The organism is Thermoanaerobacter sp. YS13 (genome assembly GCF_000806225.2).
Taxonomy (GTDB): domain Bacteria; phylum Bacillota; class Thermoanaerobacteria; order Thermoanaerobacterales; family Thermoanaerobacteraceae; genus Thermoanaerobacter; species Thermoanaerobacter uzonensis.
Genome location: NZ_JOOI01000001.1, coordinates 230,687 through 288,357, shown reverse-complemented (window position 1 = coordinate 288,357; position 57,671 = coordinate 230,687). Strand labels below are relative to the sequence as shown.

General features: G+C 33.4%; 56 protein-coding genes, 2 tRNA genes, 3 pseudogenes and 1 riboswitch (2 of these 62 running past the window's edge). Of the genes and pseudogenes, 6 read left to right on the top strand and 55 right to left on the bottom strand.

Annotation, left to right across the window (positions count from 1 at the left end; all coding sequences use genetic code 11):
• From rnr to yqfC, 16 genes are all read right to left on the bottom strand, one after another.
• Positions 1–2,030, bottom strand: partial view of a ribonuclease R gene (gene rnr / locus THYS13_RS01405; RefSeq protein WP_042833908.1) — the 5' portion only. It extends 157 nt beyond the left edge of the window; 2,030 of the gene's 2,187 nt are visible here — the first part of the coding sequence; the start codon lies at positions 2,028–2,030; its stop codon lies off the left edge, out of view.
• Between the two features lie 9 nt (positions 2,031–2,039).
• Positions 2,040–2,591 (bottom strand): HD domain-containing protein, encoded by a 552-nt coding sequence (locus THYS13_RS01400; RefSeq protein ID WP_042832825.1) that lies wholly within the window; start codon positions 2,589–2,591, stop codon positions 2,040–2,042.
• Positions 2,592–2,712: 121 nt separating this feature from the next.
• The gene (ppdK, locus tag THYS13_RS01395; protein ID WP_042832824.1) at positions 2,713–5,346 is read right to left on the bottom strand and encodes a pyruvate, phosphate dikinase; all 2,634 of its coding nucleotides are present in this window, start codon (positions 5,344–5,346) and stop codon (positions 2,713–2,715) included.
• Complete coding sequence (locus THYS13_RS01390; protein WP_042832823.1) at positions 5,343–6,155, bottom strand: pyruvate, water dikinase regulatory protein; 813 nt, start codon at positions 6,153–6,155, stop codon at positions 5,343–5,345. The genes ppdK and THYS13_RS01390 overlap by 4 nt, the downstream gene beginning before the upstream one ends.
• 13 nt (positions 6,156–6,168) lie before the next feature.
• Positions 6,169–6,810: a helix-turn-helix transcriptional regulator gene (locus THYS13_RS01385; RefSeq protein ID WP_042832822.1), complete on the bottom strand. Its 642-nt coding sequence runs from the start codon at positions 6,808–6,810 to the stop codon at positions 6,169–6,171.
• Between the two features lie 190 nt (positions 6,811–7,000).
• Entirely contained in the window at positions 7,001–8,389 is a 1,389-nt protein-coding gene (locus THYS13_RS01380) for a glycine--tRNA ligase (protein ID WP_042832821.1), read from the bottom strand.
• Between the two features lie 109 nt (positions 8,390–8,498).
• The gene (locus THYS13_RS01375; protein ID WP_042832820.1) at positions 8,499–8,909 is read right to left on the bottom strand and encodes a DUF4342 domain-containing protein; all 411 of its coding nucleotides are present in this window, start codon (positions 8,907–8,909) and stop codon (positions 8,499–8,501) included.
• Positions 8,910–8,923: 14 nt separating this feature from the next.
• Positions 8,924–9,670 carry a DNA repair protein RecO gene (gene recO, locus THYS13_RS01370; RefSeq protein WP_042832819.1) on the bottom strand — a complete coding sequence of 249 codons (747 nt, stop codon included), beginning with the start codon at positions 9,668–9,670 and terminating at the stop codon, positions 8,924–8,926.
• Positions 9,671–9,676: 6 nt separating this feature from the next.
• Positions 9,677–10,348, bottom strand: a complete 672-nt coding sequence (gene deoC / locus THYS13_RS01365; protein ID WP_042832818.1) for a deoxyribose-phosphate aldolase — start codon at positions 10,346–10,348, stop codon at positions 9,677–9,679.
• 35 nt (positions 10,349–10,383) lie between these two features.
• Positions 10,384–11,292: a GTPase Era gene (gene era, locus THYS13_RS01360; RefSeq protein ID WP_042832817.1), complete on the bottom strand. Its 909-nt coding sequence runs from the start codon at positions 11,290–11,292 to the stop codon at positions 10,384–10,386.
• A gap of 11 nt (positions 11,293–11,303) precedes the next feature.
• Entirely contained in the window at positions 11,304–12,002 is a 699-nt protein-coding gene (locus tag THYS13_RS01355) for a diacylglycerol kinase (protein ID WP_042832816.1), read from the bottom strand.
• 4 nt (positions 12,003–12,006) lie between these two features.
• Complete coding sequence (gene ybeY, locus THYS13_RS01350; protein ID WP_042832815.1) at positions 12,007–12,486, bottom strand: rRNA maturation RNase YbeY; 480 nt, start codon at positions 12,484–12,486, stop codon at positions 12,007–12,009.
• Positions 12,483–14,549 carry an HD family phosphohydrolase gene (locus tag THYS13_RS01345; protein WP_042832814.1) on the bottom strand — a complete coding sequence of 689 codons (2,067 nt, stop codon included), beginning with the start codon at positions 14,547–14,549 and terminating at the stop codon, positions 12,483–12,485. Before THYS13_RS01345 ends, ybeY begins: the two co-directional genes overlap by 4 nt.
• A 12-nt stretch (positions 14,550–14,561) precedes the next feature.
• Entirely contained in the window at positions 14,562–15,548 is a 987-nt protein-coding gene (locus THYS13_RS01340; protein ID WP_042832813.1) for a PhoH family protein, read from the bottom strand.
• Entirely contained in the window at positions 15,545–16,732 is a 1,188-nt protein-coding gene (yqfD, locus tag THYS13_RS01335) for a sporulation protein YqfD (RefSeq protein ID WP_042832812.1), read from the bottom strand. The genes THYS13_RS01340 and yqfD overlap by 4 nt, the downstream gene beginning before the upstream one ends.
• 11 nt (positions 16,733–16,743) lie before the next feature.
• Positions 16,744–17,013: a sporulation protein YqfC gene (gene yqfC / locus THYS13_RS01330; RefSeq protein WP_042832811.1), complete on the bottom strand. Its 270-nt coding sequence runs from the start codon at positions 17,011–17,013 to the stop codon at positions 16,744–16,746.
• A 167-nt stretch (positions 17,014–17,180) separates the two neighbouring features.
• Here yqfC and THYS13_RS01325 point away from each other — a divergent pair, with 167 nt between their 5' ends.
• The gene (locus tag THYS13_RS01325) at positions 17,181–18,164 is read left to right on the top strand and encodes an asparaginase (RefSeq protein WP_042832810.1); all 984 of its coding nucleotides are present in this window, start codon (positions 17,181–17,183) and stop codon (positions 18,162–18,164) included.
• A gap of 25 nt (positions 18,165–18,189) precedes the next feature.
• On the opposite strand, the gene THYS13_RS01320 is transcribed toward THYS13_RS01325, so the two are convergent.
• The 18 genes and pseudogenes from THYS13_RS01320 to THYS13_RS01235 form a co-directional block, all read right to left on the bottom strand.
• Complete coding sequence (locus THYS13_RS01320) at positions 18,190–18,633, bottom strand: GatB/YqeY domain-containing protein (RefSeq protein WP_042832809.1); 444 nt, start codon at positions 18,631–18,633, stop codon at positions 18,190–18,192.
• A 14-nt stretch (positions 18,634–18,647) separates the two neighbouring features.
• A complete protein-coding gene (gene rpsU / locus THYS13_RS01315; RefSeq protein ID WP_003867924.1) occupies positions 18,648–18,833 on the bottom strand; it encodes a 30S ribosomal protein S21 in 186 nt (61 codons plus the stop codon).
• Between the two features lie 111 nt (positions 18,834–18,944).
• A complete protein-coding gene (locus THYS13_RS01310) occupies positions 18,945–19,289 on the bottom strand; it encodes a histidine triad nucleotide-binding protein (protein WP_029688846.1) in 345 nt (114 codons plus the stop codon).
• A 37-nt stretch (positions 19,290–19,326) separates the two neighbouring features.
• Positions 19,327–20,694, bottom strand: a complete 1,368-nt coding sequence (gene mtaB / locus THYS13_RS01305) for a tRNA (N(6)-L-threonylcarbamoyladenosine(37)-C(2))-methylthiotransferase MtaB (RefSeq protein ID WP_042832808.1) — start codon at positions 20,692–20,694, stop codon at positions 19,327–19,329.
• Between the two features lie 129 nt (positions 20,695–20,823).
• Complete coding sequence (locus THYS13_RS01300; RefSeq protein WP_042832807.1) at positions 20,824–21,561, bottom strand: 16S rRNA (uracil(1498)-N(3))-methyltransferase; 738 nt, start codon at positions 21,559–21,561, stop codon at positions 20,824–20,826.
• Positions 21,562–21,567: 6 nt separating this feature from the next.
• Entirely contained in the window at positions 21,568–22,494 is a 927-nt protein-coding gene (gene prmA / locus THYS13_RS01295) for a 50S ribosomal protein L11 methyltransferase (protein WP_042832806.1), read from the bottom strand.
• Positions 22,495–22,520: 26 nt separating this feature from the next.
• Entirely contained in the window at positions 22,521–23,681 is a 1,161-nt protein-coding gene (gene dnaJ / locus THYS13_RS01290; protein WP_042832805.1) for a molecular chaperone DnaJ, read from the bottom strand.
• Positions 23,682–23,736: 55 nt separating this feature from the next.
• On the bottom strand, positions 23,737–25,575 hold the full coding sequence (gene dnaK, locus THYS13_RS01285) for a molecular chaperone DnaK (protein WP_042832803.1): 1,839 nt from the start codon (positions 25,573–25,575) through the stop codon (positions 23,737–23,739).
• Positions 25,576–25,592: 17 nt separating this feature from the next.
• The gene (grpE, locus tag THYS13_RS01280) at positions 25,593–26,180 is read right to left on the bottom strand and encodes a nucleotide exchange factor GrpE (protein ID WP_042832802.1); all 588 of its coding nucleotides are present in this window, start codon (positions 26,178–26,180) and stop codon (positions 25,593–25,595) included.
• Between the two features lie 13 nt (positions 26,181–26,193).
• Positions 26,194–27,225, bottom strand: a complete 1,032-nt coding sequence (hrcA, locus tag THYS13_RS01275; RefSeq protein WP_042832801.1) for a heat-inducible transcriptional repressor HrcA — start codon at positions 27,223–27,225, stop codon at positions 26,194–26,196.
• A gap of 94 nt (positions 27,226–27,319) precedes the next feature.
• Positions 27,320–28,447 (bottom strand): radical SAM family heme chaperone HemW, encoded by a 1,128-nt coding sequence (hemW, locus tag THYS13_RS01270; protein ID WP_042832800.1) that lies wholly within the window; start codon positions 28,445–28,447, stop codon positions 27,320–27,322.
• A complete protein-coding gene (lepA, locus tag THYS13_RS01265) occupies positions 28,444–30,255 on the bottom strand; it encodes a translation elongation factor 4 (protein WP_042832799.1) in 1,812 nt (603 codons plus the stop codon). Before lepA ends, hemW begins: the two co-directional genes overlap by 4 nt.
• Positions 30,256–30,294: 39 nt before the next feature.
• Entirely contained in the window at positions 30,295–30,558 is a 264-nt protein-coding gene (locus THYS13_RS01260; protein WP_042832798.1) for a hypothetical protein, read from the bottom strand.
• Positions 30,559–30,561: 3 nt separating this feature from the next.
• Positions 30,562–31,680: a glycosyltransferase family 4 protein gene (locus THYS13_RS01255; RefSeq protein ID WP_042832797.1), complete on the bottom strand. Its 1,119-nt coding sequence runs from the start codon at positions 31,678–31,680 to the stop codon at positions 30,562–30,564.
• 12 nt (positions 31,681–31,692) lie between these two features.
• Positions 31,693–33,867 (bottom strand): annotated as a pseudogene (locus THYS13_RS01250) (hypothetical protein).
• 96 nt (positions 33,868–33,963) lie between these two features.
• The gene (gene spoIIP / locus THYS13_RS01245) at positions 33,964–35,151 is read right to left on the bottom strand and encodes a stage II sporulation protein P (protein WP_042832796.1); all 1,188 of its coding nucleotides are present in this window, start codon (positions 35,149–35,151) and stop codon (positions 33,964–33,966) included.
• 69 nt (positions 35,152–35,220) lie between these two features.
• Entirely contained in the window at positions 35,221–36,186 is a 966-nt protein-coding gene (gpr, locus tag THYS13_RS01240) for a GPR endopeptidase (protein WP_042832795.1), read from the bottom strand.
• Positions 36,187–36,191: 5 nt separating this feature from the next.
• On the bottom strand, positions 36,192–36,518 hold the full coding sequence (locus THYS13_RS01235; protein ID WP_042832794.1) for a phage holin family protein: 327 nt from the start codon (positions 36,516–36,518) through the stop codon (positions 36,192–36,194).
• A 132-nt stretch (positions 36,519–36,650) separates the two neighbouring features.
• Here THYS13_RS01235 and rpsT point away from each other — a divergent pair, with 132 nt between their 5' ends.
• Positions 36,651–36,935 carry a 30S ribosomal protein S20 gene (gene rpsT, locus THYS13_RS01230; protein WP_042832793.1) on the top strand — a complete coding sequence of 95 codons (285 nt, stop codon included), beginning with the start codon at positions 36,651–36,653 and terminating at the stop codon, positions 36,933–36,935.
• 23 nt (positions 36,936–36,958) lie between these two features.
• Here the strand turns inward: rpsT and holA are convergent, their stop codons facing one another.
• From holA to THYS13_RS01180, 10 genes are all read right to left on the bottom strand, one after another.
• Complete coding sequence (gene holA / locus THYS13_RS01225; RefSeq protein ID WP_042832792.1) at positions 36,959–37,978, bottom strand: DNA polymerase III subunit delta; 1,020 nt, start codon at positions 37,976–37,978, stop codon at positions 36,959–36,961.
• Positions 37,979–37,982: 4 nt separating this feature from the next.
• Positions 37,983–40,256: a DNA internalization-related competence protein ComEC/Rec2 gene (locus THYS13_RS01220; RefSeq protein ID WP_042832791.1), complete on the bottom strand. Its 2,274-nt coding sequence runs from the start codon at positions 40,254–40,256 to the stop codon at positions 37,983–37,985.
• Position 40,257: 1 nt separating this feature from the next.
• Positions 40,258–40,980, bottom strand: a complete 723-nt coding sequence (locus THYS13_RS01215) for an MBL fold metallo-hydrolase (RefSeq protein ID WP_042833907.1) — start codon at positions 40,978–40,980, stop codon at positions 40,258–40,260.
• Between the two features lie 23 nt (positions 40,981–41,003).
• Entirely contained in the window at positions 41,004–41,708 is a 705-nt protein-coding gene (locus tag THYS13_RS01210; protein WP_042832790.1) for an HAD family hydrolase, read from the bottom strand.
• A 77-nt stretch (positions 41,709–41,785) separates the two neighbouring features.
• Complete coding sequence (locus tag THYS13_RS01205; RefSeq protein WP_042832789.1) at positions 41,786–42,286, bottom strand: ECF transporter S component; 501 nt, start codon at positions 42,284–42,286, stop codon at positions 41,786–41,788.
• A 123-nt stretch (positions 42,287–42,409) separates the two neighbouring features.
• Positions 42,410–42,595 (bottom strand): aspartyl-phosphate phosphatase Spo0E family protein, encoded by a 186-nt coding sequence (locus THYS13_RS01200; RefSeq protein ID WP_042832788.1) that lies wholly within the window; start codon positions 42,593–42,595, stop codon positions 42,410–42,412.
• Between the two features lie 72 nt (positions 42,596–42,667).
• Positions 42,668–42,886 (bottom strand): hypothetical protein, encoded by a 219-nt coding sequence (locus tag THYS13_RS01195; protein ID WP_042832787.1) that lies wholly within the window; start codon positions 42,884–42,886, stop codon positions 42,668–42,670.
• A 114-nt stretch (positions 42,887–43,000) separates the two neighbouring features.
• The gene (locus THYS13_RS01190) at positions 43,001–43,294 is read right to left on the bottom strand and encodes a DHHA1 domain-containing protein (RefSeq protein ID WP_042832786.1); all 294 of its coding nucleotides are present in this window, start codon (positions 43,292–43,294) and stop codon (positions 43,001–43,003) included.
• Positions 43,295–43,353: 59 nt separating this feature from the next.
• Entirely contained in the window at positions 43,354–44,229 is an 876-nt protein-coding gene (ilvE, locus tag THYS13_RS01185; protein ID WP_042832785.1) for a branched-chain-amino-acid transaminase, read from the bottom strand.
• 115 nt (positions 44,230–44,344) lie between these two features.
• Positions 44,345–44,515 carry a DUF362 domain-containing protein gene (locus THYS13_RS01180; RefSeq protein ID WP_003869538.1) on the bottom strand — a complete coding sequence of 57 codons (171 nt, stop codon included), beginning with the start codon at positions 44,513–44,515 and terminating at the stop codon, positions 44,345–44,347.
• 168 nt (positions 44,516–44,683) lie between these two features.
• On the opposite strand from THYS13_RS01180, the gene THYS13_RS01175 reads away from it, so the two are divergent.
• Together THYS13_RS01175 and THYS13_RS01170 are read left to right on the top strand one after the other, a co-directional pair.
• Positions 44,684–44,757 (top strand) — tRNA-Gln (locus THYS13_RS01175).
• 4 nt (positions 44,758–44,761) lie between these two features.
• Positions 44,762–44,837 (top strand) — tRNA-Glu (locus THYS13_RS01170).
• Between the two features lie 59 nt (positions 44,838–44,896).
• On the opposite strand, the gene THYS13_RS14345 is transcribed toward THYS13_RS01170, so the two are convergent.
• The 6 genes and pseudogenes from THYS13_RS14345 to gltX form a co-directional block, all read right to left on the bottom strand.
• Positions 44,897–45,076, bottom strand: a complete 180-nt coding sequence (locus tag THYS13_RS14345; protein WP_042832784.1) for a hypothetical protein — start codon at positions 45,074–45,076, stop codon at positions 44,897–44,899.
• A gap of 249 nt (positions 45,077–45,325) precedes the next feature.
• Positions 45,326–46,759, bottom strand: a pseudogene (locus THYS13_RS01160) (IS200/IS605 family accessory protein TnpB-related protein); the annotation flags it as partial.
• Positions 46,760–46,770: 11 nt separating this feature from the next.
• A pseudogene (locus tag THYS13_RS14060) lies at positions 46,771–46,848 on the bottom strand (IS607 family transposase); the annotation flags it as partial.
• Positions 46,849–46,892: 44 nt separating this feature from the next.
• Entirely contained in the window at positions 46,893–47,318 is a 426-nt protein-coding gene (locus tag THYS13_RS01155) for a DUF3307 domain-containing protein (protein ID WP_235603195.1), read from the bottom strand.
• Positions 47,311–47,943, bottom strand: coding sequence for a SatD family protein (locus tag THYS13_RS01150; protein ID WP_042832783.1), 633 nt, complete (start codon positions 47,941–47,943; stop codon positions 47,311–47,313). Before THYS13_RS01150 ends, THYS13_RS01155 begins: the two co-directional genes overlap by 8 nt.
• 100 nt (positions 47,944–48,043) lie before the next feature.
• Complete coding sequence (gene gltX / locus THYS13_RS01145; RefSeq protein WP_042832782.1) at positions 48,044–49,483, bottom strand: glutamate--tRNA ligase; 1,440 nt, start codon at positions 49,481–49,483, stop codon at positions 48,044–48,046.
• A gap of 129 nt (positions 49,484–49,612) precedes the next feature.
• Here gltX and THYS13_RS01140 point away from each other — a divergent pair, with 129 nt between their 5' ends.
• Complete coding sequence (locus tag THYS13_RS01140; protein ID WP_042832781.1) at positions 49,613–50,086, top strand: phosphatidylglycerophosphatase A; 474 nt, start codon at positions 49,613–49,615, stop codon at positions 50,084–50,086.
• 4 nt (positions 50,087–50,090) lie between these two features.
• Here the strand turns inward: THYS13_RS01140 and THYS13_RS01135 are convergent, their stop codons facing one another.
• Positions 50,091–51,149 carry a hypothetical protein gene (locus THYS13_RS01135; RefSeq protein WP_042832780.1) on the bottom strand — a complete coding sequence of 353 codons (1,059 nt, stop codon included), beginning with the start codon at positions 51,147–51,149 and terminating at the stop codon, positions 50,091–50,093.
• Positions 51,150–51,205: 56 nt separating this feature from the next.
• Positions 51,206–51,811, bottom strand: a complete 606-nt coding sequence (locus THYS13_RS01130; protein WP_042832779.1) for a helix-hairpin-helix domain-containing protein — start codon at positions 51,809–51,811, stop codon at positions 51,206–51,208.
• Between the two features lie 118 nt (positions 51,812–51,929).
• Between THYS13_RS01130 and THYS13_RS01125 the strand changes: the two genes are divergently transcribed.
• The gene (locus tag THYS13_RS01125; RefSeq protein ID WP_042832778.1) at positions 51,930–53,192 is read left to right on the top strand and encodes a D-alanyl-D-alanine carboxypeptidase family protein; all 1,263 of its coding nucleotides are present in this window, start codon (positions 51,930–51,932) and stop codon (positions 53,190–53,192) included.
• A gap of 26 nt (positions 53,193–53,218) precedes the next feature.
• Here the strand turns inward: THYS13_RS01125 and asnB are convergent, their stop codons facing one another.
• The 3 genes from asnB to THYS13_RS01110 all read right to left on the bottom strand — a co-directional run bounded on the left by asnB (position 53,219) and on the right by THYS13_RS01110 (position 57,556).
• Positions 53,219–54,730, bottom strand: coding sequence for an asparagine synthase B (asnB, locus tag THYS13_RS01120; RefSeq protein ID WP_042832777.1), 1,512 nt, complete (start codon positions 54,728–54,730; stop codon positions 53,219–53,221).
• Between the two features lie 76 nt (positions 54,731–54,806).
• Positions 54,807–56,459, bottom strand: coding sequence for a cobalamin-dependent protein (locus tag THYS13_RS01115; RefSeq protein ID WP_042832776.1), 1,653 nt, complete (start codon positions 56,457–56,459; stop codon positions 54,807–54,809).
• Complete coding sequence (locus THYS13_RS01110) at positions 56,456–57,556, bottom strand: NAD/NADP-dependent octopine/nopaline dehydrogenase family protein (RefSeq protein ID WP_042832775.1); 1,101 nt, start codon at positions 57,554–57,556, stop codon at positions 56,456–56,458. The genes THYS13_RS01115 and THYS13_RS01110 overlap by 4 nt, the downstream gene beginning before the upstream one ends.
• 101 nt (positions 57,557–57,657) lie before the next feature.
• A riboswitch (cyclic di-AMP (ydaO/yuaA leader) is annotated at positions 57,658–57,671 on the bottom strand (it continues 120 nt past the right edge of the window).

The following is a 57,671-nucleotide window of genomic DNA, read 5'->3' as shown; positions in this document are numbered from 1 at the left end:
TTTTTGCTCTTTTCACCAATTAAAACATATCTTTCTGGATCAAAATGGTAATAGTCATCCTCCAATGAAGCAACATCTACTAACCCTTCCACAGTATTGTCAAGCTCTACAAAAAATCCGTAATTTGTCACGTTGGAAATTATCCCTTTATAAACATTCCCTATTCTATCTGCCATGTACTCTACTTTCTTTAATTCTTCTATTTCTCTCTCTGCAGCTTCTGCTGCTCTTTCTCTCTCAGAAGATTTTAAAGCAATGTCATTTAAGATTCTGTTGTAATGACATTGTCTTTTTTCTGTTAATTTTCCATTTATGTATTCTTTGATTATCCTGTGAATTATAAGGTCAGGATATCTCCGTATAGGAGAAGTAAAGTGAGTATAATATTGGGTCGCCAAAGCATAATGGCCAATGTCTTCTGGACTGTATTTTGCTCTTTTTAAAGACCTTAAAAGCAAAGTTTCTACAACTCTTTGCTCACTCTTTCCTCTCACTTGTCTTATTAATTCTTGCAAAGACTTCGGATGTATTTGTCCTCCTTCAATTCCTTTTATATGATACCCCAAATTGTGAATAAACTTATTAAAAGCAATCAGCTTTTCTATATCCGGATGTTCATGAATTCTATAAACAAAAGGTACATTTAACCAATGCATGTGCTCCGCTACCGTTTCATTAGCTACTAACATAAATTCTTCAATTATCCTGTGAGCTATATTTCTTTCAACTTTTACAATATCTATTGGCTTACCTTTCTCGTCTACTATTACTTTAGCTTCAGGAAAATCAAAATCTACACTGCCTCTTCTTTTCCTCTTCTCCAGCAAAATAAGAGCTATCTCTTTCATTAGTTTAAAATCTTCCAATAGATACTGATACCTCTTTTTTAATTCTTCATCATTTTCTTCTAAGAGTTTGTAAACATTCGTATATGTCATTCTCTCTTTGCTCTTTATAATGCTTTCAAAAATTTCATGGTCTACAACTTCTCCTTGAGAGTTTATTTTCATTTTAACAGTGAGAGTCAGTCTTTCTTCCTGCGGATTTAAACTGCAAATACCATTAGATAACTTAGGGGGTAACATTGGTATTACTCTATCAATGAAATATACACTACATCCTCTCTTTAATGCTTCTTTATCTAAATGAGAACCTTCTTTTACGTAGTGGCTCACATCTGCAATACTCACATATAAAAGATAATTTTCCTCTGAAAGTTTTTGTACACATACTGCGTCGTCCAAATCTTTTGCATCTTCTCCATCAATTGTGACAAAGTTTAAGTTAGTCAAATCAACTCTTCTCTTTTTTTCTTCTTCAGGAATTTCTGTAGATATATCTTCTGCTTCCTTTAAAACCTCTTTAGGAAAAACTTCAGGAATATCATATTCCCTTATAATGGACATTACATCTATACCAGGATCACCCTTATACCCTAATACTTCTATAATCTCCCCTTCAGGGCTTCGCCTTCCTTCAGGCCATTTAGTAATTCTAACTACAACTTTCATACCAGTTTTTGCGTTTTTATCTTCTCCTTTAGGAATAAATATATCTTGATGGATCTTTTTGTTGTCTGGCACTACAAAGCCAAAATTTCTACTTTTTTCGTAAGTTCCAACAATAGTTGTATTTGCCCTTTTGAGAATTTTTACAACTTCTCCCTCTTCACTCTTTCCATCCACCCTTTTTGTAACTCTTACCAAAACAGTGTCATCATGCATTGCACCGTTCATGCCGCTTACAGGTATGAATATGTCCTTTATATTGCTATCTTCGGGAATTAAAAAGCCATAGCCTCTTGAATGAAATTCAATCTTACCTTTGACCAAATCTAATCTTTCAGGAAGAGTATATTTACCTCGTTTTGTTTTAAAAACAAGGCCTTCTTTTTCCATCTCTTTTAATATTTTTTCTAAAATGCTTTTTTGACTATAGTCTATCCCTAATATTTTCATTATTTCCTCTATTTTGGAAGGCTTATAATCTCCTTCATTCATTAATTCTAAAAGTTTTTCCTTCACATTCATTCCCATTCCTCACAATCCTATCTGCGGTGCGATTTTTTTCATTTCATTAAGAGCAATCTCTAAAAATTCGTCTAAAGAAATTCCAAATTCTTCACAAGTTTTGATTTGGTCACGATTTGCTCCTTTAGCAAAAGTCTTATCTTTAAACTTTTTCTTTAATGATTTTAGCTGAACCTCTTCTAATTTTTTAGAAGGCATCACATAAGCTGTTGCAGTAATTAAACCCGATAAAGGATCTACTGCAAAAAGGGCTTTGTCAAGAAGAGTTATCCTCTCAATACCATGAATTTCATTATGGGCCATTACTGCATGTACTATTTCCTCATCAAGACCATGCTCTGTTAAAATTTCTCCACCTCTTATACTGTGCAACTCTGGATTATCCTTAGTTTCTTGGTAGTCTATGTCATGTAATATCCCTGTAACTACCCATCTTTCAACATCTTGTCCTAATCTTTCAGCTAAACCTCCCATTATAGCACCTGTAGCTATCATGTGATTTATTAAAGTCTCATCTGACACATATTCTTTGACAAGCGCTAAGGCCGTCTTGCTATCCATTTAACACTCCTCCTTCTATTAAAGTTACCAATTTTACTTAATATTATAACATGAATGGTCAAAAAACAATAATCTTAAATGTTCAAAGGCAGCAAATTTGATTTGCTGCCTTTGAAATTAATTATTTATTATCGTATTTTATTGCCGCCTGAGCAGCAGCCAGTCTTGCAATAGGTACTCTGTAAGGTGAAGCAGAAACATAATCAAGACCTACTTTGTGGCAGAACTCAATAGAAGATGGGTCTCCACCGTGTTCACCACATATACCTACTTCAAGGTCAGGTCTTGTCTGCCTTCCAAGCTTAGTACCCATTTCTACTAACTTGCCAACACCCTCTTGGTCAAGCTTAGCAAATGGATCAAATTCATATATCTTCTTTTCATAATAAGTTTCAAGGAATTTGCCAGCGTCATCCCTTGAGAAACCGAAAGTCATCTGAGTTAAGTCATTAGTACCAAAGGAGAAGAATTCTGCTTCCTTAGCAATTTGGTCAGCTGTAAGAGCTGCTCTTGGTACCTCTATCATTGTTCCTACAAGGTATTTTATTTCAACATTGTTTTGTTTTATAACTTCGTCAGCTACTTTTACTATTATGTCTTTGAGGTATTTAAGCTCTTTAAGTTCACCTACAAGTGGTATCATAATCTGTGGTTTTACGTCATGCCCTGTTTTCTTCTTTACGTTTATAGCAGCCTCTATAATAGCTCTTGTCTGCATTTCAGCAATTTCTGGATAGGTTATAGCTAATCTACAGCCTCTATGACCTAACATTGGGTTAAACTCTTTTAAGCTTTCTACTGTTGCTTTTAACTCTTCAAAAGTTATCCCCATATTTTCTGCAAGTTCTTTAATTTCTTCATCTGTATGAGGTAAGAATTCATGCAATGGTGGATCTAAAAGGCGTATAGTAACAGGGAATTCACCCATAACTTCAAACAAACCTTCAAAGTCTGACCTTTGCATAGGCAGTAGTTTTTCTAAAGCTTTTCTTCTTTGTTCTTCTGTCTTTGAGACAATCATTTCTCTCATAGCAGGAATTCTATCTTCGTCAAAGAACATATGCTCTGTCCTGCAAAGACCTATTCCTTCAGCACCAAACTGAACTGCAACTTTTGCATCTCTTGGTATATCTGCATTAGTTTTTACTTTTAATTTTCTATATTTATCTGCCCAGCTCATGAGAGTTGCAAAATCTCCAGTTAACTCAGGTGTAACAGTCTTTATTTCACCAATGTACACATTACCTGTGCTACCATCTATAGATATGTAGTCTCCCTCATGAACTTCTATATCGCCAATTCTCATTACTTTTGCTTGCTCGTCTATCTTTGCATCGCCACAACCTACTACGCAAGCCGTACCCATACCTCTTGCCACAACAGCTGCATGAGATGTCATACCGCCACGAGTTGTAAGTATTCCTTGTGCTACAGACATACCTTCAATGTCGTCTGGAGATGTCTCTGTTCTTACAAGAATTACTTTTTCTCTCCTTGATTTTGCAGCTTCTATTGCCTCATCAGCAGTAAAGTATACTTTTCCTGATGCAGCACCAGGAGAAGCGGGTAAACCTTTTGCAACAGGCTTAGCAGCTTTCAACGCATTTGGCTCAAAGGTTGGATGCAATAACTGGTCTAACTGTTTCGGGTCTACTCTTAAGACTGCTGTCTTTTCATCTATTAAGCCTTCAGCCACTAAGTCTACAGCTACTTTCAAAGCTGCTTGAGCAGTTCTCTTTCCGTTTCTTGTCTGTAGCATGTAGAGTTTACCTCTTTCAATAGTAAACTCTATATCCTGCATGTCTTTGTAGTGTTTCTCCAATTTCTCAGCAATTTCTACGAATTGGTTATAAACTTCTGGCATAGTCTCCTTCAAACTTGAAATTGGCTGAGGCGTTCTAATACCTGCAACAACATCTTCCCCTTGAGCATTCATCAAGAATTCGCCAAATAAAGCTTTTTCACCAGTTGCAGGATTTCTTGTGAAAGCAACACCTGTACCTGAATCATTACCCATGTTACCAAATACCATTGATTGGACATTTACTGCTGTACCCCAATCACTTGGTATGTCGTTAAGTCTTCTGTACACTATAGCCCTTGGATTATCCCAAGACCTAAATACTGCTTTTACAGCTTCCAGAAGTTGTTCTTTTGGATCTTGTGGGAAGTCTACTCCCATTTCTTTTTTATAAAGTTCTTTAAATCTTTTTACTACCTCTTTGAGGTTTTCAGCTGTTAAATCTGTATCAAATTTTGCACCATTTTCCTCTTTTACTTCATCTAAAATAGCTTCAAATTTATTCTTGTCAATTCCCATTACAACATCTGAAAACATTTGAATAAATCTTCTATAGCTGTCATAGGCAAATCTTTCATTGTTTGTAGCTTTAGCAAGGCCTTCTACTGTCTCGTCGTTTAAACCAAGGTTTAAAATAGTATCCATCATACCTGGCATTGAAACTCTCGCGCCAGACCTTACAGATACTAACAAAGGATTTGTTGGATCTCCAAATTTTTTACCTGTAATTTCTTCTAATTTAGTCATATATTCATAGATTTGTTCAACAATTTCTGGAGCTATCGTCTTACCATCTTGATAGTACCTTGTACAAGCCTCAGTGGTGACTGTAAATCCTTGGGGAACAGGTAAACCCAACTTCGTCATTTCAGCAAGATTTGCGCCTTTCCCTCCTAAGAGGTCTCTCATTGAAGCATCGCCTTCACTAAATAAATAAACATACTTTTTACTCATGAAATCTCTCCTCCTTTTAATACATTTAATATAACATTAGCTGTTTCTTCTACAGCTTTATTTGTAACATCGATTACAGTACATCCTAATCTTTTCATCACCTCCTCAGCATATTTTATCTCTTTTTTAACTCTTTCTTCGGTAGCGTATATAGCATTAGCATCAAGTCCAAGAGATTTTAATCTCTCTTTCCTTATTTTTACCAAAACTTCAGGGTCTATAGTCAACCCAAATATTTTTTTAGGGTTGATTTCAAATAATTCTTGAGGTGGTTCAATTTCTGGCACTAAAGGTAAATTAGCAGCTTTTATGTATTTATGAGCAAGGTACATGCATAAAGGAGTTTTGGATGTTCTAGAAACCCCTATAACAACTACATCTGCCAATAGTATACCCATTGCATCTTTACCATCATCATATTTTACGGCAAATTCTATTACCTCGATTTTTTTCAAATAATCTTCTCTATTATTTTTTGCTAAATTGGTATGGGGGGATATACCAGTACTATCTTCAATAGCATTTATCACTGGTCCCATTACATCTACTATTTTTATGCCAAATTTCTGTGCTTTTTTAAGAAGATAATCTTTTAATTCCGGGACCACCATAGTATGGATTATTATGCTATTTGCATCATTAGCTGCTTCCATAATAATTTCTTCTATTTGATTTTTATCACCTACATACGGATATTTTTTTATTTTTTCTATAAAAGTATCAAAGTGGGCAACAGCAATACTCGCAATGTTTTCTGCTGTATCTACATTAGAATCTGAAACCAAGTAAATTGATACTCCTTCTTCCATTCAAGAAATCCCCCTAACCTTCTCCAAGCTTTACAAACAATTTAGTTATGTTAGTTTTCGAAATTCTTCCTGTCACTTTGTATCCTTGTTTTCCATCATTTCCCATTACAGGTTCAACTACAGGAAGACTGTCTACTTCGTGCTCTATAATTTTAACAGCAGCATTATACACAGGCTCATCATCATAAGTTGTAACTATGTTAGGCATACGGGTCATAATTATTCCCACCGGGACCTTATAAATATCAGTGTTGCCTATCGCGATTTTTAAAAAGTCTTTTCTTGAAACAGCGCCGGTTAAAAATCCTCCATCCTGTACAAAAATTGTCCCGACGTCCTTTAAAAAAAGTGTTACAATCGCATCATACACTGATGTACTTTCCTCTACTACTACTGGTAAAGACTTGATATCTTTTACTTTTATGCTTTTTATATAATCTTCTACTAAACTGAGGGGTGATTTTCCTGTATAAAAATATCCCACTTTTGGTCTCGCCTCTAAGATCCCAGACATAGTTAAAATTGCCAAATCCGGTCTTAAAGTCGCTCTTGTGACATTTAATTTCTCTGCTATTTGTTCTCCTGTAATGGGTTGATACTTTTTCACAATGTCAATAATTATATACTGGCGGTTTGTCAGTTGAATTTTTATCACCCCTTTAAGTTTTTGGCAATTTATACTTTCCTCTGTCGTTTCATAAACGTTTTCTATCAGTTTATCACTTTAGTATAATTATATCACAAGTTTATAAGATAACCAACTTTCTTTTTCGTTTCCTTCCTATTATATCACAAATTATTGCAACATAAAAAATCAAGGAAATCAGTTAAAAAGCCTGATTCCCTTAAAAATTTAACCTTTCTTCAAGATATTTCTCTACTTCTCCAATTTTTATTCTCACTTGTTGCATAGTATCTCTATCTCTTATGGTTACACAGTGGTCATTTTCCGAATCAAAGTCATAAGTAATACAGAAAGGCGTGCCTATCTCATCCTGTCTTCTATACCTTTTACCTATGCTTCCTGTCTCATCATAATCTACTACAAATTTATTTCTCAACTGGTCATAGAGCTTATAAGCATTTTCTGATAATTTCTTGGATAACGGAAGCACTGCTGCCTTAATGGGAGCAAGAGCAGGATGAATCCTTAAAACCACTCTAGTTTCTCCATCTTCTAATTCTTCTTCTTCATACGCATCTATTAAAAATGCCAACATTAACCTATCTACCCCAACAGAAGGCTCAATGCAATATGGTATGTACTTTTCTCCTGTTACAGGGTCCATATAAGACAGGTCAACTTCCGAATGTTCCATATGTTGCCTTAAATCAAAATCTGTTCTATTAGCTATTCCCCACAACTCTCCCCATCCAAAGGGAAAATTATATTCTATGTCTGTGGTAGCAGTACTATAGTGAGATAATTCTTCTTTTTTATGGTCTCTAAATCTTAAATTTTCTTCTTTTAAGCCGAATTCTAAAAGCCAATCCATGCAATATTTTCTCCAGTAACTAAACCATTCCATATCTTCTCCCGGTTTGCAGAAAAATTCCAATTCCATTTGCTCAAATTCTCTTGTTCTGAATATGAAATTACCGGGAGTAATTTCATTTCTAAAAGATTTACCAATTTGTCCTATTCCAAAAGGCATTTTCTTACGAGTTGTCCTTTGAACATTTTTAAAGTTCACAAAAATTCCTTGTGCGGTTTCAGGCCGCAAATACACTTCTGATTTAGAATCTTCTGTAACACCTTGATAGGTTTTAAACATGAGATTAAACTTCCTAATATCAGTAAAATTATGGGCACCACATTTTGGACAGGGCACTTTATGCTCTTTTATAAATTCCATCATTTGTTCATTTGTCCAACCTTCAATAGAAATATTTAATTCCTTTTCTTTAATGTAATCTTCAATCAATTGGTCAGCTCTAAATCTTGATTTGCACTCTTTACAGTCCATTAAAGGATCGCTAAAACTGCTAACATGACCTGATGCAACCCACACTTCTGGATTCATCAAAATTGCAGTATCAATTCCTACGTTATAGGGACTTTGTTGAATAAATTTTTTCCACCACATCCTCTTAATATTGTTTTTAAGTTCTACTCCCAGAGGTCCATAATCCCAAGTATTAGCAAGTCCTCCATATATTTCAGACCCTGGAAAAACAAATCCTCTGTTTTTTGCAAGGGCAACTATTTTATCCATTGTGACTGCTTGTGACATTTAATAACACTCCTTTTTCTCTCGCAATTATACAAAAACCCTTCATCCCTTTTGGGAAGAAAGGTTTTTGACGCTACTTATTTAAGAATACCAAAGAGACAAGCTTCTGTCAATCTTTTTTCTTTTCTTCTTTTAATACGGTTACGCTTTTATCATGTTTTTCAACTTCAATTGTGCAATTGGCTAAAAGCGCTACTGCCGCTCCCACTAACGTCAACTGAGGAATGATAACTGCAGAAATAGCACCTGCAGTTACAGGAATCTCCAAGAGAACTTTATCGTCTTTTTTTATTCTTATTTTTGTAACATTACCTTTTTTAATTAATTCTTTTATTTTGTCCATAACTTCTGAACCTGCGACTGTAAAAGTCTCAGTCCACCTTTTTCTGTTCTCTTCTATATATATCAATGCATCTACAACACTGCCACCTGACTTTTCTAATGCTTCTTTTGCTTCTTTATAACTTACTCCCGTTCTCTCTACTATCATATCTATTTTTTCTAATTTCTCATCTAACACGTTAAACCCTCCTTTCACATATTTTGTAACTTGTTAATAAAATCTTTTGATTTAAACTCTATTTCAAGATGTTCTTTCATATAGGCTGTTATTATTTTATCCACTTCTTCTTTTATAACTCCTGAAACTTTAATATTTTGAAGCTTGTCATAATCTCCTTTAAGAAAATACTTTATAGCTTTTAATGTTACTCCATGTAATGGCTTGGCGTCAAAACATTTATTTTTGCAGTTTATACACACTGCACCCCCGCAGGAATTAGAAAAATATTTTAAATTCTCTCCTTTTCCACACACAACACAATTATCAAGTTGAGGCATATATCCCAATAAAGAAACTAATTTTAAGTTATAAGAAGAAATAAAAATTAAAGGGTCTATTTGTAGCTCATCAACTGCTTTTAAAGAATGTTTTAAAAACAGATACAGCCTCTCGCTTTTTTGATTTTCCTCTAAAATTTTATTTATGGTTTCGGCAATATACGAAGCTACAGAAAATTTAACTAAGTCTTTTTCTATATTTTTATAAGCTTCGATTAACTCCCATTGGTCAATATAGTAATAATTTTGCCCCTCAAAAATAACATAATTGGCAACAATAAAAGGCCTTATTGCATTCACAAAGCGGCTCTTTGAGCGCCTTGCTCCTTTTGCCACTGCCTGGAGTTTGCCATAGCTTTTAGTAAAAAGAGTGGCAATTTTGTCTGTTTCACCTATTAAATTGTTTTTTAATACTATTGCTTCTATTTTTAACAAGCGCATTTTTTATCAACTCATTTTTAGTTTATTCCATTCCTCCACAATCTTAACGCCTGCACTTGCCCCAATGCGATTAGCTCCTGCTTCAATCATCGCCTTAGCATCTTCAGCAGTTCTTACACCGCCAGAAGCTTTAACACCAAAGTTTTCACCAACTGCCTGTCTCATTAATTTTACATCTTCTACCGTCGCCCCACCTGGCCCAAAACCAGTAGAAGTCTTAACAAAATCAGCATCTGCTTCTTTTGTGAGCTGACATGCTTTTACCTTTTCTTCATCAGTGAGATAACAAGTTTCTAAAATTACTTTTACAACTATATCTCCATAGGATTTTACCGCTTTCACAACTTCTTCAATTTCTTTTTTTACATAGTCATAATCTCCGCTTTTTAGCATACTTATATTTAGTACCATATCTATTTCTGTAGCACCCCTTTTTACTGCATCCACCGCCTCAAAAACTTTATTTTCGATAGTATTTGCACCTAATGGAAAACCTATCACTGTGCAAACTTTAACATCTGTCTCTTTTAACATACTATAGGCAAGGTCTACAAAGCATGGGTTTATGCAGACTGAAGCAAATCCATACTCTTTTGCCTCATTACAAAGCTTTTCTATCTCGCTTTTTGTCGCATTTGGTTTTAATAAAGTGTGGTCAATCATTTTTGCTATGTTCATAATATAACCTCCTTTTGTTTTCACTAAATACTTTACTATTCGTAAGTTTTCTTGTCAATGGCATATCCTAATTTTTTAAGTAACGTTGTATTGTCTCTCCACCCCTTCCTCGTCTTTACCCATAGGTCAAGAAAAACCTGTTTTCCATAAAATTCTTCTAAATCAAGTCGCACACTTTGACCTATCTTTTTTAGCATTTGCCCATTTTTGCCTATAATAATTCCTTTGTGGGACTCTTTCTCACAGTAAATATATGCTTCAATGTCTATTATATCTTTATCTTCCCTCTCTTTAATAGATTCTACTTCCACATAAACACCATGAGGTACTTCTTCCTCTAAAAAATGTAACATCTTCTCTCGAATTATTTCTGCCACTATTAATTTTTCGGGCTGATCTGTTATATAATCATCCAAATAATATTTGGGGCCTTCTGGCAAAAGTGATACAATTTTTCCTTTTAACAAATCTATATTTTTATTTTCAATAGCAGAAATAGCTACTACATCTTTAAACTCATATTGCTCTTTAAAAATTTTTATAGTATCTTCTATTCTTTCCTCAGGCACCAAATCTATTTTGTTGACTACAAGTATAACAGGTGTATCTACTTCTTTTAAATATTCGATTATGTATCTATCTCCAGGTCCTATTTCAGTATCTGGTTCTATCATATACAAAATAAGGTCAACTTCCTTTAATGTTCCCTTAGCTACCTCAATCATAAATTCGCTTAATTTAGATTTAGGTTTATGAATGCCAGGAGTGTCAACAAAAATAACCTGGTATTCATCTGTTGTCAAAATCCCACGAATGGTATTTCGAGTAGTTTGGGGTTTGGGAGAAGTAATAGCAATCTTTTCTTGTAAAATTGCATTTAAAAGAGTAGATTTACCTACATTAGTTCTACCAACTAATGCTACAAAACCAGCTTTATAGCCCATATCACCACTCCTTATTTGATTATTTGAAAAATCAACACTGTAATCAATATCCCAAATAAACCTCCAAAAAATACCTGAGAAAAAGAGTGGATTTTACCTTCTACTCTGCTTTCAGCCACCATAAGAGCAAGTAAAAAGCCTAAAGTGGCAATAAAAGCATTTGCTGTCATAAAAGTTATAGCTGTCGCAGTAGCAAAAGCAATAGCACTATGAGCGCTGGGCATTCCTCCCCTCATAGGAGTTCCTTCTTTAAAATGCACCTTTAAAATTACAGTCAAAAACACTACAACCAAAAGACTTATAACTGTGATATGAATGGGTGACTCTCTAAGCTTTAATAAAATTATTTTTGTCCAAGGATTTACTCTATCAAAAAATATTAAATAAGCTACAAGAATGGCATTTATCGCAGATATAAGAACTGCTCCTGCAGCTACATTTTTCGCAACCTTAGCCAAAGGATTATAATTTTTAACCATCATGTCAATTGTGGTTTCAATAGCCGTATTTATCATTTCAGATATTAAAACTAAAGAAATTGTAAATAAAATTACCACAAATTCTACCCTGGAAAGGTCCAAAAAAAGACAAAAGAATAATACCAATATTGCTATGGCAAAGTGAACCTTCATGTTTCTTTGGGTTTTAAAAGCATGTAAAATGCCATCTATCGCATAATTAAAGCTATCAATTAAATTTCTCGATTTCACAAAATCACCGCCTAATATTAAGCCTTGCCATAACTTCCTCTTCTTTTTCCCTCATAATTTTTCTTTCTTCTTCAGTTTCATGGTCATAACCCAAAAGATGCAACATGCTGTGAGCTGTTAAATAAGCTACTTCTCTTTCAAAGGAATGCCCATATTCCATTGATTGTTCTAATGCTTTTTCTAAAGAAATAACTATATCTCCTATTGGCTGCACCTCCTCTGAATCTTCCTCTATTTCTTCACCCTCTGCATAAGTATCTTCAAACTCTGCTAAAGGAAATGACAAAACATCCGTCGGCTTATCTATACCTCTATAATATTTATTTAATTTTCTAATTTCCTCATTATCCACAAAGGACACACTTACTTCAACATTATCAATAACCTCTTCTACTTCTAATACTGTTTTTATGACTTTTTCAACTAATTCTTCCAAATTTGCTGCATCAACTTTATTTTGTCTGTTGTCTATCAAAATGTTCATTCTAACACCTCTTTATTTTGATTTGGTTCAATATCAGGATACTCAATTCTTTTATGAAACATACCAGTTAAAGCAGTCAAAAAAGAATTTTTTATAGTTTTAATATCTTTTAAAGTTAAATCGCTATCTTCCAACTGACCATCATTTAATCTATCTGCCATGATTTTTTCAATCATATTCTTTATATTTTCCTCAGTAGGTTCAGGAATAGACCTCACAGCTGCTTCTACAGAATCTGCCAACATCAAAATGGCAGACTCTTTGGTAGAAGGTTTTGGACCTGGATATCTAAAAGATTCTTCTTCGCAAGATTCCTCTTCATTTTGTAAAGCCTTAGTATAAAAGTATTTCACTAAGGAAGTACCATGGTGTTCTTTTATCAAATCAATGACTTGTTGAGGAAGTTTATACTTTTTAGCTAATTCCACCCCATCTTTTACATGGGAAATTATTACTAATGTACTTAAATCAGGAGAAATTTTGTCATGCAAATTTTCTCCTGAAAGCTGGTTTTCTTTGAAAAAATAAGGTCTTTTAATTTTACCTATATCATGGTAATAAGCTCCTACTCTAACTAACAAACTGTTCGCTCCAATAGCATCAGAAGCAGCTTCTGCGAGATTTGCTACTACCATGCTGTGGTGATAAGTTCCAGGAGCATCCATTATAAGTTTTTTAAGAAGCGGATTATTTGGATTTGACAGCTCTAAAAGTTTTAAAGGAGTTAAGATATCAAAAGCTGTTTCCCAAAAAGGCAAAGTACCAATAACCAAAATTATACTAAAAGTTCCACTGACAATTCCCCATAAACTGCTTTTTAATACAGAAATTATATCATTGCTATTTAAAAGCCCTATTCCTACAATACTTACAAGATTTACCCCACTGACGTAAAGACCCGCTTTTACAAAATCTAAACGTTGCTTAGAATGAGAAAGTTTTACTGCACCAATCAATCCTCCCAGCAATGACATAAAAATAAATTCTTGGTTAAAACCTACCATTAAACCTATTAAAAGAGAATAAATTATGTCAATCATAATAGCAATATAAGGATCTATTAAAACAGAAATTAGCATAGGCAAAGTAGCAGAAGGAATTAAAAGAGGCTCAATCCCTTTAAAGGCAACAGCCAATAAAAGATAAAAAATACCTGTTAAACACAACAATTCAATGTAGATTTTTTTGGTAGTAATCTTTTTGTCCAATTTTATAATATAATACACTGATAAAAAGAGTGACAAGCCTAAAATCAAAAATAAGCCTATTATCATTCCATAATCAATCTTACTACTGTTTTTTAAGAGGCCCAAAGACTTCAAAACTTCAATTTGTTGTTGTGTCACCACTTCTCCACTGACTACAATATTTTGTCCTTTTTTATACATAACCGGCTGTACTTTTTCCTCTGCTTCTTTTTTTGCAAGATTTGTCTCATAGGCATTATATATCATATTAGGAACAACAACAGAAGATAAAATCTTAACAGCTACTGGTTTTACTTCTGCAGAAATATCCGAACTTTCTACAAGACTCTTAGCATCATTTAAAACCGTGGGCAAAGCATCTTCCGTAATCTGCCTTGCCATAATTGCTTTTTCTGTCGATAATACCACCGATTCCATGTTTATAAGGGTATTATCATCTATTTTTAAAAGCAAAGCTACTTCATTATCTCCTAAACCTATGGGACTTACAGCTTTAAAGTCTTGCAATTTCTTTTCTTCTGCTTCTGAGGATTTGCGTACCTCTCTTAATTTATTAAAAAAATCAACTAGCTTAAGATAAGATTCTTTTGTAATATTTTCATTATAATCATATTTAGGATTAACTGCAGTTACTGCTTCTTGTATCTTCTTTTGAGTAGCTATTGTGTCCACTACGTCTTTAGGTGCCTTTATATCTTGCGTAGCTACATCCCCTACCTTAAGGTCAAATTTGGGAGGCGTTACACTAGTATAAACTAAGGCATAGGAAGAAATAAAATAAAAAACAACAAAAAAAATGATTATCAATTGCTCATTTTTAATTATATTTTTTATATGTTTGTCCAGTTTTTTCATAATATTTTCCCCTCACTCCGGGATTTCTGATTTGTTTTCCTCCATGTTTTTCTCATAAATTTCATAAGCTTTTACAATTTTAGCTACAAGAGGATGCCTTATCACATCTTCTTCAGAAAGTATTACAAACTCTATACCTTCTATTCCCTTTAATATCTCCATAACCTCTTTTAGCCCGGATTTTTTACCTCTTGGCAAATCTATTTGAGTAACGTCACCAGTTATAACTGCTTTAGAACCAAAACCTATACGGGTTAAAAACATTTTCATCTGCTCAGGAGTGGTGTTTTGGGCTTCATCCAGTATTATAAAAGAATCGTCTAAAGTTCTACCTCTCATATAAGCCAGTGGTGCTACCTCAATTAAGCCTTTCTCCATGTATTTTTGGAAAACTTCTGCTCCTAAAATGTCGTAAAGTGCATCATATAAAGGTCTTAAATAAGGATCAACTTTTTCTTGCAAATCTCCTGGCAGAAAACCTAACTTTTCTCCTGCTTCAACAGCCGGCCTTGTTAAAATTATACGACCTACTTCTCTATTTTTCATCGCAGTAATAGCCATTGCCATAGCCAAATAGGTCTTGCCCGTACCGGCGGGTCCTATTCCAAATACAATCTGATTTTTCCTTATAGCTTCTACATATCTCATCTGCCCATAAGTTTTACACCTTATCTGTTTGCCTCTTGCTGTTATACAAATAATATCAGACATTAAAGTCTTTAGTTTTTCTTCTTCTCCTGCCTCAATCATATTCATAGTATATAGAACATTTTGAGTAGTAATTACATCTCCCTTTTCAATCATTCCCATCAACTTGTTAAAAAGTTTATTAGCAGATTCCACGTTTTTTTCTTCCCCCGTTATTTTAATAATTCCTCCTCTTAACACTATCTTGACATCTAATCCTTCTTCTATTAGCTTAATATTTTCATCAAAGTTGCCAAACAAATTGGCAGCTTGCTCCATATCCTCAATATTAATAGCTAACTCCTTAATCAATGTTCCCCTCCTATATAAGAAATTTTTTCTTTCATTCCTATTTCCTCTAAAACCTCTGCAGTAATATTGGCTCTTAATATTTTATCTTGTATAATCACATAACTTTCTTTTTTATTTACTATCTTACTTTGAGAGCCTAAAACTTTCTCCAACTCCTTTAGTGCTTTTTCAAAAGCAATATTTTTTGCTTCCTCTTTAGATAAAACAATAGTTTTAGGTTTGGTTTCGTAATATACTTCTTTTATTATTTTAAATGGAAAATCCTTTGATATTATCTCTTTTTCTTCTTTTTCAAAATTCTTAAAGTCTACTTTTTTAGGGGATATAGTTATAGTATTATTGCCAAATATTATTTTTGTAACGGTTATTTTGTTGTTTGTCCTTTCAAAGACTTCTTTTTTTAGCTCTGCATCAGCATAAACTTCATACCATGTCCTCGCAATAATTTGACCATCAGCATGTACAAATCTTGTCTCTAGTCCTGGCTTTTCAATTATCCCTGTAACAATTATATCTCCCGCTTTTACTGTATCTCCAACTTTTTTTACTGCTTCTCCTTCTAAAACCGTCATCTTATAAATTATTCCGTCTTTTTTAGCTATTATATTGCATGGTTCATCTTTTGACAATACCTCTTGAGGTTTTGTTTTACCTACAACTTTTACAAAAGCATTAGTCCCTTTTATGTTTATTCCTATCCATGATATTTCATTATTGTGTAATAAAAATTCTGTCTCTATTTTATTAACATCTATAGTAAACTTAGAAACTCCTGGCTTTAATCCTAAGTGTGAAAGCTTTTCTAAAACTGCTTTTTCATTTACATTGTTGACGGTCTCTACATTAATTTCCCATATAAAAGTAGAAAATACATAAATCAATATAAGAGAAATTGCTGCCCCTAAAACCAATGCTTTTCTTCTTTTTAACCGAGAAATTACAAAAGGCAATCCTCTTTTAGAAATCACTGAAACACGACAATTAGTTTTTTTTGCCAAAAATACTATTTCTTTAAACCCCTTTATACTTACTTTTGCGACTATAGTAGTATAATTCCTACGCTCAATATCCCAAATATAGACATCATTTACCATAATAAGATTTAAAAATTTTTCAATTGACAAACCTTCAATTTTAATAATAACATATCCTTTTAAAAAATTCCATAATTTTATTGCAACCAAAAACATTCCTCCTATACCATCATTTCTATATTCATTATTTCGCCGCTAATCGTTATGATCTCTGTCATTATAGAATTCACAATCATATTTTTACCTAATATTCTAACAACACCTATTGTTGTATTTATCCTAATCCTTTCAGGAATATACTCAATAATTCCCTTGTGGTTTTCAATAGTAACATGGGTTTTCCCTATCAAAGTTATTTTAGGGAGATTAAGCAATACCTCTTTTGGAAAATCTATTGCATTTACAAGTTCGTTTTTTATCTCCTCTTTCATATTGTAACCTCCCTTCCCTTAAAATTTTATGAGGAAAAAATTAAAAAAATTCTCTTGCTTTTTTATAGGCAATAGACCTTTTGAGTAATTAGAAAATATGTATTATAATGAAAGTAACAAAATTGAATATTTCTATTACTGTAAATTATTTTTTGGGGGGATTTACATTGGAGAAAATAGTAATAATTTTTACGGGTGGAACTATATCCATGAAAAATGACGCTAATTTAAATGCTGCTATACCCTCTTTATCAGGAAATGACATACTAAAAATGGTTCCCAACATAAAAGAAATTTCCCAAATTGAAATAATTCAATTTGGTAATTTTCCAAGTCCTCACTTTACTCCCGAGCTATTGGTAAATTTGAAACTAGAAGTAGAAAACGTAATCAAAAAACAACAAGTAAAAGGAGTCGTCATTACTCACGGTACAGACACCATAGAAGAAACAGCATATTTTTTAGACTTAACTATAAATTCCGAAAAGCCAATAGTCTTGACTGGAGCCATGAAAAATTCTTCTGAAATCGGATACGATGGTCCCAGTAATTTAATCGCTTCTGTAATTACTGCTTCCTCAGAAAAAGCCAAAAATAAAGGAGTGTTAGTAGTTTTCAATAACGAAATACATGCTGCACGAGATGTCACAAAAACTCATACTTCAAGTATTGACACCTTTAAAAGCCTTGAAACAGGTCCAATAGGTGTTGTAGATAATAACAGAGCGTATTTTTATAGGAACATTGAGACAAGAGATTATATACCAGTAGACCATTTAGAACCAAGAGTAAGTCTATTAAAAGTCGCCTTTGGTATGGATGATAAAATTATCAGATTCCTTGTTAACAGTGGAGAAAAAGGAATAGTAATAGAAGGAACAGGAAGAGGAAATGTACCTCCCAAATTGGCTGATGGTATAGAATATGCTATATCAAAGGGGGTAATTGTAGTGTTAGTTTCAAGATGTCCTATGGGAAGAGTTGATGCCTCTTACGGTTATAAAGGTGGCGGAAAACATCTTAAATCCTTAGGGGTAATCTTTGGAGGTAATCTCTCAGGACAAAAAGCTCGTATAAAACTCATGGCAGCTCTTGCTTATTCTAATAATTACAATGAAATCAAAAAATTGTTTGAAGAAGAAAGGACTTGATACCTAATGGCATCAAGTCCTTTATTTACTGTAAATACTTATTTACTATGTCTTTAACAAGGTTCCCATCTGCTCTCCCTTTTACTATTGGCATTACCTTTCCCATTACTTTTCCTATATCGCTTTTAGTTTTAGCACCAGTTTCTTCGATAGCTTTTTTTACTATTTCCTCTATTTCCTCTTCGGATAGCTGCTTCGGTAAATAAGAAAGCATAATCTCAATTTCTTTTCTGGCTTTATCCACTAAGTCTTGCCTTCCACTTTTTTCGTAATCCGGCAACACTTCTTTTCTTTGCTTTATTTCTTTAGAAATTACATTAATGACCCCTTCATCGTCTAATTCTTTTTGAGTATCTTTTTCAACTTGGAGAATAGCTGCTCTTACCATACTTAAAATATTCTTTTTAAAATTATCTTTGTTTTTCATGGCTTCTACCATATCTTTGTATATTCGCTCTTTTAGGGTCATGGCAAGCACTTCCTTTATTTATTATATTTATATTTTCTTTTTCTTGCTGCTTCGGATTTTTTCTTACGTTTTACACTGGGACTTTCATAATGCTCTCTTTTGCGAACCTCTGATAAAACGCCTGCTTTAGAACATTGGCGCCTAAACCTTCTCAGAGCATTGTCCAATGATTCATTTTCGCCGACTCTTACTTCAGCCACTACTCTCCCTCCCTCCAGATAAACTGCTCAAGCTAAGCTGCGTATTCTGCTGCGATGTCTTGCTGAAAATTCTCATTTTATTATACTCCTAAAGCCATAATGTGTCAATGATTAACCTGGTGGCCAAGTCATAAATCTACCGCCTAAAAGATGAAAATGTATGTGATATACCGTTTGTCCCCCGTCATTTCCACAGTTTGATACAATTCTATAACCTTTTTCGTCAATTCCCTCTTTTTTTGCTAATTCTTTTGCCACCATATAAGCATAAGATATTAAATGTTTGTTATCCTCATTTAAATCTAACAATGTCGGTATATGTTCTTTTGGCACAATGAGGATATGTACAGGTGCTTGTGGGTTAATGTCTCTAAATGCTACGACTAAATCATCTTCATATACTATATTGGAAGGTATCTCTTTATTTATAATTTTACAAAAAATACAATCCGACATCCTTTCACCTCCTCTTTTTTATATTCTACACATCTGGTTAAATTCCTTCAATTTCTCCAATTAAGAAATTATCTTTTATTTCTTTTATTTTCACTGGAAAAATCTTATTTCTAAGTAACTGTATATGCCCTTTGACAGCTACACTTAAATAATTATCAGTCAAGCCTTCTACATAACTATCCATATTCTTAACAGGTTGTTCAAAAAGGACTTCCAAAGTCTTTCCTATATAACTCTCCATGAATTTGCGTTCACACCTATTAGACAATTCTATGAGTTTTTTACTCCTATCTTCTTTTACATGATTTGCAACTTGATTTGGAAAGTTGTAAGCTCTTGTACCTTTTCTCCTTGAATATTTAAAAACATGCATTTTGCTAAAACAAATCTCTTCCACAAATTTGTAAGTCTTGAGAAACTCCTCTTCCGTTTCACCAGGAAATCCCACCATAACATCTGTAGTTATCGCCACATCCTTGATGTATTCTCTTAACCTATCAATTACACTTTTGTACTCCTTTGTAGTATATCTTCTTCCCATTCTTTTTAAGGTTTCATCACATCCACTTTGAAGGGATACATGATAATGCCTGCACATCTTAGGCAAGTTAGCTATTTCTTTCACAAACTCTTCAGTTAAAAAAGTAGGCTCAATAGAACTAAGTCTTATCCTTTTTATGCCATCTATTTCATGAATCATCTTTATAATGCCCAAAAGCCCAATGTTTTTTAAATCTTTGCCATAGGAAGCTATGTGTATACCTGTGAGGACAATTTCTTTATACCCTGAATCAGCAAACCTCTTTACTTCCTCTATTACTTTTTCAGGCTCTCTGCTTCTCACCGGCCCACGGGCGTAAGGGATTATGCAGTAAGTACAGTATTGATTGCAGCCGTCTTGAATCTTTATATATGCCCTTGTCCTTTCTGTATAAGCTGTTACTCCAAATTCCTCATATTCTTTTTGAGTCATTATATTATTTACCACACTCAACTTTTGACTTTTTTGCGTAAATTCCTCTACTAAATCTACTATTTTGTCTTTATCTTTTGTGCCGATCGCTATATCCACTTCCGGAAGAGAAAAAACTTCCGCTGGACTTACTTGCACATAGCAACCAACAGCTACTACCAGCGCATCAGGATTTTTCTTTCTAGCTTTTCGTATCTCCTGCCTTGACTTCATATCACTTCTATTTGTTACAGTACAGGTATTTATTATGTAAACATCCGCTTTTTCATTAAAATCAACTACTTCATAACCAGCTTTTTTAAAAAGCTCAGCCATGACTTCTGTCTCATATTGATTTACCTTACACCCCAAAGTATAAAAAGCAACAGTTTTTTTATGACCATATCTTTCATAAAATTCCTCATTACTAAGAGTTAAATCTACTTTTGCCACTTTAAAAATGCTCCTCCTGTTAAATTTCTTTTTCATATTATATCACATATTATAACATGCTATTGCACGCAAAAAAACAGGCCCCGAAGGGCACTAAAAATATCTTTTTGTTCTTTGGTTATTAACAATTTAACCTATATCTCCTAATTCATATATTACTATTGAACAAACTGCGATGGCCGCTGTCTCAGTTCGCAAAATCCTGGGGCCTAAGCTTACAGGCTTAATACTTTTGTTTAAAGCTAATTCAATTTCCTCTTGAGAAAAACCTCCTTCAGGGCCTATAAAAATTCCAACTTTTTTTACGCCTTTTGCCTTTTTAAGCACCTCTTTTAATTTTAAAGTTTGTTCCTTTTCATATGGAATTATGCATAGATCAAACTTATCAACCTGATTTATAGCCTCTTCAAAGGAAATAGGCATACAAATTTCGGGCACCCCAGTTCTGCCCGATTGTTTACAAGCTTCTTCGCTAATTTTTCTCCACCTAGCAATTTTTTTATTTGTATTGCTTTTAGTTATGTCTACAACCGTATAACGAGTCACAACTGGGATAAATTTTTTAACTCCAATTTCTGCACACTTTTGGATAATCAATTCCATTTTATCTGATTTAGGCAAACCTTGGAACAAAGCAATTTCTAAAGGACTTTCTGTATTCGATTCTAATTCTTTTTCTAAAAATAAAATAAGCTTGTCTTTTTTTATCTCCTCAATGCGAGCAGCATATTCTTTTAAGCCATCCGATGCAACAATTTCATTACCTCTTTTAAGCCTTAAGACATTTACCAGATGATGAAAGTCTTCTCCTTCTATATAGACAAATTCTCCTTTAATATTTTGCCGATCAATAAAAATTTTTCTCATAAGCTCTCACTTTTTCCTTGATAATATTGCACACCATTCTCCTTCTTCTCTAATTTGCAATATTTCAAAAAATTCTTCAACTTTTTGCAAAACTTCTTCACATCTATCTTTAATTATTCCACTTACTAAAAATAAGCCTTTTTCTTTTAAGTAATCTGGTACTTTAGAAGATAATTTAATTATAGCATCTGCAATAATATTAGCTACTATAATATCAGCTTTTCCCTCAAATCTTTCTAATAAATCACTTTTAAAAACTTTTACGTTGTGTAAATTATTAAGCTTCACATTCTGCCTTGCTACTTCCACAGAAACTTCGTCTATATCTGCTGCATAAACTTCCTTTGCTCCTAATTTGCTACTGGCAACACTAAGTATACCTGAACCACAACCTATATCAAAAACTGTGCTTTCTGGCATCATAATTTCCTCTAAAAGTTCCAAACACATCTTTGTAGTCTCATGAGTACCTGTGCCAAAAGCCATTCCAGGGTCTAATTCGATAATTATCTCTTCTCCTTGAGATACATATTCTTCCCAAGAAGGCTTAATCACTATTTTCTTCCCTATTTTTAGAGGCTTATAATACTGTTTCCAATTGTTTGCCCAGTCCGCTTCGTCTACTTCTGAGACTTTTACGTCAAAATTGCCTATATCAATTCCAAAAGATTTAAGTTCTGCAATTCTATCTTTTAAAATATTTATTCTATCTATAGTGTCTGAAGCAATAGGAAAATAGGCAAAAACCTTAATATTTCCCTCCTCTTCAAAAAGAGAAGGGTCAAAATAATCCCAATTATCACTTTGCGCTAACAGTTTTACATCATTAGGGTTTTTTATAACTACACCGCCAGCCCCTAATTCGTGCATGATATTTGACACAGCCTCTTCTGCCTCTTGTGAAGTTGTCACTTGTACTTCAATCCATTTCATTCTTTTCACACCTTTGCTCAAATTTATTATCCGCCAAAAGCATCTTTCATTCTTTGAAAAAAGGATTTTGATTCTGTTGTAGTCTCTCCCTCTAATTTCTTTAATTCTCTTAGCAATTCTTTCTGTTTTTCCGTCAATTTTTTAGGCACATCAATATAAACTTCTACAATTTGGTCTCCGCGTCCTCTTCCATTTATGTGAGGAATCCCTTTTCCTCTTAACTTAAACTTAGTTCCTGTTTGAGTTCCTTCTGGTATTGTAAAGCTAACTGTTCCATCCAGCGTAGGAATTTTTATTTCTCCACCTAAAGCTGCATCAGCAAAACTTATCGGCATTTTCAAATGTACATTGTATCCTTCTCTTGTGAACAACTCGTGGGGCTTTACATGAATTACAATATACAAGTCTCCCCTTGGACCTCCTCTTAAGCCTGGCTCTCCTTCCCCCCTTAAGGTAAGCATTTGTCCTTCGTCTATCCCTGCTGGTATAGTAACTTTAATTTTTCTCCTCTTTCTAATTCTACCTGTGCCACCGCATTTGTTACAAGGATTAGTAATAATTTTCCCTTCACCATGGCACTTAGGACAAGTTCTTATATTTACAATTCTTCCAAAAGGAGTATTCTGTGCAGTCCTCACTTCACCAGTTCCATGACATACAGGACAAGTCTCGGGTTTACTACCCGGCTTAGCCCCTGTTCCTTTACACGTATCACACTCTTCAAATCGTTCAACCTCTATTTCTTTTTCTGCCCCAAAAGCAGCTTCTTCAAAAGTTAAAGTAAGGTCATATCTTATGTCATTACCCTTTTGAGGGCCTGTTTCTGCTCTTCTCCTGCCAGTACCAAAGAAATCATTAAAAATATCGCCAAATATATCGCCAAACCCTCCAAAGCCTCCAAAATCAAAACCGCCCTCTCCAAAACCTCCTTGACCAAATCCACCTTGGCCAAAACCGCCTTGCTCAAAGGCTGCGTCCCCAAATTGGTCATATTGAGCTCTTTTTTGAGGATCGGAGAGAATTTCGTAAGCTTCGTTTATTTCTTTAAATTTTTGCTCTGCTTCCTTATCTCCTGGGTTCAAGTCAGGATGATATTTCTTAGCAAGCCGCCTATAAGCCTTTTTTATTTCTTCTTCTGTGGCATTTCTATCTACTCCTAATATTTCATATAAATCTTTTTTAGCCACTTTCTCACCTGCCTTTCATTACGCAAATTAGAACCAGGTAAAACCTGGTTCTATATTATTTATTATCATCATCCTCCACTTTATAGTTGGCTTCATAGACATTGTCCTGTGTTGTACCTTGTCCAGCACTACCTGTATTTGTAGCTCCTCCCGTTTGTCCTCCTGCTTGTTGGTATATTCTTGTAGAAACTTTGTAGAAAGCTTGGGAAAGTTTCTCAGAAGCATTTTTAATCGCTTCTATATCGCTTCCTTCAAGAGCTTTTCTCACATTTTCTATTTCTCTATTTATTTCGTCTTTTTCAGCTTGCGTTACCTTATCCCCAAGGTCTTTCATTGTTTTTTCAGCTTGATAAATGAGAGAATCTGCTTTATTCCTTATTTCGATTTCTTCTTTCTTCTTCCTATCTTGTTCTTCATACTGCTTAGCCTCATTAATCATTCTTTGTATCTCTTCTTCTGACAAATTAGTTGTAGAAGTAATAGTTATATCCTGAGATTTACCAGTACCTAAATCTTTTGCAGAAACATGTACAATTCCATTTGCATCTATGTCAAAAGTAACTTCAATTTGAGGTACTCCTCTTGGAGCTGGTGGAATCCCTGATAAAATAAACCTTCCAAGAGTTTTGTTGTCTTTTGCCATAGGCCTTTCGCCTTGTAACACGTGTATTTCAACAGAAGTCTGATTATCCGCTGCAGTGGTAAATATCTGGCTCTTTCTTGTAGGTATTGTGGTATTTCTCTCTATAATCTTAGTAAATACTCCACCTAATGTCTCTATACCCAAAGACAAAGGTGTTACGTCCAGTAGGAGAATATCTTTCACTTCTCCAGCCAATACTGCCGCTTGTATAGCTGCACCTATAGCCACTGCCTCATCTGGGTTAATTCCCTTGTGAGGTTCTTTACCCATTATTCTCTTTACTGTCTCCTGCACTAAAGGCACTCTGGTAGAACCACCAATGAGAATGACTTTATCAATATCAGAAGGTTTTAAACCTGCGTCGCTTAATGCTTGGTTAACAGGACCCACAGTTGATTCTACAAGGTCGGAGATTAGCTCTTCAAATTTTGCTCTTGTAAGATTTACATCTATATGTTTTGGACCTGTAGCATCAGCAGTAATAAATGGCAAGTTTATATTAGTAACCGTTGCAGAAGAAAGCTCTATTTTTGCTTTTTCTGCAGCATCTTTTAATCTCTGCAATGCCATCCTGTCATTTCTTAGGTCAATTCCATATTCTTTTTTGAAATTGTCAGCAAGCCAATCTATTATCCTTTGGTCAAAGTCATCTCCACCCAAGTGGTTGTTACCACTTGTAGCCAAAACTTCAAATACTCCCTCTCCTATTTCCAAAATCGAGACATCAAAGGTTCCACCACCTAAGTCATAAACCATTATCTTTTGATTTCCTTCTTTGTCAAGACCATATGCCAAAGCAGCAGCTGTCGGCTCATTTATTATTCTCAAAACCTCAAGACCTGCAATCCTACCTGCGTCTTTTGTAGCCTGTCTTTGGCTGTCATTGAAATAAGCAGGAACGGTAATTACCGCCTGTGTAACTTTTTCACCAAGGTATGCTTCTGCATCAGCCTTAAGCTTTTGCAAAATCATTGCAGAAATCTCTTGAGGTGTATATTCTTTATCGTCAATTTTTACTTTGTAATCAGTTCCCATATGTCTTTTTATAGACATTATAGTCCTGTCAGGATTTACAATTGCCTGCCTTTTTGCAACTTGCCCTACTAACCTTTCTCCTTCTTTAGTAAAAGCGACGACTGAAGGCGTAGTACGAGCTCCTTCTGCGTTAGGTATTACTACAGGTTGACCTCCTTCCATAACAGCAACACAAGAAAATGTAGTTCCTAAGTCAATTCCTATAACTTTTCCCATATTTTTCAACCTCCTTTTTATTTTGCTACTTTAACCAAACTTGGTCTTATTACTTTATCTTTTAGATAATACCCTTTTTGGAAAACTTCAATAATTTCATTTGGCTGCTTTCCTTCTACCTCTTCCTGCATTACAGCATGGTGCTTATAGGGGTCAAAAATCTGCCCCTCTGCTTCAATTTCTTTCACACCAAATTTATCCAATATCTTTTTAAACTGCCTGTAAATTAATTCTATCCCTTCTTTTAGAGAATTATAATCTCCACTGCTTGCCAAAGCTCTTTCAAAATTATCCATAATAGGCAAAAGTTCTAAAATTACTGTTTCTTTTCCGTATTCTACCATTTCTAATTTTTCTTTTTCTGTTCTCTTTCTGTAATTTTCAAATTCTGCTTTCAATCTTTGTGCAATATCTAAATATTCTTGAGCTTCAACTTCTTTTTGCTGAAGTTTTTGCTTTAATTCCTCTATTTCATCAACCGTTTGTTGCTGAGGCTCTTGCTGTACTTGTTCATCTTCAGGAGGTCCTTCCATTTGTTCATTTGATTCTAAACTATTTACGTTATTTTCCTCCTCTTTGTTAATTTCTTTTTCCATCTCTTCCACTTATATCACCTCATTATATTTCATCATTGTATATACTCGACAAAAGATTTGAAAGCTCTTTTGTCATCACATTGATTTCACTAATTAACTTCCTATAATCCATTCTTGTAGGTCCTATAATTCCTATTGTACCCACTACACGACCGTTAATCTTATAAGTGGTTTTTATTACACTTAAATCCTTCATTTCCTCAAACTTGTTTTCGCTTCCTATTTTCACATCTATAAAATCTACTTCAGGCTCTAAAACTTCGTTCAATAACAACTTGTTTTCCAAAAGATTGAAAAAATTTTTTGCTTTGCTTAAATCCTTGTATTCAGGAAAATCTAAAATGTGGGAAGTCCCATCCGCATAAATGTCTGTTTCCTGTAACTGTTTCAAGCTCAAAAGTATAGTGTTTACCAATTCGTCGGCTATAAAAGCCATCTCCCCCAGCATCTGTCTTAAATCCTGTTGTAAAAACTCAAAAATATCTTTTTCGCTTTTTTCAGGAATTTTATCATTTAACAAATTGTTTAAAAATTCAAAAATATTTCTATCTACATTTTGACACAAATTTAGGAGGTGATCTTTTACAATTCCTGTATCCGTCACTACTAAAAAGATTATTTTATTAGAAGCCACAGGTATAAGTTGAATTCTCTTTATTCTATCAGGGTTCAACCTTGGCATTTTAGCAACTGTAGTGTGGTGAGTGATATTAGCCAAAATTTTTGCGTATTTTTTTACAATCTCATCAAATTCCGCTATTATCTCCTCGCGAGTATTATAGCTAATTGGCGAGTCATTGTTTATATAACTTCGAAGAATGCTGTCTACATAAAATCTATATCCCTTATCTGAAGGTATCCTTCCTGCAGAAGTATGAGGTTGCTCCAAATATCCCATTTCTTCTAAATCTGCCATTTCATTTCTTATAGTAGCAGAACTTAGTCCTATATTGTACTTCTTAGCTATTGTTCTCGACCCTATTGGCTCTGCCGTCATAATATAATCAGTAATAACAGCATATAGTATTTTTTTCTTCCTATCATCTAACGGCATTTTCACCACCCCATGTATTATTAGCACTCAACTTGATTGAGTGCTAATTCACGTTTCTAAAATACCACTCTTATAATTTTTTGTCAATACTTATTTAGGGCAGAAATTCTTTAAAAATGACGTTAGAGACATCAATTCCCCTCTCAGTAAGTTTTACACACTCATTATCAACCTCAATTAGACCTTCATTTAAGTATTTTTGTATTATTTTTTTGTAAATTTCAAACAAACTAACACCAAATCTTTTCTTAAAATCCTCATCACACACTCCTTTTGTCATTCTCATTCCCAAAAACATAAACTCAGCCATTCTATCTTCTTTTGTCAACTTTATTTTTTCTTTAACTGCAATTTTTCTTTCTAAAATGCCCGTAATATAGTCTTTTATATTTTCAATATTACTATATCTTACATCCTTCATATAAGAATGGGCTCCTGCTCCAAAACCTAAGTAATTTTTGCATTGCCAGTATAAAATATTGTGGCGACATTCAAATGTTGGCAAAGCAAAATTAGATATTTCATAATGGTGGTAGCCTTTTTCTTTTAAAAACTCTATACCCCAATGATACATTCTAAGTTCTTCTTCCTCATCAACTATAGACAACTGACCCTTTTCATAAAGTTTGTAAAAGAAAGTGTTAGGTTCTAAAATTAAACTATAAGTAGAAATATGAGTCGGCTGTAATTTTACTACTTCTTTTAGAGTTTCTTGCCACTCTTTAAATGTTTGAGTAGGAAGAGCGTACATCAGGTCAATATTTATATTGTCAAAGAACTTTTTCACTAACTCATAATTTCTAAAAAATTCTTCTATTGTATGAATTCTACCTATATATTTTAATAGTCTATTTTGAAAAGCTTGAAGTCCAACGCTTACCCGGTTTATCCCGCTCCCTTTATAAATTTTTAATTTTTCTTCAGTTATAAGACCAGGATTCATTTCAATAGTAATTTCACAACCATCAAGTATTTTATAATTTTTAAATACAGACATCAATATTTCATCTATATAAGAAGGAGGCAAAATGTTAGGGGTACCTCCTCCTATATAAACCGAAACTACATTGTAATTTTTTGTAGAATTTGATTCTATTTCCATAAGTAGTGCCCGAATATAGTCCTCAAAAAGATAATCATAGCCTGCATAAGAATTAAAATCACAATAATAGCATTTTCTTTTACAAAAAGGAATATGAATGTATAAACCTATCTCCCTCATTTTTCATCATCTAACTTCAATATTGACATAAAAGCCTCTTGAGGTATTTCAACACTTCCCACCTGTCTCATGCGCTTTTTACCTTCTTTTTGCTTCTCCAAAAGTTTTTTCTTACGAGTTACGTCTCCTCCATAACACTTGGCAAGAACGTTTTTTCTCAATGCTTTTACAGTCTCTCTTGCAATAATCTTAGAGCCTATTGCAGCCTGGATTGGAATCTCAAAAAGATGCCTTGGAATATTTTCTTTTAACTTTTCTACAATTTTTCTCGCTTTTTCATAGGCTTTATCTTTATGAACTATCATGGATAAAGCATCTACCAATTCGCCATTTATTAAAATATCAAGCTTTACCAAATTAGATTCTTTATACCCTTTAAGCTCATAGTCGAAAGAGGCATAACCCCTTGTTCGCGATTTTAAAGCATCAAAAAAGTCGTATATTATCTCATTTAAAGGCATTTCATATTTTAAAAGTACGCGAGTTTGTTCTAAATATTCCATTCCTAAATATGCTCCCCGTCTATCCTGGCAAAGCTCCATAACTGCCCCTACATATTCAGTAGGCATCATAATAGTAGCTTCCACAATTGGCTCTTCAATATGATCTATTTGCGTAGGAGGCGGCATTTTCGTAGGGTTGTCCAAATCCAATACTTCTCCATTAGTTTTGTAAACTTTGTAAATTACACTTGGTGCAGTAGTGACAAGATTTAAGCTGTACTCTCTTTCCAACCTTTCTTGAACTATTTCCATGTGTAAAAGCCCTAAAAATCCACATCTGAACCCAAAACCCAGTGCGGCAGAAGTATCCGGTTCAAAAACTAAAGAAGCGTCATTCAACTGAAGTTTTTCTAAAGCCTCTTTTAAATTTTCATAATCTTGTCCATCTGCAGGATAAATACCACAAAAGACCATTGGCACTACTTCTTTATAGCCAGGAAGTGGAGAATCGGCTGGATTATCTGCATCTGTTATTGTATCTCCTACACGAGTATCTTTTACATTTTTTATGCTGGCAGCTATGTAGCCAACTTCACCTGCTTTAAGCTCTTCTACTGGATAAAGATTAGGTCTAAACATTCCCACTTCTGTAACTTCAAAAACTTTGCCAGTAGAAAACATTTTTATTCTCATTCCTGGTTTAACAATTCCATCTACTACCCTTACAAAACTTATAGCTCCCTTGTAATTATCATAAAAAGAGTCAAAAATCAGCGCTTTTAAAGGCTTGTTTTCATCTCCTTTTGGAGGCGGAAATCTACTCACAATGGCTTCTAAAACTTCTTCTATTCCTATACCTTCTTTAGCAGATGTAAGTAACGCATCTTCTGCATCGATCCCAATCACATCTTCAATTTCTTTTTTTACAAGTTCAGGATTTGCTGAAGGAAGGTCTATCTTATTTATTACAGGCACTATCTCTAAATCATGTTCTAAAGCCATATACACATTAGCAAGGGTTTGCGCCTCAATCCCTTGTGTAGCGTCTACTACAAGCAGAGCTCCTTCACAAGCTGCAATGCTTCGGGATACCTCGTAAGTAAAATCCACATGTCCAGGGGTATCGATAAGATTAAGCTCATATTCATTTCCATTTTTAGCTTTATAAATCATTCTTACAGGCTTTAACTTTATAGTAATTCCTCTTTCCCTTTCCAATTCTAAATTATCCAAAATTTGCTTATCTGTTTCCCTTTCAGAAAGAAAACCTGTTTTCTCAATAAGTCTATCTGCAAGAGTAGATTTGCCATGGTCTATATGAGCAATAATGCAAAAATTTCTAATATACTGCATCCTTTCTGACATTGTGTACCTCCTCAAAAATTAAAGACTTAACCCTTATTTCTAAAATTTTCCTTTAAGGTATTGACCCAATCCTCCTATGTCAATAACTGACTCTTTACCAAAAATTTTAACAATCACCTTTTCGCTATTTGAATATACACCAAATATATTTACTTTCCTCACCCCTGTAGTAATTTCATTAAAGGAAGAATCAGCTATTACAAGCCCTACTACCATAATAACAATGTACAATAAAAGAGCAAATATTACAAGTCTCTTTCTTCGAATTTGTTTTTTTCTCTCTTTTGTCCTTGTAAGCCTCATCTTTTATCTTCCTTTCAAGGTATCGTAAATCTGTTGTATTTCTTCAATCATTTTATTGCAGCTATATCTTTTTGCACTTTCTTTTCCTTTTAAGCTTATACTTTTTCTCAATTCCTCATCTTTCAAAAATTTCTCTATAGCTTTTGCTAACTCTTCGGGATTTCCCTTTTCCACCAAAATTCCTTCAACGCCATTTCGTATAATTTCTGGAATACCCCCCACCTTGGTAGCTATGATAGGAACTCCTTCACTTAAAGCTTCAATTACAGAAATTCCAAATCCTTCCTCATGTGAGGGAAGCACAAATACATCAAGATTTCTCAAGAAAGAAGGAATGTCATTTCTATACCCCAGTAAAAAGAATCTGCCCTTTAAATTTAAACTATCAATCATTTTTTGTAATTCTTCTCTAAAAGGACCATCTCCTGCTACAAAAAAGTAGGCATTTACATTTTTTAAAATTGAAGCTGCTTTTATTAAATCTTGGACACCTTTAGCAGGTATAAGCCTTGCTACACTTCCTACAATAAAGGAATCTTCTGACAAATTGAATTCTTCTTTTAAATTAAGAGTTGTTTCCTCGTAGAAAGAGGTATCAATACAATTGTACACCACTTTTATTTTATTCTCTTTTACTTTTTGATTTAAAACCAAATCATCTTTTAACGCTTGTGAGACGGCAATAAACTGATGAGTTTTTTCATCCAAAACTTTTGTAAAACTTAACAGAAGTTTCTTTTTGTAAAAACTCATATTATTGTAATTTGCAAAGTTGTGGACTGTCACTACTGTTTTTACAGGCTTAGCAAAACATGCGATTCTTCCTACCAATGAAGCTTTTGCCCCATGCATGTGAACAATATCTGGCTTAAACTCATTTACTAACTTTCGTATATACCTAATTGCCCTGTAATCTTTTTTTAAACTAATTCCGTCCCCAATGTCAATGTTATATACTTTAATCCCTAATTTTTCAAGATATTCTTGAGTTTTTTCGTCAAAAGAGCATAAAATAGCAATTTCATATTTGTCTTTGTCTAACAATCTAGCCAGAGACAATAAATGTCTTTTCATTCCTCCTTCTGATTTCCTCACAATTTGCAATACTTTCATTTTCCCCATAAAACCACCTTTTTAAGACATTTCATCAATAACAAAATGTATTAACATAGGTCCTACAAACACCATCATTGTTGCTGCCGATACAATTCCTGAATCATTAAAAATTAGAGCAAGAACACTTCCTATAATTGTCGCAACAAAACATATTCGAATGTAGGTATGTTTTTTGAAAATTTCCCTCAACACTCCAACAGGTTTGAAGAAAAGAATTAACAAAACACCTATAAGTGTCAATAATACTCTCGACCATATAGAATATTTTATGAGCTTATAATTCATTAAAAGCTTTCTTTCAAAAATTTGTAATAAAGATTTTATGCCGTGACTTTTTACTAAAGCAAAAGTTTGTCCTATGTGAGTTTGTTGGGAAAGTGGCCTTAAAGAATCCAAGTAAAACAACCCAACAAGCATTAAAACTATCCCTATCCCAATATACAATAGATTTCTTATGCTAATTTTTTTATCAGATAAAAGTAACAATGCCACAGCAAAAGCTCCAAAGGCTGTTATCTACCCTCCAACATTTGTGCCTATACCTGGAGCTGCAATAAAGTAGAATATCAGTGCGTATACTATTGTAGTTAAAGTTAAAAGCAGCTTTTTATTTGAAAAAAACTCAAAAGCCAATGTAGTAAAACATAAGACGGCTCCAATCAATACTCCCATATACTCGTTTCCTATGCCATAAAAACGAGCTCCTCCGACGACGTCATAGCTTAAAAAAGAATTTTTTAGCAAATACTGTCCTGTCACAAGGTCAATTAGCAAAACAATGGAAGTAATTAAACCTATTATAGCATAGAAATAATAACCATAAGGGTTAATTTCATGAATCGCTATAATCGCCACTGCCGTCAAAAATAATATCCCCACGATGCTATTTGATAGACTGGTATAATTAAACAAAGGCAATAGCAAAAAAGTCAAAGGAATAGTAGAAACAAAAAACAATAATGGTTTTAAATAGACCGCATATTTTTTCAAAACCAACAAAATTAATAGGGTAAAAATTAAAATTATTATCTCTAAAACCACATAAGTCTTTAAAAAAATAGGCCTATAAGTGTAATTAAAAACTAATTTATGACTTTCGGCTAATAATTTGTCTACACTTCCTTTATAACCAGAATTATAAAGAGGATGTCCCGTCAAAAAAGTTGGTGTAGGAATGTTAAAATACTGTAAAATTGTTGGCATTAAATCTGTATTTGTGACAATCCCCTCTCTTTTTGTTGTCTCTGAAGTAACATAGCCTTTAGTAAAACCTGGGCCAAAAAGTATTATGGGAGTTAAGTAACTTTTTTCCCCCATATCTTTAGATGGAGGAAGTGGAGTTAAGACAATATATAAGGTGTTTGTACCACCTTCTTTTATGATTTTACCAATAAATTCATCTGCTTCGTATAAAGCCCTTTTTTTGTTTCTCTCATTAATTTTATCCATCGCATAATTATGGTAATCATTCGTTCTTATCGTATCCCCTAACTGAAAAATCGTTAAGTCAGGTTTTTCTTTCATCTCTGTATACTTTTGATAAAGCAAATCATAATCTGTCATAATGCCAAAAGGGCTTAAAGGGTCTCTTTTTAAAATATTATCACTCACATCACCAAAATCTACAATTCCTTTTTCATCCATTACTATAAGAGGCGCATATCTTCTTTTTTCTACATCAGTATCTTCATTGCCAAACACAGCAACAGTTTTTCCATTTTGTTTTAAAAGAGTACCTAATAAGCCAGGTACTACGATGTGATTTCGAGTCAGGTTATTTCTCTCTATTTGCGCAAAATCTAAATTTACTATATTAAATACTTGTGGCTTAATACCTGTATTTCTTTTGAAAATTATAGAAGCTTGTTCTCCATTTACTATTTCAGAAGCGTTAAAATTAAGGGAAGCTTTTTCAGAACCTACAGCTCTTGTTCCACAACCAATTGTCATATACACATTTTCAGGGGTCCTGCCTCCATCAGAATTTACCGTCATAAGTCCATATGTACCATTTTCCATAAGATACTTTATATTAGGAAGGTCATTTGCAATATAGTCATTTAAATTAACTCTATCTACAATAAATATAACTATTTTTCTATCTTTTATACTATTTACTTGTCCGTAAGAAACAGTGCTAAAGAGGATTAAAAAAGCTAAAACCAATCCCATTATTCTTGCTGTAAACTTCATAAAAAGCCTCCTACATCTTTGATAATTACAGTAATTTATTTTAACCCTTTTTTAAATTAATATCAACATCTATCGCTATAAAATAAAAAGCAGTTTTCACTGCTCAAAATCTTGATATTGCTTTATTACTTCACTAATGGCTTTAGCTAGATATTTTGTAGTTGCAATCGCCTCCTCTAAAGTATTATAGTTACTTCCTAATTCTATCAGTATCGATTTTTCAAGAAGATGTTGATTATATTCACTGTAGGGCTTTACCTGTACTCCTAAAGATAAGCCAGGATATAGCTCATTTAATTTATCACTTATTTTCTTGGCAAATTCGTAATTTTTTCTCCAATCTTCTTTCATTTCTGGTGTCCTTCTTGAGCCTATTATGAAAGAAACTTTTGCTACTTTTTCTCCATTTATATCCATCACATATCTTTTTCTAAAATCTTGGTTTGGCAAATTGCTCAAAACAGGAATAGTTTCTACCCCTGGTTTCATAACAGCACCATAGCCATCTCTATGCAAGTCAATCGCTGCTTTAATAGAAGGATACTCTTTTAAAATTTTACTGACCGTTGCAAAAGAGTTTACATAGGATTTGTCATAGTTGTAATCATGGATAGTTTTATCGTGCAATACAGAAATTCCTTCTTTTTTAAAATATTCTGCAAGATAATCCCCTACTTTTGCGACAGTATAATTTAAATCATCTGTCCGATCATAGCCATACGTTGCTATGTATTTGTTTTTCTCTGTAGCAGCATAAGCTTCCATAGTATGAGTATGATATATCAAAAGATAGGGTTTATTATTATCTATATTTTTTAAAGCTGGTTTTTCTTCTTCTCCTTGTGTCTGAGACGTGTTTTTGTCACTTCGTGCATTAGTATCAAGTAAATTCCCATTGTCATTAGAAGAGGGATTTGTTTGGACATTGTGTATATCACTGGCACTTACTTTTTTTAAATCTACCTGTGCTAAAATTGGAAGCTGAAATTTCAATATATTAATGGGGTCCTTAATTTTAGCATTTAGCAAAGAAGAAAAGGTTAAATCTTTTCCTATATACCCTTGAGAAGAAAAAGCTACTTCTATTATCGGCAGGCTATAATTTATTGAAGTTACAAATAAACTTTCTAATTTATCATACTCCTCTGAAAAAGAATCACCAATCACCTGTTTATATTCACCCTTATAAGGTTGGGTCATCCAATTATAAAGAAAAACGTTTATCAATAACAAAATCAGAAACATTATTCTTCGTATCTTTGAAAAGCTATAATATCTATACAAAAGAAGCACCTCTCTTTAGTTTTTATATTTTATAAATATTCCATCAAGAGGTGCTTTATTACTTTATGTTTAATGAAGCAATTGATTCATTTCCCTTTCTGTAAGCCCAGGTTGCAGTGCAAGATTTATCCCTCTGGAAATAATTGAAGCTATATTTTTTACCAATAAATCTATTTCTTTAGGAGTGACTACAAGATTATGTACATAAGGTGTTAAAACTTCTTGAATGAGTCTGTATTTCTCTTGTTGACTCATATTCTTAAGTACTTCATAAAAAGGGCTTTCTTCTTTGGTCTGTTTTAGTAACTCTTCTGTTAAATATTCGATGGTGTCGTTAGCAATTGTGACCGCATCTACTACTGTAGGAACTCCTATGGCTATTACAGGTATTCCTAGGCTTTGCTCAGTAATGGAAAGCCTTCTATTACCTATTCCAGACCCTGGGCTTATACCTGTATTTGAAATTTGAATAGTAGTAGATAATCTCTCTAATCTTCTCGAAGCCAAAGCGTCAATTGTAATTATTAAGTCAGGTTTTATTCTGTCAACTACACCTTTTAAAATTTCAGCCGTTTCTATTCCGGTAATCCCTAAAACTCCGGGAGAAATTGCGCTGACAGACCGAATTTCATCACCAAACTGTTGAGGTGCGTATTCCTTTAAATGCCTTGTCACTACAATATTTGAAACTACGCGAGGTCCCAGCGCATCAGGAGTTACATTCCAATTGCCCAACCCTACTACTAAAACTTGTGTATTTTCCGTCAAATTAGCTATTTCTTTAATTATATCTGCTAAAACTTTCGCAACTTCTTCTTCTAAATCTAAATCCCTTTCAATGAGGCCGGGGGCTTCAATAGTTATATAGTCCCCCACTGGCTTCCCCATTGCTTTTTCTCCTTCTTCATTTAAAATTTTGACCTTTGTCACCTTTATACCCTCTAAGTGTTTCTCATCCACCCTTACTCCTGGAATCTCTCTCCCTTTGTATAATTCTCTCGCTTCTACTGCCAGGTCTGTCCTTATACTGTACATTTACATCACCTCAACTCTGTCGGTACAAAAGCATCAACCAGTCCTATCACAAAAGCTGCAATCAATGAACCAACTATTGTTGCATGAATGGTAGGAACAATAAACTGAGAAACGTATATCACTATCGCCGCAACAATAAATCCTACAAAACCACGGCTTCTTGGTGAAATATCTTTTCCTAATATTAATTCTACAATATAACCTAACAAAGCTATTACCACCGCTGAAATAAGAGCTCCCCAAAAACCTGCAACGCTAAAGCCAGGTACAAGATATCCCACCACCAATAGCACAATAGCTGATACAATAAAACGTATAATGGTTTGTAACATCAAATCACCTCCTCTAATTATGATAAACAAATTGACAAATTTTATACCTCTGTGATAAAGTAGAAATGTATTAATCCTTGAAAAACTATTTCTTTCGTGGTAAAATTAAATTCGATTGAGGAGGTGAAGCTTTTGGCAAACACAAAATCTGCAAAAAAGAGAATATCTGTTATCGCAAAAAGAACTTTGCGTAATAAAATGATAAAATCAAGAGTCAAAACATTTATTTCTAACTTTAATAAAAGTTTAGCAACAGGAGATATAGAAGCAATAAAAGAAAAATTAAGACTTGCTGTCAAAGAATTGGACAAAGCTGCTACAAAAGGAGTTCTTCACAAAAACACAGTGGCAAGAAAAAAATCCAGACTTTACGCAAAATTTAACGCGCTTTTAAAATCAGCAGCGAGTAATGAATAAAGCGTACCTTAAAAGTACGCTTTTTATCGTTTGCACAATTTTTTTACAAGGTCCTCCAATGCCAAACTGCTATCCGCCCCTGATTTCAAGGCAATATCACATTTTAAACACTCTTTATATGCCTTTTTTAAATTCTCTTTTTTAAAAAGTTTACTCTGTCTTGTTAGTTCTTCTACTACAAAATATGGTACTCCTAAAGAAGATGCAATAGTCTTTTTATCAACAAATTTACCTTCAAAGCTTTTTATCTTAGCAATTAACCTCATTTGTCTTATAATCATTGACAATATAATAAGAGGTACTTCTCCTTTTTCTAAAAGTGTGTATAAAACTTTATAAGCCTCTTTTTCTTTTTTTCTTCCTATAGCACTGACAAGATTAAAAATGTTTTGTTGCAGGTTTATAGTAAGGACTTCTCTTATTTTTTCCATTTCTATTTCTTCACTGTCAGAATAACAAACCACTTTATGTATTTCATTTACAATAGCATACAAATCAGTTCCTACGTTTTTTACAAGGTATTCTACGTTAGCTTTGCTTATCTTTTTCCCACTTTTTTTAAAAAAATAACCTGCATAATTTACAGCTTCTTCAAATGAAAGTCTTTGAAAATATACTGTTTTGCCTGTTTTTTCTATAAATTTGTTAAATTTCTTTCTCAAATCTATCCTTTCACCATCTACAATAATTAAAACTGTTTTGTTCTCCGGCATGTTAGTTCTTTCTTCCATGTAATTCATAAGCTTTTTTAAACCCTTATCAGTCAATCTAGAAAGTTGGTCCTCCTCGTTTTTTACTAAAACTAACTTGTACTCAGAAAAAAAAGGCAAAGTCTCACAGCTTTCAATGATAGCATCTACATACTCTTCTGGATCATTCTTTTCGATAACTATATAGTTCATCTCATAGGTTTCTTCTTTTAAGAGCTTTGATTTAAACCTTTTGATAGCGTCTGACAACAAAAATCTCTCTTCACCGTAAAAAAGATATATATTATGTATTTCTCCTTTTTTTAAGCTATCTATAAGTTCTTTGTAAGTCATCATTTCACTCCTTAAGGACAGTCTTTATATAAGCTTTTTTCCCATCTGTTTTTACAATAATGGCACCATTTTTGTCTGTTCTATACACTTTAGACCTTTCATGAAGATATTTTAGCACTCTCTCATCAGGTAGTCCATAACTGTTTTTACCTACTTGGACAATACATACTTTCGGATTGGCTTTCTCAATGAATTCTTGTGTAGAAGAAGTATTTGACCCGTGGTGAGCCACCTTTAAAATATCAGTCTTTATGTCTAAATTTTTTAAAATCTCTTCCGCCGGCTTTTCTATATCACCTGTAAATAAAAATTCCATATCTTTATACTTCATTTTAAAAACAAGACCATTGTTATTTATGGGATTTTCTTCTATTAAATTTTGAGGGTCAGGGTGCAAAACATACATTTCAACACCATCTACTTTGACTTTATCACCCTTTTTTAAAAACACAATAGGAATGTTTTTTGATTTTGCAATTTCCATCAATTCTTTGAAATTACCATCAGTAACTTTTTGCATCCCTATAAAGATTTTGTCAACTTTCATTTGCTGCAAAATACTAAGTATCCCGCCCACATGGTCGATGTCAGTATGAGATATAAATACTCCATCAAGCTTCATAACCCCTTTGTAATACAAAAATGGAAGTACTAGATCTTCTCCAACATCAAAAGAAGAAGTCGCAAATAAGGGTCTGCCTCCCCCATCTATTAAAAAAGTTTTGCCGTGGGGTGTTTTCACAAAAGTACCATCCCCTTGTCCTACATCCAGGAAAGTCACTTCTAAATCTCTAGGCAATAAATAATTATAAGAGAAGAGAGCTATAATAAAAGTCAAGGCAATCGCAATAGAAACCTTTTTAATTTTTTTATCAAAACTGCTAAGTAGGACTGTTAAAATTCCATAATACAAAACAATCACATACAAAGACGGAACAATAGTATTTATACTGGCATAAGGCAAACTGTCAAATAATTTCGTTACGTACAAAATAGTTTCTACAACAGGTATGTTTATATAATTTATAAAATAGGACAATGGAGGTAAAATCAGTCCTATCATCGCCGATAAAAATCCCAACACAACTGCTACATCTGCTAATGGCACTATTACAATATTGGACAAAAGCGAAATTATGGATATATAATGAAAATAATACATAGTAAGGGGTATTGTTCCAATTTGAGCAGAAAGAGTTAATGCGACCAAATCTCGTATTTTGGGGGTTAGAGTTGATAATTTTTCTCGTATCGGCCTATAAAAATACAAAATGGCTAAAGTAGCAACAAATGAAAGTTGAAAACCTACATCCCACAACATTAAAGGATTAAATATTAATATCATAAAAGCAGCAAAAGACAGAGAATTTATAGAATTATGTTTTTTGCCATAAGTAGTCCCAATTACAGTGATAGAAGCCATAAGAGCTGCCCTTATAACTGGAGGATTTGCTCCTGTTAAAATTGCGTAAAAAGTCAATGCAGTTAGAAGAATAGGGATTTTGTATCTTCTAATGTTAAGGATACTTAACAAATAAAGTATAAAACCCGTAATAATTGCCACATGTAATCCTGATACGGAAATAATATGTGAAATCCCGGTTGACCTAAATTGTCTCAAAGTCTCATCGTCAAGAAAATTATCTCCTAAAAAAATCGATATAACAAACTTAGCATCTTTTTCTGGCATTGAATTTATATAATTAATTTTTATTTTTTGCTTTGCAGCATATACAACCCTTTCAATAAAATTTAAATTATCTTTGCCTATAATATCAACGGCATACCCCTCTACTCTTATGACTGCATAAATTCCTTTTTTCTTTAAAAAGAGCTTGTAGTCAAAACCTCCTGGATTTGTAGCTTTTTGGGGAATTGAAATTATCCCTCTTATACTTACAATATCTCCTTTAGAAGGATATTTGCCACCATATTGAGTAACCAATACTTTAGGCAAATTAGTCGGTTTAACTATGTATTTAGCATATCCCTCATATTCTTTTATCTCGTACGCCTTGCCATTTATAGTTATAAATTTATCTTCAAACCTTAGATAAGGATTGGGAGAATTAAGAGCATTACCACTTGAAATTGCACCTACAAAAATAAAAAAAATTAAGAGAAGTAAACTGACATTTTTAGTTTTCAAATACCACCACAAAGAAATAGCTGCTGAAATTGCTAATAAAATCAAAAAAGCAAAAGGATGAAAAACATATCTTCCAATTATTATTCCTAACGAAAGAGCTACAGTAAGATATAAAAATGGAAATTCCATTTTATATCACATAAACTTCAAAATCTTTTGCAATTTCTGTATTCTCAAAGACCTTAATTGCTTCATCGTAATAATCCTTGATAGAAATAAGCGGTGATAAATGGGTTAAAACTAATCTTTGGCACTCAGCTTTCTTAGCAATTTCAGCAGCTTGTGCAGCAGTCAAATGAGGTCCTTGCATCCCTGTCAAGAAATTTCCATCACATAGGAATAGATCAGCTTTATTTGCAAAAGATATTAAATCCTCATTATAAGTGGTATCACCACTATATACAAAGATTTTCTCACCCTTTTTCATCTTCACAGCATAAGTCTCTACAGGATGCGTCATCTTTTTAAAAGAAATATCTATACCTCCTAAATTTAATATAGTTTCTTCATTTACAATGTATAAATCAAAAACATCTTTAAACTTAAAATCTTCAAAAACATTTTCTGGTGTTTGTGGACAATATACCTTTACAGGTTCAGTTATCATGCCTCTTGACTTCATAATATCAAGAGCATATCTTAAAACCATCATATCTGCCACATGGTCAGAGTGCAAATGAGACAAAACTATGTATTTTAATTTATTCAAGTCGTAATACCTTTGGTATCTGCTTATTACTCCACTGCCACAATCAAGTAAAATATGAGTATTTTCCTCTTCTACTAAATATCCGGAAGTAGCCCCATAAGGTCCAGGAAAAGGTCCATGATATCCTAAAACTGTGACTTTCATCATAAATTTTCGCCTCCTTTTTATTAAAGTTTAAAGACAAACTCACAAAAATCTTTGTAACTACCCCTTTGTGTCGCTACTATATTTTTTAAATTTCTATTTATCATATAGTCCTCAATTAAAAAAGTCTTCATCCCCAACTTAAAAGCTATCAAGTCCTCTTCCACATCATTTCCCACCATATAACAATTTTCCGGCTTTTTATCTATAATTTTTAATATCTCTTCATAGTATTGTATATGTGGTTTACAAAAATGCATATTTTCATAAGTAGTTATAAAGTCAAAATAACTTTCATTAAGGCCTGCCCATCTAAGCCTCTCTAAAATTGCAATTCTTGGAAATACAGGATTGGTTGCTAAAACAAGTGTATAGCCTTTTTCTTTCAAAATCTCTAAAGCCTTCTTGACGTATTCATTAGCTTTAATATTTTTCCCCAATTCTTTGTAATCATTTAAATAAAAGTCTTCAAAAAGTACATATAATTCTTCTTTTGGATAATTAACTTTTTTTAAAAAAGACTCAAAAAACACCTCTTCATTGGTTTTGTTGGGGTCCAAATTGTTTATCATGTCCATACTAGCACTATAAAGGCTTTTAAACAGAAAATGAGGATCAAATAGATTGGAAAGCTTTTTTGTAAGACTTAAAAAGTATTCCTCTAACATCTTCTCCGTATCGACAGGAAGCAATGTCCCGTCCAAGTCAAATAAAAATGTATTTATCATTTTTCTCACCCCAATTTTCCTTTCCCTATATAATGATATATTTTTACATAAAAAAAAGCAAGGTTTAAAAATCCCTGCTACACTTTGTTAAATAGTTCCAATCGAGATATCAAGCGTATCAAAATATACCCTATTATTATACTTGCAAAACCCTGCACTAAATTACTTGGTACATCAACTAATGAAGTTTTAAAACCGTACATAATTCCTCCTGCGATATAGTATCCTAACACCATCCATAAGGCTCCTATGACAAGAGAAACAACCCTTAAATATTCATTAATATATTTTTTATACATAAGTCCAACAATCAACCCTTCTATCCCTTTAATTATAAAAGTCCACGGTGCCCAATATGCATAGCCTGACAACAAGTCCGCTAAAGCTGAACCAGTTCCTCCAGTTACAAATCCCATTGTAGGACCAAATAAAGCAGAAGTCAAGAATATAAAAGAATCACCTACGTTTATATAGCCTTTTGTAGCCGGAGTTGGTATCTGAATCACCATAGTACCAATAGTAACCAATGCCATCATAAAAGCTCCATATACTATTTTTTTAACGTTGTTTTGTTCCATATTTTCACCTCCAATAAATGTATGTATGATAGTTATATTATAACATACAATTGTAATGGTGCAATTATAACAATATAATAACAAAAAAGAAAAGCCTTCTTTTATTAAAAGTCTTAAAAGGCTTTAGATATAGTTTCCCACGGCGGAATACCTATCTTTTTTGGTAATTATATATGAAACAATCAAATCATCTAGTTTACGACTTATATCAAGCACTTTTTCATAGTCAATCTCTTCTTTAGTAACAAGGTTATCCAGTTCTTTCCGCAAAACACTTATCTGTATTTCTAACGCTTCATTACTTTTCATTTTGTTTACCCCTTTTTAAAAGTTCGTATATACAATTTTACCATCATAATACAAAAATTACAATAGGTTTTATTAAGAAACAACCCTTAATTTATCTACTATATTAGCCAATTTCTTATAAATTTCTACAATTTCTCGTCCACACTCTACTTTCCAATCATTTTCTCCCTCATTTATCTGCCCTGCTTCATTGGCTAGCATCCTATTTAAGATATCATCACTTTTTATTTTTTCCTTAATTCTCTCCATGTTTCGTTTTAATTCTTCGTCTACTTTTTTTGCTATACCCATTTCCCTACTCTCCCCATTTTAAATATTTATTATAATATATTCTATATATGTTATAAATTTCCTGCTAAAATTTTAAAATTTTTTACATTTTATCTATTTCGTCTATAACAATACTTAACGCCTTGTCATTGCTAATTCTAATCTGTCTGAAGAGCCTCCACCTTGACAAATATAAGCGTTTCCTCCACCTTTTCCGTCAAAAACTCTTAATACCTCTTTAAAAAATCCATTCACCACAATGTCCACATCGCAAGATCTTGAAACCACTAAATCTCCTGTTTCTCCTCTTTTATTCCCAAGTATAGCTATACATTTGTCATTAGAAGCTATGTATTTAGCTAACATTTTTAGCTCTTCTGCCCTTCTATTTTCATAAAGCTTGTATACTATGCGTATACCACCATACAACTCTGAACTTGTTATATCCCTTCTTTATAAGAATTGCATGGAAGTCATCCATGCAATTCTTATTCATAAACTTTTGTCCCTAAAACAGTAGTGAGTTTTCTAAACTCTTCTATTATCTTTTTCGTTATGGGACCAGGTTCCCCATCTCCTATTGACCTATGATCTACCTCTACTACTGGTATTGCTTCAGCAGCTGTACCTGTCAAGAAACATTCATCTGCAGTGTAGACATTAAACAATGAAAAATACTTTTCTTCAAAAGGGATCCTTAATTGCTTTGCTATATCAATAACCGTAGCTCTTGTAATTCCTCCTAATGCTCCTACTGCAGAAGGAGGAGCATATAAAGTACCATTTGAAACTATAAAAATATTGTCACCGGTACATTCAGCCACATATCCTTCTTGGTTTAATATAAGAGCTTCAGGATATCCTGCTTTTACTGCTTCAATTTTTGCAAGTATGTTGTTTAAATAATTTAATGACTTTATCTGGGGATCTAAAGCCTGAATAGAATTTCTCCTATAAGTAGAGGTAATAATTTTTAAGCCGTTTTGATACATAGATTCAGGATATAAAGTAATCTTATCAGCTATTATTACGACTGTAGGTTTGGGACATTTATATGGGTCAAGGCCTAAATCACCTTTTCCTCTCGATACTACAAGCCTTATATAAGCATCCCTTAGATTATTAACTCTTACCGTTTCAACAACTTTTTCTTTCATCTCCTCTATCGTCATAGGAATGTCGAGAAGAAGTGCTTTTGCCATACTATAAAGCCTTTTTAAGTGCTCATCAAGTTTGAATATAACTCCATCATAAGCCCTTATGCCCTCAAAAATGCCATCCCCATAAAGATAGCCATGGTCAAAAACCGAGACTGAAGCTTTTTCACTGTCTACAAATTCTCCATTTACATATACTAACCCCATTATGACTCCTCCTTTACTTCAAATTAATTTAGCAAAATTTTATCACTTAAAAAGAGTTTAGTCAATGTAATATAAAAAACAAAAAGCCCTATTTGGGGGCTTTTTGTTTTTTTAGTTATTCAGCTTTTATAGCACCTGTTGGGCACACAGCTTCACAAGCACCACAGTCAATACAAGTATCAGGGTCAATCTCGTATTTTCCATCCCCTTCATGGATAGCATCTACCGGGCATTCTGCCGCACAAGCTCCGCAGCTTATACATTCATCAGTAATATAATGTGCCATTATTTTCCCCTCCCTGTATACAGTATGTAGCTCCAGAAAAATTATAAATTATTTATACAGAATTGTAAATAATCAAATTAAACTTTAAGAATTAAATAAAATTTTAAAAAATATGAGGGGTATTGTCAAATTATAAAACCTATGTTATAATTACTTTCGTCAAGGCGCTGCCGAATGGTGTAATGGTAGCACAGGTGACTCTGGATCATCTAGTCTAGGTTCGAGTCCTAGTTCGGCAGCCATTCTGGCCCCATCGTCTAGCGGCCTAGGACATCGCCCTCTCACGGCGAAGACAGGGGTTCGAGTCCCCTTGGGGCTACCAATATAAAAAATGAAGAAAAAGGCATTCGGTGGATGCCTTTTATATTTTTAATATAGCTTTTATAATATAGCTTTTATCAGTAAACCTCCAAAAAGAGCTATGAGCATACTTAACATTGTCCCTATTAAATAGTATTCTGCAAAATCTTTATTATCTAACTCTTTATACCTAGCGATAGATTTAGCTGCAATCACAAAACTGGCTGCTGCCATTTGATTGACAGCAATTAACGTAACCATCAAAGTCCGCTCTAGCATACCAATTATTTTCCCTGAAGAAGTTATTTCTACCTTAGAAACATGAATATTTGGACTTAAAAGTACATATTTTATGAAAATTGCTCCTGGTTACCCAAACTGTACAAAAATGTACAGTTTAGATAGCTGGGGTATTTGTAGTCCGCCCTTCAGACTTTCCCCAGCCCCAGCAGGCGGTATTTGGGAAAGCCATAGCCCCTGCCCCAAGAAACAGGAACTCACGCCCTTATCCGGGTCTCCCCACTTACCCTGAATTAGTAATTCCTTCAGGGTAGAGAAGTCTCTTGGCACCTTCTCAGGAGAGAGTGGCGTTACCACCGCTACCTTGAGAACTCGCCAGAAATCATAGGCACTAAAACTTGTTCCATCCAGAGGTTCTAGCACCCTTCCTGGCTCACTCTCAAGGCTTTGTAAAAATTTTATTGCTCTATTTATTTCCTTTATGTGCTTTTTCTTTATATGCTTGTTTCTGACTGTTTTCTTTACCTGCTCTTTTAATTCTTCTAATTCATTTACAGTTAATGTATTGAGAAACTTTATATAATTGTCTGGTATCTTTTCTTGCAGTCCTAATCCCCTTTTTGCTATTACATAGGCTGCTGCTATATCTTTTGTTATCATATACTGTGGTGCATATTTTAACATGCCTATTATTGATGTGTAAGAAGGGTCTACCTCTATTACTTCTATCCCTTCTCTTTTTGCTAGTGTTTTTATTTTTGAAAGAAGTGATTTATAGCTAAAATTATGTCTTATCCTCCTTGATTTTCTCCCTGAAAAGTCTCCTCTTTTGCCTTTTTCTTTTATTTCTAATTCTTCAATTACTATTGCTTTTCCTTTCTCTTTTGCTATTTTTACTATCTCATGAGCATATTTCCATCTGAAATATTCTCTTTTGTCTTTATTTCCACTTGCAAGCTCTGGCATTGGTATTTTATTATAGCTTATTAGATTGCCTTTTTCATCTGTTTCTGTCCATGATATGTTGTCTGGACATGCGTTTATGTCTATTCCTATGACTCCTTTTTCTTTTGTTATTTTTATTTCTGGATATTCTTCTTCTATAGCAAAATAGGCGTATATACTGCCATTTTTAAGTTTTAATTCTACAGAGTAGGGTATGCTTGATTGGGCAATTTCCTGAAGGAGTTCTTCTCTGCTTTTATTCTTTTTATATCCTGCCTCTATTCTGGCATATACATATTTTCTTTCCCTTACATTTATCCTTAAGAAAGTACCATTTTCTTTTACTTCTATTCTTGTGTTGAGATTTCCTTTTTTGCTTTTATCTCCTCTTGAATAAAGATTTCCTTTTCTCTTCTCCTGCCACCTAATTTTTAATTTTTGATATTCTTTCCCGTTTATATGGCGTTTTTGTAGTTTTTTAAACAAGTCTCTTCCTGCAAAAATGACTTTCTTTGGATTGTTGTCTAATTGTCTAGATGATTCTAATACACCTCTTGCTTTCATTATTGCATCATCTACATATCTTGAGTTTAAGTTAAAAATCCCTTGAAGGTCTCTTTTTAATGTGTTTCTATCATAACCTTCTAAGAGTCTCTTATATGCAAATCTCATGCATGATGACCATCTTCTCATTAAGTCTAATACTATTTGTTTGTCTTCTTGATTTAAAAAAATGAGTTTAGCCTGTATTACTATCATGTTTTTTGCCACCCTTCTACTTCCCAGTTTATTAACGTAATTCTGCTTATATCATGCAGCTCTTTAACCTTTTTTATAGGTAATAACATTCATTATCACCTAATTAAAATTATATCATTTTTTACTACTAATTTTAACTGTTTTGACCTCCAAAAATGACATAAATGTAAACACAGAGTACAGCAAATGTCTTAGAATAAATTTCCGGAGGGAGAAAACAAAAAACATCGACAAGTTTTAAAGAAATAAAATAGATAGTAAGAAAATGAAGGATTTGATCCACAATAAAGGAATAAACATTGTCTGTCTTTGTAATTTTGTATTTCAAATAATCAATTATGACATGAACAAAAGATAAAAGCGTTAAAGACAAAATTGCCTTAAATTTAAAAAACGGCAAAAGAAATAGATTTAGCACAAACACTATTAAAAAATGTTTTGCAAATCCTTCTATTAATCCCTTTCTTTTCTTAAGCACAATAGAGTCTGTCTGAAATAGATAGTCACTCAAACCGTGAGACAAAAAAAGTAATGTCAAGGCAAAATTTTGACTATTCATTTGTACTGCCCTCCAATACAAATTTCAACAACCGGACAATGGCTTCCTCTCCTTTTACAACAGCCTGCCATCTAGCTGCATAACACCTTTTTGCCACATTTTGTGGCATTACTTTTAAAATCTGGGCAGCTTTTTTGTAGGTTCCATATTTTTCATAAGTCATAATTGCTTCCCACTGAGCCCTTGTCCACTTAGATTGTAAAGCATCCAACAGAATAAATAAAGCATTAGTAGCTTCTTCTATCAGCAAATCTCCAGTTTTCACTATTGTAATAGTATTTTTATCACACTGTGACAAAGCCTCTCTTGCCCTATAAAAAGCCTCTCCATCCATTTCCCAAGAATTTTCCACTATATCTGTGGAAATAGCTCCTACACCAATTCCAATGCGCAAACCTGCTGGTAAAAAGTTATACCTAAGACTCCTAACAACTGCTGGTAAAAAATCTACCTGTTTTACAACTCCTTGTATTTCATCCCCTCTCATGAGTGAAAATTTTACAAGCAGACAATCTTCACAAGCTTTATTTACTTTTTCTATCGCTTTTATAAAGTTTTCTCTATTAATCCCTTTTGCTAACAATTCTCGTGAACCAATTATGTCTCCTGTTATCACTATGTACACACAATATCACCCTTTCATGGGTTAAAATAATAGTATCACCCTTATAAGGGTAATACTATTATCATAATAGTAAAAATTGTACACCATGTCAATATTTTTATTATTTCTTCATCTTTTCAATAAAATCTATGGCTTTTTCAATTCTCTCTATAGTTCTTTCTTTTCCCAAAAGTTCCATTATGTCAAATAGTCCTGGTCCAAAAGTTCTCCCCGAAATAGCTAATCTCGTGGGATGGAAAAGTTCACCACTAGATATTTGCAATTCCTCCACAAGTTTGCGATAGGATTCCTCAGTTGTAAATTTATTAAAAGGCTCGACTTCTTTTAAAGTCACTACTGCTTTTCTTAGGATATCCACAACTTTTTCTTTAGTAAAATACTTTTTAACTCCTTTTTCCTCATATTCATTAACTTCTGTAAAATAATAACTCATTGCATCAGCTATATCCACAAGAGTTTTTTCCCTTTCTCTTACTGCACTTACTATTTTTTTGATATAATCATAATCGAAATCCTCCCTAATTAAGTTTTTAGCTTTCAAAAATGGGATAACTGCTTCAGTTAATTTATCTAGATCATAATTCCTTATGTAATGGCCGTTTATCCAAGTCAGCTTTTGTACATCGTAAACAGCTGGATTTTTTGATACCCTTTCCAAAGTAAATTCTTTTATGCTTTTTGACACATCAAAAATTTCTTCCCCACCTTTTGGCATCCATCCCAGCAAGGTTATATAATTTACAATTGCTTCAGGAAGATACCCCTGGTCTCTAAACTCCTGCACAGAAGTCGCTCCATGTCTTTTACTAAGTTTACTCCTATCAGGAGCTAAAACCATAGACACATGAGCAAATTGAGGAATTCCTAACCCTAAAGCTTCATAAATTAGTATTTGCTTTGGAGTATTTGACAAATGTTCCTCTGCCCGGATGACATGAGTTATCCCCATTTGGTAATCATCTACCACAGTAGCGAAGTTATAAGTAGGCATGTTATCTGATTTCATAATTATAAAGTCATCAAAGGTGGAATTATCAAACTCTACATCCCCTCTTATTATGTCGTGAACCACTGTCTTCCCTTGTTGAGGCACTTTTAATCTTATTGCAGGTTTTCTCCCCTGCCTTAAATACTCCACTATTTGCTCTTTAGTCAAATTTCTACATTTCCCCGTATACATTGGAGGTCTGCCTTCTCTTTCTGCCTGCTTTCTCATTTCTTCTAACTCTTCTTTTGTGCAAAAACAGTAGTAAGCCTTTCCTTCCTCTAATAATTTATTTGCAAATTTTCTATATTCTTCTATCCTTTGCGATTGGTAGATAGGTCCTTCATCCCAATCAATACCTAACCACCGAAGTCCATCAAGTATTCCTTTCATGGATTCTTCTGTTGACCTTTCTAAATCAGTATCATCAACCCTTAAAATAAATTTTCCTCCATTGTGCCTTGCAAAAAGCCAATTAAAGAGAGCAGTTCTGGCACCACCTATATGTAAACTCCCTGTAGGACTTGGAGCAAATCTTGCTCTTACTTCACTCATCTTCTCACCTCTTCATAAGTTTAAACTATTTTGATTATACTTTAATTGAAGTGTTTTTTCAACAAAGAAGTATTTCAACAAAAATTTGTGGTATAATCATACTATAAACTTAAAAAAGGAGCTGTTAAAATGAAAGATATTGCTATAAACCTTTTAGAAGAAAGAGGAGTTACATTAGAAGATATGGCAGTATTAGTATTAGACTTGCAAAAAAAGTATTACGATGATTTAACAATAGAGGAATGCATAGAAAATTTACATCATGTACTTGAGAAAAGGGAAGTTCAAAATGCAATCTTGACAGGAATCGCTTTAGACAAACTAGCAGAAAAAGACCTACTAGAAGAACCTCTTTTGTCCATTTTAAAAAGAGATGAACCCTTATATGGCATTGATGAAATTTTAGCCTTAAGCATTACAAATGTTTATGGTTCTATAGGTCTTACTAATTTTGGATATCTTGATAAAGTAAAACCCGGCATAATAGGAAAACTTAATGAAGATAAAGAAAAAAAGTGTAATACCTTTATTGATGACCTAGTAGCTGCAATAATCGCCGCAGCTTGTGCTAGAATTGCCCATTCTAAAAAAGAAGTTTTATAAAAAACTATTTTTCTAAAGTAAACTTTACATAGCCTTCTTCTGCCTCCACCTTTTTTAATTTAAATCCTTCAACAGGAATTTTAATGTTTATAGTCGTGTCATAGCCATAAAGAATTTTTTGAAGCAACTGACCACCAATTTTTATATCCCCTATATTTAGAGAATTTATTAACAATTTAATTTTGTTATCTTCTATCGCAAAATTACCTTTTAAAGTGTATAAATCATTATCTTTTATTTCAAAACCTTCTTTACTAAAAGATACTGTTATATCTTTTAACTTATTACTATAAGAGCGTATCATCTTTGTTACATCAACATCAGTAAAAGAAGCTGATACGTTAAAAAAGGAAAAACTCAAATCCTTATACTCCAAAGTATCCCATGGAAATTGAGAAAGGTGGCTTAATAAATAATCTAAAGAAGGAAACATTTTGCCCAAATTATCAGCCATTGCAAATATCTTTTGATAATCTGCGATTTTCTTTTTTATTTCGTCTAACATTTGGCTTTTAGCTAACCTTAATTCATCTATTTTTTTTAGCAATTCTATTTGTTCTTTTTGTTTTTCTATAAGCTGCAATCTTTGAGAGGTTAATCTATTTTCCTCTTCTCTTTTATATTCTACAAGCTTATTTAAATTTTCTAGTTTATTGTAAAAATAATTGGTTACAATGTCTATGTAAATAAGCCTATGCAATAATTCACTGGAATTTTGTGACATAAGTAGAAGTGATAATATGGCATTTGTCCCATCCATATACAAAAACCTAAACCAACTCTTTACTATCTCTTTTTCCTTTTCTATGTCTTTATCTACCATTTGTATTTCTTTATATTTTTCCTGAATAGCTACAGTTAAATTTTCAATCTCTATTGTTAAATCGTCCAAAGATTTTTGAGTTTTAAGCCTTTCTACCTCAAGATTTAATAGCTCTAATACAAGTTTTTGTTCCTCCTGCTTCGCCTTATCAAAATCCGAAGAAACATCACTTTGCGCTGGTACTAGTATAAAATTAAATAAAAATATACTCCCAATTATAATAGCTATCAACTTTTTCATAAAACCCCTCATTTAATATAGCATTTTTTGTTCTACATGGAACTATTTAACATCAACTAGTCCACAATAATCTTGTCTTTTATCTGTTCAAACATTTTAGGACCTATTCTAGGAACATTCATTATGTCTTCAATTTTTTTAAAAGAGCCTTTACTTTCTCTAAATTCAATTATCCTTTCAGCCGTCACAGGTCCTATTCCTGGCAAAGTTTGCAATTCTTCTTTAGTCGCAGTATTTATATTTATTTTTTCATTTTTTTGTATTGTACTAGTAGGAGAAATATTATTTGTTTCACCCTTTTTTGGAACTCTTATCATTTGTTCATCCTTAACTTTCTGCGCGAGATTTATATTTGTGAGGTCTGCTTCTTCCAAAGGTCCTCCTGCTTTATTTATAGCATCTATAATCCTTTCTCCTTCTTTCATAGTGTAAACTCCTGGATTTTTTACTAATCCTGTCACATATACTTTTATTTCCAAAGGTTTTTCTTTGTTCTCTTCGCTTTCTACAATTCTTTCCACTGGCACGCTCTCATTGCTTGCATTGACGACAAATTCATTTTTTAATTTATAATTTTTGTAAATTATATATCCTGAAAATGCCAATATAAAGCATAATATAACAACTATAGCATATTGCTGTTTTTTTGAAAAATAAGGCATACTAACACCTCTTTTTACAGCTTCCTTTATTTATTTCTACATGAATTAAAAAATTCCTTTTTATTTTTCATGTTTTTTTGGTATACTTTAAATATCAGCATAAATTGGAGGCATAAAAATGAAAAAAATATTGATATTTTTAATTGTACTATTCATTGTAATAGGTCAAATTACTCCTATCTATGCTATTACACAAAAGCCAGAAATAGTTGGTCCAACTGCAGTATTAATGGATTTTACTACTGGCCAAGTGTTATATGATAAAAACATGCACAAAAGAATGTATCCTGCCAGTACAACCAAGATTCTTACTGCAATTATTGCCATCGAAAGAGGAAACTTAAATGATATCGTAACTGCAAGCGATAACGTTACAAAAATAGACGGAAATTCTATCTATCTTTCTCCCGGTGAAAAGCTCACTTTGGAGCAGTTACTCTATGCTATTATGCTAGAATCAGCTAATGATGCTGCCATCGCCATCGCTGAATATATTGGGGGAAGTGTAGAAAATTTTGCTAAAATAATGAATGAAAAAGCTAAAGAAATTGGGGCTCATGATAGTCATTTTGTAAATCCAAATGGTCTCCCTGATGAAAATCATTATTCCACCCCTTACGATATGGCATTAATAGCAAGATATGCAATGCAAAATCCTGAATTTAGAAAAATAGTAACTACAATACATTATCAAATTCCCCCTACTAATAAGTTTGAAAAAGTAAGAGACCTATGGTTAAGCAATCGCTTAATTAAACCTTCGAGCTTTCACTATGAAGGCGCTGATGGAGTAAAAACGGGATACACGGTTGCAGCAGGTCAAGTTTTAGTAGCTTCTGCAACAAGAGATGGACACAGACTTATATCCGTCATAATGGGAGACCAAGGAACAAATATCTGGACAGATACTATAAAGCTTTTAGACTACGGATTTCAAAACTTTACTTTAGTGAAAAAAACAGAAAAAGGTGAGGTAGTAACATATATCGACTTAGGAAAATCTCACTTTAAACTTCCTCTTATAGCAAAAGAAGACTTTTATTATGAAGTCCCCAAAGGGCAAGAAAATTCTATAGAAGCTCAAATAATATTAAATAAAAACATAAAAGCGCCAATAAATAAAGGAGAAACATTAGGATACATTAAATACACTTTAAATGAAAAGGAAATAGGTACCAATCCTCTTATTGCAGCCGAATCTGTTTATAAAAACTTTTGGGGAAATTATTATATGGAGGTACAATCTTCTGAGGTAAAAAATATAATATATACTAACCCTGTAAAATTCATTTCTGGAACAGCAATTTTAGGAATAGCTTTTATCCTTTGGAGAAGGCGGAAAATTAGAAATAGAAAGAAATATATCTTTTCAAAATATTGATTTAAAAAAGGGCAGAATGCCCTTTTTTATGCATATATTTGGTTGTCATTGAGACTCCTACTTCTTCCCATGTCCTTTATAAAGGAATCAACATTAAAAAATCTTTTTAAAATTTTAAAATAATACAACTCTTCTTTAGACTTTATTTCAAAACCGTTAGGTAGGAATCTATTTTTTATGTACTCTGCATCGCTAATTTCTGATTCGGCTATTTTATTTAATATTTCAGATGTACCAGTTCCTATTGCAAATTTTTCTTTTCTCCTCCATACAATTGATTCTGGTAAATAATTTTCTGCAAGCTTTCTAAGTATCCACTTTTCGGTTTTTTCTCGGCCGTTAATTTTAAAGGATGGTATTATTTTAAATGCATACCGTAATACTTCTAGATCTAAAAATGGTACACGTCCCTCAATGGAATGTGCCATTGTCATTCTGTCAACTCTTTGAAGATTTGTATTATGCAAATTTCGAGTTATATATTTTAATTCAGATTGTAATTCCCAAGGATTTGTATAATTTTTAAGGTAATGGTATCCGCTAAATAACTCATCAGCACCTTCTCCCGAAAGGATAACTTTTACGTAATTGCTTGCAAGTTTTGATACAAAATATGTTGCAACAGCACTTCTGACTAAGGCTGGATCACAGGATTCAAGATGATATATAACTTTGGGTAAAACTTTTTTTATGTCCTCCTCTGCATAAATAAATTCATGGTGAATCGTACCTACATAATCAGCAACAACTCTGGCATTCTTTAAGTCATTACTTCCTTCGACACCTACTGCAAATGAGTGAAGGGGATTTTTGTATTTTGCTGCTATTGCTGCTATAAGGCTACTATCCAATCCACCACTTAAAAATACTCCAACAGGCACATCAGCAATCAACCTTTTTCTTACTGAATCCTCTAATCTAAGCCTTAATCCATTAATAATATTATCAACATCTGCAAAATGCATCGGATCCTGTGGAATTGAATAATATCTCTCAAATCCGTTTTCAGTTGTATAAATATATCCATTGGGAAATTCATTTATATCATCAGTTACTTCCTGAAGTGCTTTAATCTCCGAAGCAAAGGCAAAATAGCCTTCTTTTGTTTTGCCATAATACAATGGCTTTATTCCTAAGGGATCACGCGCAATAAAGATGGTCTTTTTTTTAGAGTCATAAATAGCTAAAGCAAACATTCCATCAATATAGTTAACACAATTTTTACCTAGTTCTTCATACAAATGAACTATTACTTCACTATCAGTATCTGTGTAGAAAATATGATTTTTTAACTCTTTACGCAATAATTGGTAATTGTAAATTTCTCCATTATAAATAAGCCAATATCTGCCATCTTCGTTTTTTATAGGTTGTCGCCCATGATAAAGGTCAATTATTGTCAACCTATTGTGGCCTAATGTAATATTTTCGTCTGCAAAAATACCTGACTCATCCGGGCCACGATGTCGTATTTTCTCAAGCATCCTTTGTAATTTGCTCTTATCACCAGTTCTTATAATTCCTGCTAATCCGCACATTTCCTATCATTCCTCCCCTTTAGATATAAAACAAATTAAATAGGAACGTAAGAAAAGATCTTACGTTCCTGAATTTTCATACTTCTATAGCTGATTTTTCATATTCACGTAAAATCTTTTCTACCCTTTCTTTTTCGGGTATTATTCTGTGTTTTTCATAGTCATAAGCATAGCATGCCCCATCTATAACTTTGGTTTGTAGTGCTCCTTTAGCGTATTTGTTACCTTTAAGATGAGGTGCATCTAATAGACCAATCTTTATCGCCAATGCTAATACGTCTGGATCAGAAAGTGGATCAGGACTGTGAGGTGCCAAGCTCTTTATCGCTTCCAATAAAACCCTTGTCTCTTTCTTTACCTGTTCTTTTCTTTGAATTACCTCTTTATCCTGAGTCAAATCAGGCATTCCAAACATAGAGTTTTTTATCACGGCTTTTACTATTTTAACGCTTTCAATTATATCTTCTGGCGTTGCAGCATGATGAGCTTCACAATATCCCACTACGTGATATATATGAGGTCTTATAGCCATAGAGAGATAAGCACTAGAAGCCAATTGGCCTTTAGCCTCTAAAAGGTCAGTTGGAAAACTTGCAAGTCCTGCTCTTGCTTGCCTTATAACTCTGAAATTTTCATCTTGCAATTCTTCTATTAGCTCTATCTTAGCCAACATCTTTGCCAAATCCATTTTTGGTGAAATAGAAGCAGGCACGTTAAACATAAACTGAGCTACATAGTCTCTAACACCCATTTTCTTTGCATTATATGCCGCAAGATATGCCATTGTTACCCCAATTACATCATGAGCATCCCTCAAGCTCCAATGGTGTGGCTCATTTACCTCCACTGGTACACCCCTTTCGGCGTGCCATTTCATCAATTGTTGATTTTCTCTGATTGAAGTGTTAACATCTCTTGGACCTCTTCCATCGAGAACATTGTACCAGCTAAGTGGTATTGCTGCCCACGCATTGTGGATCGTTCTTAAAAGCATTTCTGCCATCTTAAATACGTCATTTGTGCCACTATAGCACCTTAAAAGAGGATAATTACCTCTTCTTGAAGCCTCATATATCCTTAATAAGTCTTCTTCCTTTCTTATAGGGACACCGCCTGCTCCATCTAAAGCTTTGTCATATTTTTTATCAAAGAAGTGTTCTTGTGCATTTTGGTCTGGGGCAAGAGAAATTACATCTAAAATTTCTGCCTCTGCTATCTTCTTAACACCTTCTATAGTATCTTCCAATGAAGGAAGCCCAAAGTGGTGTCTTATGATAGGATAGGGGAATTTGTCCTCTATTCTTCCTATTAGTGTATCAGCAAAAACCCGCTGTCTATGATTTGTACTCCCTCCTCTTAAAAAATTAATTGTAGCTTCATCGCCATTTTTACCATCAAAAACTGCTGCAAATATTCCCGACCTTCTCGCTACTTCTGCATTAGGTTCTGTACCACCAAACACCCATTTTATATCTTTTAAATTGTTAAATTCTATTTCTCTTTTAAGTTCTTCTAAAAGTTTTTCAAGAGCTGACGGAGTTAGTCTAAAGCTTACTCCTACAATCTCCGGCTTATGTTCTTTAACAGTTTCAATCAATTTTTTAATAGGAACTGCAGGACCTAAAAATACAGTCTCATAACCTTGCTGTTCTGCAAATCTCAAAAAATTATATACTCCTGCTACATGGACGCAATTGCCTATCGCTGCCGCTACAATTAACTTTTTCATGCTGTCGTTACCTCCTTTCTTTTTCCTTCCACCAATTCTATAATTTCTTCAACTGTCATACCTTGTATGCCAAGCTTTTCAGCCGTTCTTCCAATTTTCCAATAATCTTTTCCATGCATAACTGAAGCAAGATGTATAACAGCATCAATAGTTGGAGTCTTAATGCCTATTTCTTTCCCTATAGAAGACATCGGCACCAAACTCATAGGAACGTCTTCAAATATATAACGACAGTCTAATGTTTGAGGAGCTAATAAACCAACATAAGCTTTTGTATTTTGAATTGCCTCATATAGATTTTCTCCTTTCGTATTATAACTTTCTTTTAGCCATCTTTTAGCTGAAATAGCGTTTACACCCAGGGTTTTTGCCACCATCATTCTCTCATTGTCTATTTTCTCCAATATCTTTGCAACAGAAGGAGAAATACCTTCACGATAATATTCAAAATTACCTTTAGTAGTTTCTATTCTCGCTGCATTCAAAAGAGTGGGTGTAGGATGAAAAACAGCTCCAAAATTGTTAAAACTCGTTTCAAGAACATTTTGTGCTGGAATAAATTGAGAAAAGGCAGTATTAAGTGCTTCCACCACCATTTGTGTTCTATCTTTAGGTATTGCAGCAACAGATACAACTTCCTTTATCTTATATATTTTCGATTTTCCCATGGAAGACCTGCAGGCATATATAAAAGTATCTGTTTCTGCAATAACTACATCTAAATCTCCTCTTTTTCTTATAACATTATAAAGCTCTAAAGCACCACCAGTTCTTCCAGGATTTAATACAATTATTTGACCATCCTTAAGATATGGCAGCATCTCTTCAGCAATTTTATAATGGGCAGAAGCAGGAACTACAACTAAAATTATGTCAACATCTCTAATAGCTTTCTCCATGTCATCAGTTATCACATTTAACTTACCAAAGCCTTCCACTTCTCCTTCTAGTTCAATTCCACCTTTTTCTATAATAGGAAGTAATTTTTGATAGGTTCTATTGAACAAATTAACTTTATAACCTTTTAAAGCGAGATGCCCGGATATCGCTTGACCCCCATTCCCAGCTCCAATTACTGCAAAAGAGAGTTGCTTCATTTTGACTACCCCCTTTTAAAGAAATGAAAAAGCTATAGAGGGAAATCTATAGCTTTAACCTTCGGTGTCTGAAAAGACACAAAAAGACACCAATGCTATCATCCTCCTCTTTCAA

What these genes read in the sequence shown, in the direction of transcription:
- THYS13_RS01125 (WP_042832778.1), top strand. Translation starts at nt 51,930, where the DNA reads ATGAAAAAAATATTGATATTTTTAATTGTACTATTCATTGTAATAGGT.
- THYS13_RS01200 (WP_042832788.1), bottom strand. Translation starts at nt 42,595, where the DNA reads ATGAAAAGTAATGAAGCGTTAGAAATACAGATAAGTGTTTTGCGGAAA.
- THYS13_RS01345 (WP_042832814.1), bottom strand. Translation starts at nt 14,549, where the DNA reads ATGAAAAAACTGGACAAACATATAAAAAATATAATTAAAAATGAGCAA.
- ppdK (WP_042832824.1), bottom strand. Translation starts at nt 5,346, where the DNA reads ATGAGTAAAAAGTATGTTTATTTATTTAGTGAAGGCGATGCTTCAATG.
- dnaK (WP_042832803.1), bottom strand. Translation starts at nt 25,575, where the DNA reads ATGGGAAAAGTTATAGGAATTGACTTAGGAACTACATTTTCTTGTGTT.
- THYS13_RS01110 (WP_042832775.1), bottom strand. Translation starts at nt 57,556, where the DNA reads ATGAAGCAACTCTCTTTTGCAGTAATTGGAGCTGGGAATGGGGGTCAA.
- THYS13_RS01320 (WP_042832809.1), bottom strand. Translation starts at nt 18,633, where the DNA reads ATGACCCTAAAAGAGCGAATATACAAAGATATGGTAGAAGCCATGAAA.
- THYS13_RS01205 (WP_042832789.1), bottom strand. Translation starts at nt 42,286, where the DNA reads ATGGAACAAAACAACGTTAAAAAAATAGTATATGGAGCTTTTATGATG.
- deoC (WP_042832818.1), bottom strand. Translation starts at nt 10,348, where the DNA reads ATGAACATAGCAAAAATGATTGACCACACTTTATTAAAACCAAATGCG.
- THYS13_RS01310 (WP_029688846.1), bottom strand. Translation starts at nt 19,289, where the DNA reads ATGTCGGATTGTATTTTTTGTAAAATTATAAATAAAGAGATACCTTCC.
- THYS13_RS01255 (WP_042832797.1), bottom strand. Translation starts at nt 31,680, where the DNA reads ATGGGGAAAATGAAAGTATTGCAAATTGTGAGGAAATCAGAAGGAGGA.
- era (WP_042832817.1), bottom strand. Translation starts at nt 11,292, where the DNA reads ATGGGCTATAAAGCTGGTTTTGTAGCATTAGTTGGTAGAACTAATGTA.
- THYS13_RS01135 (WP_042832780.1), bottom strand. Translation starts at nt 51,149, where the DNA reads ATGAAAAAGTTGATAGCTATTATAATTGGGAGTATATTTTTATTTAAT.
- THYS13_RS01300 (WP_042832807.1), bottom strand. Translation starts at nt 21,561, where the DNA reads ATGAGAAAAATTTTTATTGATCGGCAAAATATTAAAGGAGAATTTGTC.
- hrcA (WP_042832801.1), bottom strand. Translation starts at nt 27,225, where the DNA reads ATGCCGTTAGATGATAGGAAGAAAAAAATACTATATGCTGTTATTACT.
- gpr (WP_042832795.1), bottom strand. Translation starts at nt 36,186, where the DNA reads ATGTACAGTATAAGGACAGACCTGGCAGTAGAAGCGAGAGAATTATAC.
- recO (WP_042832819.1), bottom strand. Translation starts at nt 9,670, where the DNA reads ATGCGCTTGTTAAAAATAGAAGCAATAGTATTAAAAAACAATTTAATA.
- THYS13_RS01390 (WP_042832823.1), bottom strand. Translation starts at nt 6,155, where the DNA reads ATGGAAGAAGGAGTATCAATTTACTTGGTTTCAGATTCTAATGTAGAT.
- THYS13_RS01195 (WP_042832787.1), bottom strand. Translation starts at nt 42,886, where the DNA reads ATGGGTATAGCAAAAAAAGTAGACGAAGAATTAAAACGAAACATGGAG.
- hemW (WP_042832800.1), bottom strand. Translation starts at nt 28,447, where the DNA reads ATGAGGGAGATAGGTTTATACATTCATATTCCTTTTTGTAAAAGAAAA.
- THYS13_RS01155 (WP_235603195.1), bottom strand. Translation starts at nt 47,318, where the DNA reads ATGAATAGTCAAAATTTTGCCTTGACATTACTTTTTTTGTCTCACGGT.
- THYS13_RS01140 (WP_042832781.1), top strand. Translation starts at nt 49,613, where the DNA reads ATGAAAGATATTGCTATAAACCTTTTAGAAGAAAGAGGAGTTACATTA.
- THYS13_RS01115 (WP_042832776.1), bottom strand. Translation starts at nt 56,459, where the DNA reads ATGAAAAAGTTAATTGTAGCGGCAGCGATAGGCAATTGCGTCCATGTA.
- holA (WP_042832792.1), bottom strand. Translation starts at nt 37,978, where the DNA reads ATGACTTACAAAGAACTTATAGATAGCTTAAAAAAAGGAGAAATACAT.
- asnB (WP_042832777.1), bottom strand. Translation starts at nt 54,730, where the DNA reads ATGTGCGGATTAGCAGGAATTATAAGAACTGGTGATAAGAGCAAATTA.
- THYS13_RS01235 (WP_042832794.1), bottom strand. Translation starts at nt 36,518, where the DNA reads ATGTTACAAACCATTATACGTTTTATTGTATCAGCTATTGTGCTATTG.
- THYS13_RS01380 (WP_042832821.1), bottom strand. Translation starts at nt 8,389, where the DNA reads ATGTCACAAGCAGTCACAATGGATAAAATAGTTGCCCTTGCAAAAAAC.
- THYS13_RS01215 (WP_042833907.1), bottom strand. Translation starts at nt 40,980, where the DNA reads ATGAAAGTCACAGTTTTAGGATATCATGGACCTTTTCCTGGACCTTAT.
- yqfC (WP_042832811.1), bottom strand. Translation starts at nt 17,013, where the DNA reads ATGAAAGAGGAGATAAAAAACGAACTTGTAAATGCAATAGATTTTCCA.
- THYS13_RS01130 (WP_042832779.1), bottom strand. Translation starts at nt 51,811, where the DNA reads ATGCCTTATTTTTCAAAAAAACAGCAATATGCTATAGTTGTTATATTA.
- THYS13_RS01400 (WP_042832825.1), bottom strand. Translation starts at nt 2,591, where the DNA reads ATGGATAGCAAGACGGCCTTAGCGCTTGTCAAAGAATATGTGTCAGAT.
- gltX (WP_042832782.1), bottom strand. Translation starts at nt 49,483, where the DNA reads ATGAGTGAAGTAAGAGCAAGATTTGCTCCAAGTCCTACAGGGAGTTTA.
- THYS13_RS01260 (WP_042832798.1), bottom strand. Translation starts at nt 30,558, where the DNA reads ATGAGGCTTACAAGGACAAAAGAGAGAAAAAAACAAATTCGAAGAAAG.
- THYS13_RS01210 (WP_042832790.1), bottom strand. Translation starts at nt 41,708, where the DNA reads ATGATAAATACATTTTTATTTGACTTGGACGGGACATTGCTTCCTGTC.
- THYS13_RS01180 (WP_003869538.1), bottom strand. Translation starts at nt 44,515, where the DNA reads ATGGCACATTATATTACTGATGAATGTATAAGCTGCGGAGCTTGTGCG.
- prmA (WP_042832806.1), bottom strand. Translation starts at nt 22,494, where the DNA reads ATGAAATGGATTGAAGTACAAGTGACAACTTCACAAGAGGCAGAAGAG.
- THYS13_RS01220 (WP_042832791.1), bottom strand. Translation starts at nt 40,256, where the DNA reads ATGGAATTTCCATTTTTATATCTTACTGTAGCTCTTTCGTTAGGAATA.
- ybeY (WP_042832815.1), bottom strand. Translation starts at nt 12,486, where the DNA reads ATGAACATTTTGATAGACAACAGACAAAATAAAGTTGATGCAGCAAAT.
- ilvE (WP_042832785.1), bottom strand. Translation starts at nt 44,229, where the DNA reads ATGGGGTTAGTATATGTAAATGGAGAATTTGTAGACAGTGAAAAAGCT.
- lepA (WP_042832799.1), bottom strand. Translation starts at nt 30,255, where the DNA reads ATGTCAGAAAGGATGCAGTATATTAGAAATTTTTGCATTATTGCTCAT.
- THYS13_RS14345 (WP_042832784.1), bottom strand. Translation starts at nt 45,076, where the DNA reads ATGGTTACGTTAATTGCTGTCAATCAAATGGCAGCAGCCAGTTTTGTG.